Consider the following 44448-nt stretch of genomic DNA (forward strand, 5'->3'; position numbering starts at 1 on the left):
AATAAGGCCGGCGGTCGCTGCTGCGGTGCTTAAGCAGTCCATGACGATGCCCTCTTGTCTAACGTTAACCTCTAGGTGCGGTCGCGGTGCCCGGCGGTGCCGCTTGATTGGGAGGAGCCGCGTTGGCAGCATTGAGGGCTGGCGGTTGGCCCTGAGGTTCTTCGGCCGCCCCGGCCGCCGACTTGCCAAAAATATACCCGACGATCGTGCCGAGGAGACTGAATACGGGTGCGGTCTGCGTGTCGGTGTAGCCGGCTACGATCAAGAACAACGCGGCAAAAACCACGACGAGAAGTAGGAAGGCCTTATAGAACTCCTGTGTGAGTTTGCCGATCGCCGCCATTACACACAGCAGGATTGCCATTGTGACCACCAATGCGATGGCGAGGCCGGTCAACCAGAATTCATAAGGCGTCTTGTAGGTGATGTAACCCTGTTGCTGCGCCGGCTTGCCGGTCCCCACGCTTGCGGGCGATTGTCCCGTCGGCGGCGGATTGGTAATCCGTTGATCTTGACTGACGTCTGAGGGCGTCGCGGTGGCGCTGGGGCTCGGATTGTCGGGAAGCTGTTGCGCACAAGCCAGGCCGCCGCAGAGAAGCATCAGCACGATGAGGGCAAATCTTGTCAGTCGGTGTAGCAGCATTTTGCTATCCGTCGGGCAATTGAATTGAAAAATACGCGGCACAGGCAATAAGTAGAGAATATCCTGCGCGCACACTTAGGTTGTCAATCCGATTCTTGCCTTTCTCGGCCCGGTCGGCAGGACTGGAGGTCTCATGAAGAGCTGGCTCGCTATCGCCGCCCATACCCCGCTATGGGTCTGGATCTTGTTCGCCTATCTGGTCTGGCAAGGTATCCAGTCGATGCAGCCACGCACGACGCCGATCTGGCGCGCGCTGATCCTGCCGGTCGTGTTCATCGTCTGGGGGATGTCTCGGATCGGTTTCGGGCCTCAGGGCAACGCGTGGCCGCTGATCGCGTGGATCGCGGCCGCGCTGGCACTGCTGCCGCTGGGCGTGCTGACGCCGCGTCCTTTCGAGGTCGATCACACGACAGGTGAGATCATCCGCCAGGGCAGCGCGTTTGCCCTGATCCGCAACCTTGTCGTGTTCTCACTGCAATATGCGGTCGGCGTGATCTCGGTGATCGATGCGAGCGACCGCGCACTGGCAATCATCATCGGCCGCGCCATCTCGGGCGCGACCGCCGGCTACTTCATCGGCTCGACGATCGCGCTGGTGATGGCCTATCGACGAAAACGCACCCTCGGATGATCAGCGCGACCGGGGCGGACGTTTCGAGCCTCTGGTGCCTGTGGGACGCGGCCGCGTTGCGGTGGCTGCGACGGGGGCGGCATACCGCGCGCGCAATGCGCCCTGCGCCGCCGCCCCGAGCTGCCGCAGCGCCAGGGCGTCGAGCGGAAATTCCAGCAGGATATGGATCAGGCTCAGCGCCAGCAGGAAGGTGAAACCGAACGCGTAGTCGTAGAAATAGAGCGCGGTGGAAGCTGCGCTGGCGGCGGCCATCGCCGCCAGCCGCGCCTTCGGGACCGCGGTCCAGCGGATCACGTCGGCTTTAATGAACCAGTTGAGGTAATGATAGGTATAGACGAAGGCGAGCAGGCTCGTCAGCCTGGTGTCGAGGACGAGGCCGGGCACGCCGAACAGCCGGCTGAGCGCCGGACCGACATTGCCGAAATAATCCTGTCCGACCCGGGCAAAGCTCGCGATCCGGATTTCAGCGGTTGGCGGCAGCAGCAGAATCGTAGCGATCGCGACGAGGTAGACAGCCACCAGCGCAGCCTGGACGCGGCTGCCGGATCGGTGCGCGCCGAGCACCATGAAGATCAGCGTGAACAGCGAGACGTGGATCAGGGTCGGAATCAGGATGCCGATCACGGCGAGCGAGGATCCGCTCGAATACATGAGCGCGGACAGTGCGATCGCCGTCATGAACAGCAACATGCTCTCGATCGCCGAGGTGGTGGCCGCAAGCATGGCGCAGGCGATCAGCGCGCCCCACATCGCAAAGCCGAACCAGGAGGCGTTGTCGATCAGGGCCGCGACCACGGCGATGATTGCGAGGGCTGCCGCAATCCCGCGATGTGGCAGGTAATAGCTGCGGTCGTGCAGCCATGAAATCTCGGTGAAGTAGTGCGCCGGGCCGAGCACGACATAAGCCAGCAGCAACAGCTCGAACGGCATCAGATAGGCCGCCGCGAGCGCCAGCAGCATCAGGCCGAGATGGATCGCGTCGTTGCTGCGCATGATGCCGTGCCCTGCATTGGGGCACGGAGGTTAGAGCAGGCGTGGACAACCCGCAATTGTCCACCTTGTCGCTCGAACGTCCTGCTTGCGGCGACCCGATGCGTCCTGTCGCGTCAGGACTTCACCGCACCTGCCGTGAGCCCGCCCACCATGTAGCGGCGGAAGGCATAGTAGATCGCGGCCGGCGGCAGTGCGTAGATGAAGCCGGTCGTCATCAACAGCTCCCACGGCGAGTCGTCGGCGGCGAGGAAGTTGCCGAGCGCGACGGGCAGGGTGATCTCGCGGTCGTTCGAGAGCAGCAGGAACGCGTAGAGATATTCGTTCCAGGCCAGCAGCACCGCATAGGTGCCGATCGCGACCAGCGAGGGCATCATCAGCGGCAGGTAGACCAGGCGGAAGATCTGAAGCGTCGTCGCACCGTCCATCACGGCGGCTTCGTCCAATTCGACCGGCAGCTTGTCGGAGGCCTGCTTGAGCACCCAGATCGCGTAGGGGCTGGCGATGGTCACCATCGCCAGGATCAGCGACCAGTGATTGTTGAGCAGGCCGTAATTACCCATGGTGCGGTACATTGGCACGGCAAGGAATGCCGCCGGGATGAAATAGGTGAACAGCGCGAGATTCATCACGACCCGCCCGCCGGGCACCTTCAGCCGCGAGATCGAGAACGCCGCGGCGGTGGCGATGAACAGCGTCAGCACGCCGACGGATGCCGCGATCACCAGCGAGTTCCAGAACTGTATGTAGAAGTCGCGCAGGAAGTAGTGCTGCTGCTTGAACACGATTTCGAAGTTGTGCAGCGTGGGATGGTCCGGCCACAGCTTGCCGGAGAATGCGTCCTCCTTCGGCGAGATCGCGAACAGGAACATGTGGTAGATCGGAATCATCGTCCAGAGGAAGACGGGAATGCCGATCAGCAGCAACCGCGCTTCGGTTGCGACTTCGCGCAGGGTAGGGAGCTTCATCGCGACAACCGTTTCATCATGAAGTACACGAGCGGCAGGACGAACGGCATTGCGCAGACGATCGATGCCATGGCCAGCGAGAGCTGGTCGAGCCGGAGATAGCGGATGCCGAGGGTCGACAGCACATGCGTGAGGTCGGCCGGGCCACCGCCGGTGAGCAGATAGACGCTGTTGAAGTCGCCGAGCGTCCAGATCATCGAGAGCAGCGTGCAGGTGACGTAGAGCGTCTGCATCGACGGCCAGGTGATGTAGCGGAATTTCTGCCACCAACTCGCACCGTCGACCTCGGCGGCCTCGAACAGATCGTGCGATATCGCAAGGCGGCCGGTGATCAGGATCAGCGTCCAGAACGGCAGCGACTTCCAGATATGCACCGCGATCGCCATGGTCAGTGCCACGGTCGGATCGTTCAGCCAGTTCGGGCCGTCATCGCCGGTCAGGGAGAAGATGAAATGGTTGACCATGCCCCATTCGGGATTGAGCATGAACCGGACCGACAGGATGGTCGGGATCGACGGCACCGCCCAGGGCAGGATGAAGATCACCGAGAGCCATTTGATCCAGGGGCGCTGCACGGCGAAGAAGCCGGAGAGGAATAGCGCGATCAGCATCTTGATGTTGATGCCGATGACCAGGAAGATCAGCGTATTGACCGCGGCACGCGCGAAGATCGGATCGTTGTAAAGCGCGACATAATTCGACGGGGCTCGCGCCAGCCACAGCCCGTAGCCGACGGGATAGACGACGAAGGCAAGGAAAACGAGCAGATAGGGCGCAAGCAGCACGATGCCCCAGACCTGCGCCGGGGTCAGCCGCGACGACAGGGGCGGGGCGGGGATTGCCTGGTCGCCAGAGAGCGTGATCGCCATTCTTTTCGGACTCTTCAAAGAGATGCCGGCCGCGAAACGCGGCCGGTGTTGTTCTTATACCTCTCCCCGCACAGCGGGGAGAGGGAAAGGATGATTCAGCCCGCGACCTGCTTGATGCGGGCGATCAGTTCGTCGACGGCCTTGTCGACCGGAACCTTCTCACTGACGACGCGATTCATCGCCTTCGCCCACACGTTCTCGTTGTTGAGGATCGTGAACTTCCAGTTCTTGGTGAAGTCGAACGCCGCGGTGCCGCCCTTGAACTGGGTGTAGACGGCCTTGCGGTGCTTGTCAGCCTGCCAGAACGGGCTTTCCTGGCTTTCCTTGGTCACCGGGAACCAGCGGCCGAGGGCACCCTCGATGTAGGGACGGACGTTCTCTTCCTGGAGCAGGAAGCTGATGAACTGCTTGGCCTCGGCCTTGTTCTTGGCCGCGGTGAAGATCAGTCCGGTCTTGACGTCGGAGCGGTAGCGGATGGTCGAACCATCCGGCGCCTTCGGGAAGGACGCCGTCACGATGTCCTGCTCATAGGCCTTCTTGCCGGCTTCGCGCTGTTCCGGCGTGAGCGCCTGGTTCTGGGAATCCTCGAACCACTTCGCGGCGATCGAGATCGTGAAATTGTGGGTCATCACGATGGTTTTGTTGTGGAAGGCGACGTTGTTGTCGGGATCCTTCCAGGTCGTGGAGGACGGCGGTGTGCAACCCTTGATGTAGGTGTCGGTGTAATCCTTCATCGCCTTGATCAGGTTCTCGCGAACCTTGGGATCGTCGACCGTGAGCTTGCCGTCGTCGTCGACCAGCTTGACGTGGTAGGCGTCCATGAAGGTGTAGAACGACTGGAAGGCGTCGGTGGATTCCACGCCCATCGGCTGGCCGACGGCATAGATGCGCTGGCCGGTGGCCTTGCGGATCGCCGGCTGCACCTTGTCGCACCAGAACGTCCAGTAGCCGGTCCAGTCGTTCGGGATATCGGTGAGCTTGAAACCGGACTTCTCCAGCATGTCGTTCCAGATCTGGACGTGCATGCTCTGCTGCTTCAGCGGGAAGCCGTAATAGGCCTTCTTCTTGGTGACGTCGTTATAGAGGATCGACGCATCCAGCGTGTTCTGCACGAACCGGCCCTTGATCGGCTCCATCACGTCGGAGAGATCCTCGAGCTTGCCTTCATAGGCCCACTTGCCCTGCGCCTGCACGTCATAAGAGTCGGAATAGGCGACATCGGGCACGGTGCCGGCATCGAGCGCGGCGACCGTCTTCGGAATCATGTCCTGGATCGCGTATTGCGACAATTCGACCTTGATGCCGGTCTTGGCTTCGAACTTCTTGATCGTCTCGATCAGCGCGTCGTCTTCGGAGCGATAGAAGCCCTTGCCCCACCACACCGTGATCGTCTTCTGCTGCGCAAATGCGGGTGCAGCGGCTGCAAACAGCCCGGCCGCAGCGACCGCCAGTGATACTGCGCCAATAACCTTGGATTTCACGTTTTTCTCCCTCAAACGGCCGGTGTTTTTAACCGGTCGTATAAAACACTAGCGCATGGCGTTAACCCGATCTAGCGGCATGTTGTCAGACATAGGTCGTGGGGATGGGCCTTGCGGAGATGCTTAACGCGTGCATCGATCCAATCGCCGCATCAATTCGCGGCCATCAATTCGCCTTGTGCGTTCTGGCTTCGCCGGGCCATCCGCGACGTCAAACGCCGGATTGCCGAAAGACCGGCTGTTGTAAGCGGTGCGAGCACCGGGTGCAACGTGGCAGGCACCCGCGCCACCGCCGCGGCGGTGGATCCAACATGTGTCTTTGAAGACATTACAGGGGCGATCCGAGGGGTTCCGGTTTGGCTCGGGAACAGTCTGGCGCCGTTCTGCGGGTGAATTGTCAGCGTCTGCGCTTTGGCCCCGTCGAAGTGGCATTCGAACTTGCCTCGGTTGATCGGGGCCGCGACCTGCCTTGCCCACTCGTCCGCGATGGAGAGCGCCATGCTTCGAGCAGCATCTTGAGAAACTGGCTGGCATGCGGCGATAGCGTCGCCCCGCGCCTGCGCACAATTCCGATCGTCCGCGACACTTCCGGCTCGACCAGCCGAACGGTGTGAATGATCGGATGACCGGCGGCGGGCGTCGCGAGCCTCGGCAGCACGGCGATGCCCAATCCCTCCTCGACCAGACCAAGCGAGCCGGAGAGGTGGGCGACTTCATAGGACCAGTTCAGCTGCAGGCCCTGCCGCGCCAGCGCATTGTCGATCAGCGCGCGGTTGCCGCTGTTGCGACCGACAGTGATGACCCGGTGCGACACGATCTCCGACCAGCTCACCTGCTTGCGCGATGCTAGCGGATGGTCATGGCGGCAGGCCAGCACGAACGGGTCCTCAACCAATTTCTCGAATTCGATTTCGGCATGCGAAGCGCCGATGAAATTGATGCCGAAGTCGACTTCTCCGCGCGCCACCGCTTCCAACCCCTCATTGGCGCCGATGTCCAGAATGCGGATGCGAATTCGCGGATAGGCTTCGGCGAACCGACCGATCGCTCGCGGAAGAAAATAGAACACCGCCGTCGGCACCGCAGCCACGGAGACCAAACCCGAACTTCGCGCGCCGATATCATGGATGGCGAGCACCGAGGTCTCGAACTCGTCGATGAGGCGGCGGACCTTCGGCAGGAAGTCGCGTCCCGTCATGGTGAGATTGACGTGACGCGTGGACCGTTCGAGCAACGGCGCACCAAGGCTTTCCTCCAGCTTCTGAATGCGTCGGCTGAGCGCCGGCTGGGACAAGTTCAGCGCCTTCGCGGTCCGGACGAAGCTGCCCATCTCCGCGACGGTGATGAACGCCTTGAGGTCGAGCAGTTCTGCGTTCATGCCAGGGCTCCATTATGTCGAACAACGAAATAATACCTCAGATATTTGCATTTCACAAAATAGTTCGGACGGAGGATGCTCTGGCTCAGACGAGCACGTCGCCGAACGGAAGAACATCATGAACGATCAGATTGCCATTCCCTGTGTGGTCATGCGCGGTGGGACCTCGCGCGGACCGTTTTTCCTGGCCCGCGACCTTCCGGCCGACCCCAGCTCGCGCGACGCGGTGCTGTTGTCGGTAATGGGAGCTGGGCACGATCTCGGAATCGATGGAATCGGCGGCGACAATGCCGTGATCAACAAGGTCGCGATCATCGGATCGGCAACGGTGCCCGGTGCCGATGTCGACTACCTGTTTGCCCAGGTGAGGGTCCGTGAAGGGATCGTCGATACCTCGCCGAACTGCGGAAACATGCTTGCGGCGGTCGGGCCATTCGCAATCGAAGCCGGCCTGGTCGCCGCTACTGCGGATCGCACCCATGTACGCATTCACAATGTCAACACCGGCAAGCTGATCGACGCGACGGTCGCCACTCCGGGAGGACGGGTGACCTATGAGGGAGAAGCGCGGATCGACGGCGTGCCGGGAACGGCCGCGCCCATCGAACTGTCGTTCCCCAACGCCGCCGGCGCACGCACCGGCCGTCTGTTGCCGACAGGACGTCCGGTCGATCGCATCGGAGGGGTCGACGTGACCTGCATCGACGCAGCCATGCCCGTCATGCTGGTCCGCGCGGCAGATCTCGGATGGACCGGCCGCGAGGCCCCTCCGGCCTTCGCCGACGGCGCCTTCCGCGGGCGGCTCGAACATTTGCGCATCGAGGCTGGACGCCGGATGGGTTTTCCGGATTCCGCGTCAATGGTGATTCCGAAGCCGGTTCTGATCGCGCCCGCAAGCGGGGCGACGTTGAACGTCAGGTACTTCATGCCGCACGACTGCCATAGCGCGCTGGCGGTGACCGGTGCCGTCGCGATCGCGACCGCCTGTGTGACGCCCGGGACGATCGCCGCAGAGATGGTTGGATCGCTGGCACCGCCGGTGCCGATCACGCTCGCCCATCCCTCCGGCCGGCTCGTGGTTCGGCTCGAGCCCGGCCCGGTTGCCCGGGTGCAGCGGACAGCCCGGCGAATTCTCGAGGGCCATGTCTTCGCCCGTCGATCGCACGTCCCTCATTCGGTCCTGGCGGCCTGAAGCCGGACCGCTTTCAAAGCCTTCAAAAATCAGAGCCATGAAAAATCAGAGCCATGGGAGAAACGAGAATGCAGAAGCAAGCGCTGGTCGGGCCCGCGAACGGTGAGACGCGAAAACCATTCTACCGGATCCTCTACGTCCAGGTGCTGATCGGTCTCATGTTGGGCGTCCTCACCGGCCATCTCTGGCCTGACTTCGGTGCCGCGCTGAAGCCCTTCGGCGACGGCTTCGTCAAGCTGGTCAAGATGATGATCGCGCCGATCGTGTTCTGCACCATCGTCAGCGGTATCAACAGCATCAGCGATTCGCGCGAGGTCGGCCGCACGCTGGTGAAATCCATGGCGCTGTTCTACCTGCTGACCGTGCTCGCATTGCTGGCCGGACTGGTCGCCGTGTCGCTGATCCAGCCGGGCGTCGGCATGCATGTGTCCGTCAGCACGCTGGATCCGTCGGTGGCCGCGAAGTTCACCAAGCAGGCGAGTGCGACCGGATTTGCGGACTTCATGCTGCACATCATCCCGCATTCCTTCTTTGGCGCGTTTGCCGACGGCGAAGTGCTGCCGGTCCTGCTGGTCTCCATCCTGGTCGCCTTTGGCCTGAGCCGTGCCGGCGATGGGGGTGCGGTGGTGACGAAGGCCGTCGATTCCTTCTCTCAGGTCCTGTTTGTGTCCTTTGGCTTCGTCATGAAGCTCGCGCCGCTCGGCGCCTTTGGCGCCATGGCGTTCACGGTGGGCCGCTACGGCATTCGATCGATTGGCTCGCTCGGACTGCTGATCCTAACATTCTATATCGCCTGCTCATTCTTCGTGGTCGTCGTGCTCGGCACGCTGGCGCGGCTGAATGGCTTCAGCCTGTGGAGGACCATCCGCTACTTCAAGGAAGAGCTGCTGATCGTGCTCGGCACGTCATCGTCGGAACCGGCGCTGCCTGGGGCGCTGCGCAAGCTGGAGCAGCTCGGATGCCGGAAAGGCGTGTCCGGCCTCGTGTTGCCGATGGGCTATTCCTTCAATCTGGACGGCAGCGCCATCTATCTCACCCTGGCCTCCATCTTCATCGCGCAGGCCTGCGACATCCACCTGTCGTGGGGGCAGATCGCGGCGATGCTCGGACTGATGCTGCTGACGTCCAAAGGCGCGGCCGGCGTCACCGGCAGCGGCTTCGTCGCGCTTGTCGCGACCCTCTCCGTCATGCCGGATCTGCCCGTGACGGGCGTTGCGCTGCTCGTCGGCATCGACCGTTTCATGTCGGAAGCGCGGGCGCTGACCAGTATGATCAGCAACTGCGTCGCAGCCATCACCGTTTCGCTGTGGGAGGACGCTTGTGACCGAGAGGTGTTGGCTCGCGAGCTGGGAGGGAGTGGCTCTCTCAAGGTCGCGGCCGGATCGAAGATCGGCGGAGGAGCAGTGCTGCAGGGGGACAAGGCCTGGATTTCGACGACGCAATCGGCCGCTTGACGCCACCTCCGGGATGAAATCGGCCGCACTGCTCGATTCGGGTTTGCCAAGTCGCCGGCATGTCGAGCTTGTTGAGCTCGGGCTACCGAAATCCGCGAAGGCTGCGTTGATCAGCCTAGTTGGATTTGGCGTTCTCCTTCACGTTCTCTTTGGCGTTCTCCGCCGTCGGCGCTTCCGCCGGTGGAGGACGCTTTCCGCTGCCGGTGATGCGCTCGATCGCGGAGCGCACGGCGTCGCCCCCCTTGCGATCCTTCAGCATGTCGAGCAGCGGCGCGGAGGCCGGCGAGCGGCGGATCAGGCTTTCCGGATCGGGGAAGATCAGGGGATCGTCCCAGGGACCCTGCACCACGAACGGCAACTCGAATCCCGACGTGCTGTTGAGGCTCGCCACGCCCTTCATGTCGTATTCGCGCGTCGGCACCGAGGCGGTGCCGGTGAGCGTAATCTTGGCCGCCGGCCCTTCGACACGGATGTCCTCGGCGGTGGCGACCCCATCGGAGAATTTCACGGCGATGGTGAGATTGTTGTACGGCGTCGAACCGTTGCGGAAATTGCCGCCGCCCGACAGCGGACGCCGCTCCAGGCGTTTCAGCAGCTGCTCGGCATTGAAGCCCGAGATCGCGCCGTCATGACCGGTGACGGTGGCGCTGCCGTCGAGCGACTGCACGAGGCCGAACGGGCTCGAGCCCGAGGCGAAGAGCGACACGTTGATGTTGCCGCGACCGGATAGCTTGCTGAGGCCGAACAGTTCGGTGGCGCAGGCCTGGAGGTCGACGTCGGTGAACTGGAATTGCGCCTTGATGTCGGCGACGGTGTCGGAGCGCGCGATGCCGAACGAGCCCTTGGCGATGCCGCCATAGACCTGGGCTTCGCCGACCGAGAGTGCGAGCGTGCCGTTGCGCAGATTGGCGCCGATGGCGGTGCGGCCGAGCCTGGTCGGCCCGACCGTCAGCTTTGCTGCCGATAGGCGCATGTCGAGATCGGTCGTCGACAATCCGTTGAGATCGAACAGCTGCCTGTTCCAGTCCCGCGCGCCGCTCGCGAGCAGTCGGAAGGTGGAGATATAAGGCGTGAAGTCGAGCGCGTCGGCGGCGAGCGTCGCCTGCAGCGTCTGCCGGCCGTTATTGGCGTAGGTCATGACGCCCTCGGCGGCATTGCCGTCGAGCTCGACATTGACGTTGGTGAGCGCGATCGAGGCGCCGACGACGTTGGCGCGCGCCTTCAGCACGAAGCGGCCGAAGCCGCCGCTGGCGGGTTGCGGCTGCCCGGTCCAGCGCAGCGCGTTGCGCAAGGAGGGGCTGTCGATCGTCAGCGTGCCTTCCATCATCGGGCTGGTGCGGTTGGCGACGCTGCCGTCGAAAGCGAGCTTGAGCGGTGCGCTGGCGATCCGCGCCTTCAAGCCCGAGCGCTCGCCGGAGAGGGCGGCGACGAAGTCGGAAAAGCTGATCGAGCCGTCAACACGCTCGCCGCGCCAGTCGAACTGTCCGGTCGCGGCGAAGGAGCGCGAGATCGAAGGCCAGGCCAGCGACAGGTCGATGTCCTCGAACTTCTCGGTGCCGTGCGTGGCGGCGTCCTGGTAGTCGAGCACGCCGTCCTGGATCCGGATTTCGGAGAACGAGAGCTGGTTTTCAGCCCCCGGCTTCATGGTGCGCGCGATGGTCTGGATGAAGGGCGTCCAGTTACTCTGGCCGTCCGGCTTCAGGCTGACATGGATGCGCGGCCGCAGCAGCGTCAGGTCGGCGATCTCGAACCGTTGCAGCAATAGCGGCAGCAGCCGCAGATTGGCGGTGAGCACGTCGACCTGGAGCGCGGGATCGCTGGTGCCGCCGCCCTTGAGGCCGACGTCACGGAAGGAGATGTAGCTCGCCGGCAGCACCGAGATGTCGATTGCGCCCGCGACACTGAGTTCGAGCCCGGTGACGTCGCGGATCTGCGCTTCGACCGCCTTGCGCAGCGCGTCGCGGTTGATGAGCCATGAGGTCGCGATCAGGGCGATCAGCGCGACGCCGAGCAGCGCCGCGATCGGCGTCCCGAGGCGCTTCATTCCTTGGGCCATGGTCAATGGCATGTCCTGATCGGGTTGGTCGTTGGAGCCAGGAGGGCGGGTCGGGAAACCTGCGTGCCCACGCCCAACCCCCGCAACTTGATGGGTTTTCTTGTCGCTTTCAAGGCCGCGGACGGTTCTGCCCACGGTGTGGGCAGCTTCTATCACCCGGCCGCCGTGCGGAGAACCCCGTATCATTGACGGCTTTGGAGGATTTCGCCTAATAATCGCCGCCAATAGGGCGCGCCGCCTCCAAGCCGAAGGTTCAGTCGAAGGTTATTTGCATGAACAAGGTCTATCCCGACGCCAAGTCGGCTCTGTCAGGCATTTTGAAAGACAACATGATGATCATGTCGGGAGGCTTCGGCCTCTGCGGCATCGCCGAGGAGCTCTCGGACGCGATCCGCGAGTCCGGCGTCAAGGGCCTGACGGTGGTCTCCAACAATGCCGGCGTCGACGGCATCGGGCTCAGCCGCCTTTTGGAAACCCGGCAGATCAAGAAGATGATCTCGTCCTATGTCGGCGAGAACAAGCTGTTCGCCCAGCAATTCCTCGCCGGCGAGCTGGAACTCGAATTCAATCCGCAGGGCACGCTTGCCGAGCGCATCCGCGCCGGCGGCGCCGGCATTCCGGCCTTCTACACCAAGACCGGCGTCGGCACGCTGATCGCCGAAGGCAAGGAAGTGAAGGAGTTCGACGGCGAGAAGTACCTGATGGAACGTGGCCTGTTCGCCGACCTCGCCATTGTCCACGCCTGGAAGGGCGACACCGCCGGCAACCTCATCTACCGCAAGACCGCGCGCAATTTTAACCCGATGATGGCGACCGCCGCCAAGATCACCGTCGCCGAGGTCGAGCATCTGGTTCCGGCGGGTGAACTCAATCCCGACCACATCCACACGCCCGGCATTTTCGTGAAGCGCATCGTCGAGGTCGGCACGGCCAAGAAGCGCATCGAATTCCGCAACACCCGCCCGCGTACCGCCGCTTAAGCGTATCAGGAGACACACATGGCCTGGACCCGTGAACAGATGGCCGCGCGCGCCGCGAAGGAACTGCGTGACGGCTACTACGTCAATCTCGGCATCGGCATCCCGACGCTGGTTTCGAACTTCATCCCCGACGGGGTCGATGTCAGCCTGCAGAGCGAGAACGGCATGCTCGGCATGGGCCCGTTCCCCTATGAAGACGAGGTGGACGCGGACCTGATCAACGCCGGCAAGCAGACGGTGAGCGAGCTGCCCTCGACCTCGTATTTCTCGAGCGCGGATTCCTTCGGGATGATCCGCGGCGGCCATATGGACCTGTCGATCCTCGGCGCCATGCAGGTGGCCCAGAACGGCGATCTCGCCAATTGGATGATCCCCGGCAAGATGGTCAAGGGCATGGGCGGCGCGATGGACCTCGTCGCCGGCGTCAAGCGCGTCGTCGTGGTGATGGAGCATTCGGCCAAGGACGGCTCCAAGCTCCTGAAGAAGTGCAATCTGCCGCTGACCGGCGAGCGCGTGGTCGACATGGTCGTCACGGATCTGGCGGTCTTCACCATCGACAAGCACGGTGATGGCGGCATGGCCCTGATCGAGCTCGCCGACGGCGTCTCGCTCGACGAGGTCAAGGCCAAGACCGAAGCCGAGTTTCGCGTGGCGCTGAAGAACACGTAAGGTCTTCGAGAATGGGGCGCGTATGACGATAAGGTCAGCGCGTCCCGAGGACGCTGCTTTCATCGCACGAACCATCCTGCACTCGATGCGCGGCTGCCGGCCGCGGGGCTGGTTCGACGTCGCGCTTGGCTGGCCGGAAGCGGAGTGCCTCGATTTCATCGCACGCGTCGCCGTCGCACGCGCGGTGTCGATGTGGCATGTGTCGCAGTTCCTGGTCACCGAAATCGATGGCAAGCCTGCTGCTGCACTTTGCGCCGTGCCTGCGGCCGGCACCGGACCTGCGGCCTGGCGCGCGCTCGAAGAGGTCGGTTTCTCAATTGGGCTCACGGCGTCAGAGCTGGACGCCATCCGCCGGCGCGGCGCCTATTCGCGGACTTGCTGGGTCCAGGGCGGCGAGGGCGACTGGATGATCGAGCATGTCGCGACCGACCCTGCCTATCGTGGCCGCGGCCTGATGCAGGCGCTGATCGCGCACGCGCTGGACAAGGGGCGGGCGGCCGGGTTTGCCCGGACGACGATATCGTTCCTGATCGGCAACGAGCCCGCCGAGCGCGCCTACGCCAAGGCCGGATTTGTCTTTGCGGAGGAGAAACGCGATCCCGCGTTCGAGACGATCATCGGAGCTCCAGGCTTTCGCATGTTCGCGCGCGCGATTTGACGTGTCCGTAGCCCGCATGAGCGAAGCGATATGCGGGACCTTCCCGGGTGTCGCTTCGCTCACCCGGGCTACGCGGCGATAATCTTGGCTATGACCTCACCGCCCACACCTTGCTCCACCGCGCCGACACGCTCGCGACCCAGGAGGTCTCCTCGCGCACCAGGCGGAAGCCGAGATTGGCGGGCGGCACGCCCTGGGCGCAACCGCCGGCGCGGGCGTCGCGGATGAAATCGGTGACATAGGCGCGGTGGGCGCCCTCGGCGACACGCACGCCGCAGTTCACCGTGGGTCGGCCGGCATTGCCGGCGGCGTCGACGCGCGAGCGCACGAAGCAGGTCGAGGTCCACTCCCAGACATTGCCGGCGAGATCCTCGACGCCGTGCTCGTTCGGGCCGAACTTGCCGAAGGGATAGGCAGTGGTGTCGGAAAGATCGCGTTCGGACTCGCGCTCATAGCGGCTGATCCAGCGCTTTGAAGGATCGTCGGCATCGACAGCGACGCCGTCGTCCTTGAATCTGGAGCCCGCTGCAAAGGCCCATTCCGCATCGCTCGGCAGGCGGTAATGGTGGCCTGTCTTGCGCGACAGCCAGCCTGCATAAGCCTCGGCATCGTGCCAGTTCACCTGCACCGCGGGACGATCGGCAGCGACCGTGACGTCGCGATCGAGCGCGCGGCAGGCGCCCTCCTGCACACAGAGCTGATAATCGGATGAGGAGACCTGATTTCGCATGATGTGCAGCGGTCGGTCGACGCGCATCGCGCGCAGCGGCGCCTCCGCCTGCTGCCCGCCGCGCGTGAAATCGCCGGCCTCGCGATAGGACAGACTGCCCGGCGCGACCCTGACGATCGCTGGCTCCGTCGCGGTGCCGCGGACCGTCATGTTCGAAACCAGCGGCGCCATCGCGATCGGTCCGGCGAGCCCGGCGGCGCAGGCGAGGGCCAGTTTGAGCTTGAATGCGATCAGCATGGTCATTCCCCGAAGAAAGAAGGGGCCGGTGATGACCGGCCCCTTGTCGCGTTTAGTTGGTGTTGGCAGCCGGTATTTCGGCGGGGGCCTTCACCTGCATCATCAGATCATCGTTCCACTTGCCTTCGACCTTGAAGTGCGCGGTGGCGCCGAGGTCGGCGGCTTCGATCAGGTTATGCGTGACGTAGGCGTAGATGCCGGGCTGCTGGAATTTGTACAGCGCGGCTCCCGCCGATCCGCCGCGGATGAACCAGGTCTCGAGCCCGACTTCCGGCGCATTGCCGAACTTGCCGGTCTCCCAGACGTAGTCGCCATGGCCGCCGATCAGGTGCGGACGGCTGTCGCGGTTGGCTTGCGAATGCACGATCAGCACGTTCTCGCCGACATTGGCCGTCAGCGCGTTCTTGCCGGTCAGCGCACCGGCCTTGCCGTTGAACACGACATGGGTCGGGATCAGCTTCTTCATCACCTCTTCGGTCTCGGTGAAGGCCTCGCCAGGCGATTCGTAGGACTTGAAGTTGCCTTTCTCGTCGCGGGGCACGTACATGTCCTGCTCGCCGATGTAGTAGACCTTGTCGTATTTCAGCGCGCGGCCCTTGCCGTCGTTGAGGCCGTCACGCGGCAGCACCATCACGGCGCCGTTCATGCCGGAGACGACGTGCCAGGGGATCATCGGGCCGCCCGGGGCGCAATGGTAGACGAAGACGCCGGTCTTGGTTGCCTTCCAGCGCAGCACGACTTGCTCGCCGGGATTGACCAGAGTGAGCGCGCCGCCACCGAGCGCGCCGGTCGCGGAATGGAAGTCGATGTTGTGCGGCATGGAGTTGGTCGCAGGATTGACCAGCGTCGTTTCGACGTAGTCGCCCTCGTGCACGACCATCAGCGGACCCGGCATAGAACCGTTGAAGGTCATGGCCTGGAAGGTGGTGCCCTTCTCGTCGATGACGACCTTCTTCTCCTCGATCGTGAGTTTGAACTCGATGATCTTGGGGCCTTGCTTGGTCGCCTGCTCGTGCGCATGCACGAACGGCGGAGCGACCAGCTCTACCTTTTGACGCGGCAGTTTGAGATCGTCGCCAGCCAAAGCGGGGGTCGCCAGCATCAGAGCTGTCGCGGCGGCGCCGATCAATGCGACTCTGCGGGTGAACATCGGAAGCATCCTTCATCTGGAAAGGTTTTGATGACGGATGCAGTGTGCGCCTATCTCGGCAAGAGTGTTTGCGCTGCGACAAGGTTTTGCCGGATTCGGCTCCGCTACAGTACTTAGGTGCCTTAGCGGAGCAGAATCGGCGACACGACGTTGACGGCATCCTTTGGCGTGATGCGGATGTCGAGGCCGAGCGACCAGCGGCCTGACAGCGGTGCCGACATTCTGACGCGCCACTGATCGTTACCGACGCGTTCGGCGTTTGCGGTGATCGGCGCCACGCCATGCTCGGGATTGCCGAGTGTGACCGCGACCGCATCGGCACTCAGCGGCAACTCGTTCGCATCTTCGAGCTGGATCGCGATCTCGACCGGACCGGCGCGCCCGGGCGAGACCGTGACGTTGGCCATGGCTTTTTCTGCATGGAGATGCGTGAAGAAGCTCTCGTCCGCGTCGGATGTCGCGGCGGCAGGGACCGCCGCCTGCTCCGCGCGATGCGCAGGCTCTGCGGCCGCCGTGGTCGCCATGCTTTCGGGAGCCTGTGCGCCGATGGCCTGCACGTCCAGCGTCACTTTCACCGCGCCGGCGTGCTCGAACGACAGCGTCACGGGCATCTGGTCGCCGGCATGAAGCGGCACATCGAGACCGATGAACATCAGGTGTCCGCCGCCGGGCGCAAGCGTTACGATCTGTCCGGGAGCGATGACAAGTCCCCTGTCGAGCGCGCGCATGGTCATGACACCGTCGTTGACGGTCATCTCGTGGATCTCTGTTCGAAGCGCATGCGCGGCCGATGCGGCCTGCAGTCGCTCCGGCGCGCGGCCCCGGTTCTCTATCGTCAGATAGCCGCCGGCGACCCTGGCTCCGCCGGGCGTCGCCCGGCTCCAGGCCCTGGTGATGACGAGGTCGCCGCTGGTCGTGTCGGCCGCGAAGGCCGGCACCCCGGCAAGGCATGTCAGGACGACCGCGCCGGCGAATGCACGCTTGGATGAGATCATGGTCGAGGCCTTCGCGAAGACGCCACTAGACGAGAGATGTGGCAAGCCAGACCGTTGCCCAGATCACCAGTGACAGCACGACGAAGATGGCGATGGCTGCGGCCAGAGCGCGCACGGTGCCGGCCGGGGCCGCTGCGAGCGGGGCCGGCCGGAAGTCGTCGAAACGCGGGATATGGCCGCGGACGTCGAGCAAGGAAAGAAGCAGTTCGAGTGCGAGAAGCCTCATGGGCAAACGCTCCGGATGGCGTGCGAATTGGCATGATCATGGCCCCGAAATGGCCGCTGCGCTTTGCGCGAGCGCAATGTCTGCGGCACCCCCGGCCGACTTTGCGCAAGCGCAAGGTCACCCCCTCGGATCCGAGGTAGTGGGGTGTATTCCGTGATTTGCCGTGGTCTGCACACGGCGGAAATTTACGAATGGGTAAGACATGAGAGCTGATCTTGCGGCGAGCTACGGCGAAGAACGATTGCCACGCTACACGAGCTATCCGACCGCGCCGCATTTTTCCACGGCGGTCGGATCGGACGCCTACGCCAGTTGGCTGGCGGAGCTGCCGGCGGGCGCCAGCGCGTCACTCTATCTCCACGTGCCGTTCTGCCGCGAGATGTGCTGGTATTGCGGCTGCCATACCCAGATCGTGCGCCGCGACGAACTGATCGCCGGCTATCAGCGCACGCTGCGCAACGAGATCGAGCAGGTCGCCGAAACCATCGGTCGCCGCATCAAGGTGGAGCACATCCATTTCGGCGGCGGCACGCCGACGATCATGCAGCCGGAAGCCTTCGCCGAATTGATGGCGACGATGCGCCAGAAGTTCTTCGTGCTGCCCTCGGCCGAGATCGCGGTCGAGATCGATCCCCGCACATTGACCGCCGACATGGTCGATGCCATGCGGCTCTCCGGCGTCAACCGCGCGAGCCTTGGCGTGCAGAGCTTCGATCCCGTGGTGCAGCGGGCGATCAACCGCGTGCAAAGCTTCGAGCAGACGGCTTCCGTGGTCGACATGCTCCGGCGCGCCGGCATCGAGGGACTCAATTTCGACCTGATCTACGGGTTGCCGCACCAGACCGTCGCGTCGTGTCTGGATACCGTCCGGCGCAGCCTCACGCTCGCGCCCGACCGCTTCTCCGTGTTCGGCTATGCTCATGTGCCAAGCTTCAAGAAGCACCAGCAGATGATCAACGAGGCTGTGTTGCCGGACGGCCTCGCGCGCCACGACCAGGCCTGCGCGATCGCGAATGCACTGAAGGAGGCCGGTTACGTGCAGATCGGGCTCGATCATTTCGCGCGGCCCGGCGACTCCATGGCCGTGGCCTTTGAGGAACGGACGCTGCGGCGCAATTTTCAGGGCTACACCACTGACAAGAGCGAAGTCCTGCTCGGTTTCGGCGCCAGCGCGATTGGGCATTTGCCGCAGGGTTACGTCCAGAACGAGGTGCAGATCGGCGCCTATGCGCAGAGCATTGCCGCCGGCCGTCTCGCCACCGCCAAGGGCTATGGGCTCACCGACGACGACCGGCTGCGCGCCGACATCATCGAACGCATCATGTGCGAGTTCAGCGCCGATCTCGACGACATCTGCGCGCGCCATGGCGCGGAGGCGGCGGCGATGCTGAACTCGGCGGCACGTCTGAAGCCACTGGTCTCCGACGGCATCGTGAGGTTGGACGGCAACCGCCTCGCAGTCGCAAAAGATTCCCGCTTCCTGGTCCGCAGCGTCGCGGCCGCGTTCGACGCGCATCTCAATCCGGCGAAGCAGCTGCACAGCCGGGCTGTGTAGCTGGTCATTCCGGGCCGCGCGAAGCGCGAGCCCGGAATCCATTCCTCCATGTCATCCGCTGCACGATGGATTCCGGGCTCGCGCCAAAAGGCGCGCCCCGGAATGACGGCGGAGGAACGGGCAACAGCTTGCGCTCCAACAAAGAAACTCAGGTCACCTCCGTTATCGTCGTGTCGGAACGGAGTTGCCCATGTCTTTCGGATCCGACGATCTGGTCGATGACATCATGCGTACCGCGCCGCACACGATCCGCGTGTTTCTGGCCTTCAGGATGGCTTGTGTCGGTTGCCCTATCGCAACCTTCCACACGGTGGATGATGCCTGCCGCGAGCATGGCATCGACCGCGACAAATTCCTCGCCGCGTTGTGCGATTGCGTGCCGGCGTGAAGCAGTCTCGAATTCGCGCGGGCGCGCGCGGATTCCCGGGTGAGGGACGGCTTTCGCCGTAAGCGGAAGCGCCCCTCACCCCTATCTCGATCCCTATCCTGGTCCCTATCTTGGGCGGAGACGCCCCGGTGCGGCTGTGTCACGCCGCGCCGCTGTCGGCGCTCCGCTCTGCCAACACGACGATCCTGTGCGGATCGCGCAGGATGATGCGCTGACGGCCGCTCTCGACGAGGCCTTGGCTCTCCCAGCCGCTCAGGATGCGGCTGACGGTGTGCAGCGTGGTGCCGGTCATCTGCGCGATGTCCTGGCGGCTGATCGGGAAGTCGATCTCGATGCCGTGGTCGAGCTTCTTGCCGGACTGTTTGGCGAGACGCAGCAGCGCATGGGCGACGCGCTGCTCGACCTGCTGGGTCGACATTTCCAGGATGCGGGTGTGGCTCTCCTGGAGGCGCGCGCCGACGGTCTGGAGCGTGTTGGCGGCCAGCGAGGGAAATCGCTCGACCAGCCGCGGCCAGGCCGAGGTTGGCCATATCAGCACCACGCTGTCATCGACAGCGATCGCGGTCGCCGGATATTGCACGGCTCCGATCGCCATCGCGAGCCCGAACGTTTCGCCGGGCGCGACGTAGCGGACCACGATCTGCTCGCCGGTCGGCGTGGTCTTGGCCGCGCGGACATGGCCGTGCAGCAGCAGGAAGAAGGACTGCGCATCCGCCCCCTGCTCGAAAATGGCGCTGTTCTTGGGATAGCGCGCCGAACGGGCCTCACGCAGGATCTCATCCAGAGCTTCCGGCGTGACCCCGGCAAACAGCGGCAAATGCGCAACCAGCGATGTGTCGACCTTGGCCATTCTGCCTCCTTGGCATCAGGGAGTGTGATGGCACCTGCAATCGTCCGATAGTTTGCGATAGCGCAAAACGGGACGGCTGAGTGGCAGTATTTTTCCAGACAACGGACTGAATTTTATTGGAGTTGACCCCATGGCTGGCGCCCGATCCCGCAACTTTGAGGGCTGGCCGCTGTTTGCGAACAGTTTTCGGCCCTTTTTCCTGCTCGCCGCGATCCAGGCGGGGCTATCGATCCTGGCCTGGCTGCCGATGTTCTACGGTGAATTGTCGGTGAGTTCCGCATTCGCGCCGCGCGACTGGCACGTCCACGAGATGCTTTATGGCTTCCTGCCGGCTGTCATCACCGGGTTCCTGTTCACGGCCATCCCGAACTGGACCGGGCGGCTGCCGATCCAGGGCACCTCGCTGGGGGCGTTAGTGATGGTCTGGCTTGCCGGGCGTATCGCGGTGACGTTGTCGGCCGATACCGGCTGGGCGTTTGCGCTTCTCGTCGATGCCGCCTTCCTGGCGCTGGTCGTCGCCGCCGCGGCGCGCGAGATCATCGCAGGCGGCAATTGGCGCAACCTGCCCGTGGTGGCGCTGGTGTCCGTTCTGCTCGCCGGCAACGTCACTTTTCATCTCGAGGCGCACTACCAGGGCGCGGCCGATGTCAGCATCCGCGTCGGCATCGGAGTGGTCATGTTGCTGATCTCGCTGATCGGAGGCCGCATCATTCCGAGCTTCACCCGCAACTGGTTGGTCAAGTTCAATCCCGGCCGCCTGCCGGTGCCGTTCGGACGCTTCGACGGCGCAGTGATCGGATGCAGCGCGCTCGCGCTCGTCTTCTGGATCGTGGCGCCGCTGAATGTCGTCACTGGTGTCCTGATGGCGCTGGTCGGCGGGCTGCATCTGGTGCGGCTTGCGCGCTGGGCCGGTGATCGCACGTTTGGCGAGCGACTGCTGGTGATCCTGCATATTGGCTACGTCTTCGTGCCGCTCGGCTTCATCCTGCACGCCGTCGCTGTTTTCGGAGCGCTGCCGCCAAGCGCCGGCATCCACGCCTGGATGGCGGGCGCGGCGGGAACCATGACGCTGGCGGTGATGACCCGCGCGAGCCTCGGCCATACCGGACAGGCGTTGACCGCTTCGCCGGCGACGCAGGCAATCTATGCTGCGATCATCATCGCGGCCCTGGCCCGGGTCGCCGCCGTGGTGTTGCCCGCACATAGCGATGTGTTGTTGCACATCGCCGCCTGCGGTTGGCTCGTCGCGTTCCTCGGATTTGCCGTCGCGTTCGGCCCGCTGCTCGCCGGCAGCCGGCGGCGTGCCCTCGCCACGATGGGCGTGCCTGCTCCGGCGCGCTGAACTCAAGCTGCGGTTGCCGATGGCGCATCGGGCGGCGGCGTCGGAGGCCGAACGCCCTTGCGCCAGTCGGTTATGGTGCAGCCGAACCGGCCGCGGAACCAGCGCGCCATGGCGCTCTGCGCGGAGAAGCCGAGCTGCATCGCGATGTCAGCCAACGGCCGGCCGGGGTCCTCGATCAGCTGGATCACGAGATCGGCACGTTGCGCATCCAGGATGGCCGAGAAGCTGGTGCCTGAGGCAGCGAGGTGGCGGTGGATGGTGCGGCGGGTGCAGGCAAGATGCTCGGCCACGCGCTCGACCGTACAGTCGCCGCCGGCGAGCAGGGTCCGTACGACCTCGTCGACCTTCCCCTCCCAGCTCGCGGGCCGCGTTTCGATCGCCTCGATCCGCTTGCGCAGATAGCTTGCGATCAGCGGATGCGCGCTCGGGATCCGGCGCTCCATGTCGCGCGCCGAGAGCAGGATCGCATCGTGCTCGGCGTTGAAGGTCACGCGGCAGCCGTAAAATTCGCGGTAGCGCTTGCGATCGCGCGGCGGCGGGTAATGCAGCTGGACCTCCTGCGGCCGCCAGTCTTGGCCATGCAGCGATTGGATGATGCGGTGGATGCTGCCGAGCGCCATGTCGATCGCCTGGCGCGGCGCGCTCGGCCGCCTGCCGCGCAGGTGCAGTGTGACCGTCACGATCTGCCGGTCGCGCGCAACATCCAGCCGCATGCCGTCATGATGGATGTGGATGAAGCGCGAAAATGCGTCGATCGCCTCGCCGACAGTCGCCTGTTCGCGCACGATCAGGCCGACCGCACCGAAATTGGTCAGGCCGCCACGCTCGGCGAGACGCAAGCCGAAATCTTCGGCGCCGGAGGCCTCCGCCGACAATTCGAGCAGACGGCGCAGGCCGGCGACGGCAATGGGCGTATCGGGCTTGTCGAGGCAGGCCAGCGGCAGCCTGGCCTTGCGCATCATCTGTTTAGGATCGAGCCCAACCGACCGGGCGATCTCCGGGTAATAGCTCAAGCCTGCGCTGCGAACGAGGTCGGTCATGCGAACCGTTCCTGCCAGCCATTCCCGCAGATGTCCCGAAATGTAAAATTTCTGTCTCGATCCGTCAAATCCAGGAACCGGCCGGAACATACATAGGGGAAACCGAAGCACTGGCGTGAATGCCGTGCTCACGACGACGCGGCAGGGCGATGCGGCCCGCTTTCCGTCTCGGACCCATTTGACCAAGACATTGCTGGATCGGGATTATGCCGGGGAACATGCTTTCCAAGGGCGAGGTATTCGTCATCGACACCGACGCTGCCTCCCGCGAACAACTTTCGACCGCGCTCCAACAGAGCGCCTATGACGTGATCTGCTTCGCTGACGGTGCCTCACTCCTGTCCGAAGCAAAGGCACGCATGCCGGCCTGCGTGCTGATGGAGCTGCCGCCCGATCGCTCCGGCCTCGACATGCTCAGGCGGCTGCGCGAGGAAAATTGCATGGCGCCTGTGCTGGTGACCTCGGCGAATGGCAGCATCGCCATGGCGGTCGACGCCATCAAGAGCGGCGCGACCGACTTCATCGAAAAGCCTTTCCGCACCCACGACATCATCGGTCGGATCGATGCCGCCATCGACGAATTCGCGCAGCCCGGCACGAGCCGGCAGCGCTGGCTGCCCGGCTGCGAGCCCTTGACCGAGCGTGAGGGCGACGTGCTCGAGCACCTCGCGGCCGGCCTGACCAACAAGGAGATCGCCCGGCGCATGCATCTGAGCGCACGGACCGTCGAAGGCTATCGCGCCGGCGTCCTGAAGAAGGCCGGGGCCAAGAACGTGACCGATCTGCTCCGCCGCATCTTCGGCCAGGGGTAGCCCACCCAGGCCTGAGGCCTGCCGCGGGCGATACGTTCCGCAGCCTTGGTGCCGCCGCGGCGGCGCCCCACGGAAACCCCAATCGAACCAGTTCCTTCCCTGCCGCGTCCAACCATGTTGGCGAGGCATTTGATCGCGCGCGTCCGGCTGGCGGCGCGGCGATACGGCAGGAGGGACTTCATGCGCATCACCGCAAGATATTTGGCAACGACAAGCCTGGTTCTGGTCACCATGGCGGCGGCCTCGCCTTCATGGGCCGCCGATTTGGACGCTACATCGGCGATCGATACGGTCACGGTTTACCCCGATGGCGCCACCGTCACCCGCGTCATCACGGTCGACCTGCCGTCCGGGGATTCGACCCTGGTCGCCAAGGATTTCCCGCTTGGTCTCGATGCCTCCTCCATCCGGGTCGAGGGTGAGGGCGGCGCAAAGCTCACCATCGGCACGATCGATGCGCGGTCGCCTCGCGCCGCGCCGGTCAATCTGCCCGAGCTGGAAAAGCGCATCGAGGCCTTGAACGATCAGCGCGCCGATTTGCAGGGCGCGATCGACTCGGCGAATGCGCGGCGCAAGTTTGCGGAGCACTTTGCGGAAACCTCTCCCGCGGGGATCGGCGACAAGGGTGAGGCGCGGCCGATCGCCGAATGGCGCGCGGCCTTTGCTGCGGTCGGCGAAGAAATTGCGAGCGCCGACACCGTCATCCGCGATGCCACGCGCAAGACGCGGGAAATCGACCGGCAGATCGCCCAACTCGAGGTCGAGCGCAAGGCCAAGCCGCCGAGCAAGCTCGAGGTTCGCATGGACGTTGCCGCGACTGCTGCGACGAAGGCGACGCTGCGCGTGACTTACGCCGTGCGCAATGCGCGCTGGATGCCGCTCTATGACGCTCGGCTCGACACCGGCGCCAAGGATCGCAAGCCGCAGCTCGAGCTGATCCGCCGCGCCGAGATCACGCAATCGACCGGCGAGGATTGGTCCAACGTGACGCTCGGCGTCTCCACGACCCGCATCAGCCGCGGCGGCAGTGCGCCGGAGCTGCATTCGCTGGTCGCGCAATATCCACAGGTGCCGAAGCCGCTGGCAGCAGGTTCGGTCTCCGATCTGGCGCGGCCCGCGCCGGTTCTGCGACAGATGCAATCGCCAGCGATGGCCAAGATTGCGGAAGCGGCCGAGCCGCGCGAACGTGCCGACGAGCAGCAGGCAATTGCCGAGATCGGGGATTTCCAGGCGACGTTCAAAATTCCCGGCCGCGTCAGCCTCGGCGCCGCCGAGGGCGCCAAGAGCCTGCGGATTGCAGCGATGACGGTGCCCGCCGACCTGGCGGTCCGCGCCGCACCGGTGCTGGACCCGACCGCCTTCCTCGAAGCCAGCTTCAAGCAGACCGATGACACGACGCTGCTGCCGGGCAAGGTCGCGATCTACCGCGACGGCGTCTTTGTCGGTCGCGGCAAGCTTTCCGCTTCCGCCAAGGACGACATCGTGCGGCTGGGCTTCGGCGCCGACGACAAGGTGAGAATCGAGCGCGCGGTGCTCAAGCGCAATGAGGGCTCGGCCGGTCTCCTGGTCACGACGTCCAAGACCGACGAGCGTACGTTCAAGACCACCATCCGCAACGGTCATGATTTCCCGATCAAGGTTGCGATCGAGGATCAGTTGCCGGTCAGCGAGAGCGAGGACATCGTCGTCGAAATGCTGCCCGCGACCACGCCGCCGACCGCCAGCAACATCCGTGACCGCCGCGGCGTGCTGGAATGGTCGTTCGACGCCAAGCCGGGCGAAGTCAAGGATATCAACTTCGCCTGGCGCATCCGCTGGCCGAAGGACAAGAGCATGGTGATCGTCCCGGCGGGGTAGGCTGTTCGCCCCAAACGAGATGCGCTTCCTCTCCTTGCGGGGGAGGGAGCGCACCTTCATCGTGGCGGCGGCGCCGCCTGCATCGACTGCGGAAGCACGTAAGGCACGCCGTCGTCGCCTTGATGGACAACGGCATCGATCTCGAAGATCTCGCGGATGGTTTCGCGGGTGACGACATCCGCGCGCGAGCCATCTGCGGCGAGCCTGCCGCCAGCCAGCACGGCCAGCCGGTCGGCGAAGCGGATCGCGAGATTGAGGTCGTGCAGGATCGCGATCACGGCCGTGCCGCCGGCCGCACGGCGGCGGGCGGCTTCGACGAGGTCGATCTGGTGGCGCAGATCCAGGCTCGAGGTCGGCTCGTCCAGCAGCAGGAGGCCCGGGCCGTGCTCGGCTTCGCCGCAGGCGAGCTGCACCAGCACGCGGGCGAAATGGGCGCGCTGCTGTTCGCCGCCTGATAGAGTCGGCAGTTGCCGTTCGCGGAAATGCGCGAGCCCAACCTCGTCGAGGGCCGCGTCGGCGAGCGCGCCTGCTTCACGCGCGCTGCGCTCGCCCGCGCCCATCAGCACGATCTCCTCGACGGTGAAGGGGAAGGTGACGTTGATGTGCTGCGACAGCATCGCGCGGCGCGCGGCAAGCTCGCGCGGCCTAAAGCTGCCGATGTCACGCTGTTTCAGGCGCACCGCACCCTCGTTCGGGCGGAGATCGCCGGAGAGCAACCGCAGCAGCGTCGACTTGCCGGCACCGTTCGGGCCGATGATCGCGACCATCTCTCCGGCCGCAACCGTCAGGTCGACGCCATCGAGCAGCGTCGCGCGGCCGGCGCGCTTGCTCAAGCCGCGCGCCTCGATCACGGCGCTCATAGCGAGGCGAGCCCGCGCTGCCGCAGCAGGATGAAGAGGAAGACCGGCGCGCCGACCGCTGCGGTCAGGATGCCGATCGGCATCTCCGCCGGCGCCACGATGGTGCGCGCCAGCGTGTCGGCGCCGACCATCAGGATCGCGCCGAGCAGGACCGAGGCCGGCAGCAGCAGTCGATGCGCAGGTCCAATGACGAGACGGAGCAGATGCGGCACGACGATGCCGACGAAGCCGATGACGCCGCTGATCGACACCGCGACGCCGGTCATGGCGGAGACCATGACGATCGAGATTCGCTTGAGACGCTCGACGTCGACGCCGCCGTGAAAGGCGTCGGCCTCGCCGAGCACCAGAAGATCGAGGCCGCGCGCGATGAAGGCACAGGCGCCAAGCCCGATGATGAGGATGGGCGCCAGCATGGCGGCCTTGGTCCAGGTCGCCCCGCTCATCGAGCCCAGCAGCCAGAACGTGATGTCGCGGAGCTGGCGGTCGTCGGCGACGAACACCAGCAGCCCGATGCCGGCATTGGCGATGGCGGTGATGGCGACGCCGGCCAGCAGGAAGACCGCGATCGAGGTGCGTCCCGAGCGGCTCGAGATGCCGTAGAGGATCGCGGTCGTGGCCAGCGATCCCGCGAATGCCGCGAGCGGCAGGAGCTCGGTCTGGAGGAAGCGCAGCGTCTCGCCGAAGCGCGAATCGGTGAAGACGATCGCGCTTGCGGCTGCGAGCGCGCCGCCGCTGGAGACACCGACCAGCGCGGGATCGGCGAGCGGATTGCGAAACAGCCCTTGCATGATCGCGCCGGCGGCCGCGAGCAGGCCGCCGACCATCGCCGCCGCCGCGATCCGGGGGACGCGGATCGACCACAGCACGAGCTGGTCGCGGGCCGTCATGGCCGTGCTTTCGCCTGATAGCCCCAGTGCAGCAGGCAGGCGGGAGAGGGGAATGCCGGCGGCGCCGAAGCTCAGCGCCACGATCGCGGCGACCGCGAGCAATGCGATCAAGAGAGGAATTGCGAGTGATGCGGACCGCCGCCGCGCGTTGGCGCGTCGTTCCGTGCCGCGCGCTTCCATGCCGATCGCCACGCTCATTGCCGGCAATTCGCCGCCGACAGCGCCGAGGTGAAGGCAGCGCCCGGTTCGGCCAATCCCGGATAGAGTTTCACCGAAAGGTCGCGCGCCGCCGCCGCCGTCCGTGGCCCGAAACCGAGCAGATAGAGCCCGTCCATGGTGATGAGGCTCTTGTTGGCCACGACCGGCGTCAGGGCGAAGCCGGGATGGGCATAGATCGCGTCGGCCTGCAGCGAGTCCTTGCCACGCTCGATCGACAGCACCACGTCGGGTCCTGCCGCCGCGATCGCCTCGTCACCGATGATCTTGTAGCCGTCGAAATCGTCGACGGCATTCGCGGCGCCGGCGAGCTGGATGATCTCGTTGGCCGCGGTCTTGTGGCCGGCGACCATGGCGCGCCCGTTCTGGAGCGACATCACGAATATCACACGCACCGGCTTGGTCACCTTGGCGCGCAGGGCGCGCAGTTGGGCAAAATCGGCGCCGACCGCGGCGCTCAGGCACGCGGCGCGTGCGTCGACACCCATGGCGTGGCCGACCAGCCTTATCTTCTCGATCAGTCCGTCCTCGGAGAAGGTGTCGGGCACCAGCACCAACGGCACTTTCGCCGTTTCCAGGATCTCCATGGTCGCGTGCGGGCCCGAGCCCTGAATCGCCAGGATCAGGGTGGGATTGAGACCCAACACGCCTTCGGCGGAGATCTGGCGCATGTAGCCGACGTTGGGTTTGTCTTGCAGCGCCGCCGCTGGATAAAGGCTGGTGGTGTCGACGCCGACCAGCCGGTTCTCGAGCCCGAGCGCATAGATGATCTCGGTGATGGCGCCGCCGATCGAGACCGTGCGCGCGAAGTCGGTCACGGCGACGTCGCGATTGCGCGCGTCATGCACGGTGATGCCGGCGGCGTGCGCGGCAGAGGCGAGCGCGATCGTGCTGGAGAGCAGGAGGCTTGCGAGGGTGCGACAAAATGTCATTACAGGTTACTTCGTCAGGATCAGCTTGTTCTGCGAGGTCAGGCGAAGACGATAGCTGTCCTCGCCGTGCGCGATGATGATCTCGCGCTCGACCGCAAACAGCTCGCGACTGTCGATCCGGCTCCCACGCATGGTGAGGGTTCGCGTTGTCGCAGAAGGGCTTCCTGCCGACCCCGCCGCGTCGCCGCTGCTGTCTCCTGATGTTGCCGACATGTTGGGTGTGATGCGCTTTCGAAACTCTGGAGTGCTGCTTGTTTGTATAAGCGGCACGAAGCGCATTCCAACGGCCGCAATTTACAATCGATATAAACTGCAAGCTGATGTCATTGACCGTCAGAGTGTTGCCACGTAACCAATTATGGCGGCGGGGTGACTTGCCCGCGTCTCGAGAAAATCAGCCAGCCAGTCGTTCGCGTTGCGAACGCACGCCAGCCAAACGACCTGAAAAAATAGAGTGAAGTGCAGGCTGGGGCTGATATGGCTGACGGGGCTAGGTATTCGCGCGCCTTGATTTTGGGCGCGTCGGTGGTTTCATTTGCGGCAATGACGACGGAGAGCGGTCTTGCGCAGACCGCCGCGCCGCAGGCCGAAAGTGCGTCGACGGAACGGCCGAGGCAAGCCAGGCGCAAGCCGACCAAGCCGCTGGTCGCGCAACAGGCAGCGCCGGAGGTCCTCAACGCCCGAGCCCAGGCCGGCGGCACCGCGCCGGTTCAGACGCTCGACACCATCACGGTCGCTGCAACGAAAACCAAGGAGCGCGCGATCGATGCGCTCGCGCCGGTCAGCTCCATTTCGCTCGACCAGATCCAGGGTCTTCAGCCGAACCGGCTGTCGGGCATCTTCTATGCTGTACCCGGCGTGTCGTTCCAGGAACGCGGCGACGATCCCGCGACCGTCATCAACATCCGCGGCCTGCAGGATTTCGGCCGCGTCGCCGTGGTCGTCGACGGCGCGCGGCAGAATTACCAGCGCACCGGCCACAACGCCAACGGCTCCTTCTTCCTCGATCCCGAATTGATCGGCGGTGTCGACGTCGTGCGCGGTCCGACCGCCAACATCTACGGCTCCGGCGCAATCGGCGGCCTGGTCTCGTTCCGCACCAAGGACATCGACGACGTGCTACGTCCTGGCGAGCGCTGGGGCGTCGATCTCTCCGGCTCCTACGGCTCCAACAACAATCGCGGCCTCGGCTCGGTCTTCGGCGGCGTGCGCGCCACGCCCGACGTCGATATCTTCGGCGGCGCGGTCTATCGCACCCAAGGCAATTACAAGGACGGCAACGGCACCGAGATCGGCAACACCGGCAACCAGGTCGAGGCCGGGCTGATGAAGCTCACGGTGCGGCCCGCGATCGGCCACGAGGTCAAGTTCGGCGCCGTCTTTCAGGACTACCAGTACGATGTCGGCCAGTTCAACCGCGGCCCGGTCGCGACGGCGGCGCAGCGCGCGCTGTATCAGGGCTCGTCGGTCTATGCGTCCGACACCAAGAACTACACCGGAACGGTGACCTGGAACTATTCGCTGCCGAGCGACAATCTGTTCGACTCGCACATATCGGTCTACGGCAATCGCACCGACAACGACCAGACCAAGACCTATCACTACTCGACATCCGGCGCGGCCTATTGCGGCGCCGGCAATGTCGGCAACAACATCTCCGGCTGTGTCGGCGACAAGCGCGGCTATGTCCTCGATACGTTTGGCTTCGACGCCAACAACACCACGCGCTTCAACGTCGGCGACTGGCGCAATGCCGTGACCTACGGCGTCGACGCATTCCAGGACGACGTCATTACGACCGACAGCCGCGGCAATTCCAACATCACCACGCCGGGTGGCATCCGCACCGTGTCGGGCGGCTTCATTCAACTGAAACAGAACTACAACACCTGGTTCGAGGCGGTGAGCGCGATCCGCTATGACCGTTACAATCTGCAGTCCGGCGGTACCAATGCGAGTGGCGATCGCTTCTCGCCCAAGATCACCCTCGGTGTGACGCCGGTCCCGGGCTTCCAGCCTTATGTCAGCTACGCCGAAGGCTATCGCGCCCCATCGATCACCGAGACGGTGATCTCCGGCGCGCACGCAACCGGTGGCGGACCGGCCTTCTTCCCCTGTCCTGACGGCACTGTTGGCCTGTTCTGCTTCCTGCCCAACCCGAACCTCCGTCCTGAGGTCGGCAAGAACAAGGAGGTCGGCTTCAATCTGAAGTACGATAACATCTTCAGCGCCAATGACTCGTTCCGCGGCAAGATCAATCTGTTCCGCAACGATGTCAGCGATTACATCGACCTCGTCGCCTCGGCGCGGGTCGCGGTGCCACCGTTCGGCTCTTTCAGCCAGTTCTACCAGTACCAGAACATCGCCAATGCCCGCATCCAGGGTTTCGAGGCGGAGACGATGTACGATGCCGGCAGCTGGTTCATCGGTGTCGCCGGTCATTACATCCAGGGCAAGAACGCTGTCACCAATGTCGGGCTCGCGACCATCACCCCGCGCAAGGTCGTCACGACCGGTGGCGTCCGCCTGCTCGATCGCACCCTGATCCTGTCGGCGCAATGGGCCTCGTTTGGTGCCAACAACGATGTACCCGTCGGCTATCTGCCTGCGACCGGCTACGAGCTGGTCAATTTGTACATGACCTACAATGCGACCAGGGACATCGTGTTCACGGCTTCGATCGACAATCTCTTGAACCAGTACTACCGGCCTTACGCCATTCCCGGCAGCTCGACCGACGGCACGTCGCAGAACGACGTGCTGTGGTCAGCCCCGGGACCGGGCAGGGTCTACAAGGCCGGCATGAAGATTCACTTTGGAGGTGCGTAGCCGCCAGCTTCGCAGCACCACATCTCCGCCGGGCCGCGCTGATGCTCCAGCGCGGCTTCGGCGTGTTTCGTTTTGATCAGAAGGAGAGACTTTGATGTTCATCGCCATGAATCGTTTCCAGGTGAAGAAGGGCGCGGAGACCGCGTTCGAAACCGTCTGGGCCACCCGTGAATCCTATCTTGGCAGCGTGCCGGGCTTCGTCGAGTTTCACCTGCTGAAGGGCCCTGAGGCCGACGACCACACGCTCTATTCGTCGCACACCACCTGGGTCGACAAGGCGGCGTTCGAGGCCTGGACGCGCTCGGACCAGTTTCGTCGTGCCCATGCCCGCGCCGACAACTCGACCGGCGAGAGCCTGTATCTCGGCCATCCCAAGTTCGAAGGCTTTGAGGTGATCCAGAGCGAGCGCAAGGCCGCGGCCGCCTAGATTGCAATGGCAGAGGAGCCGGACATGTTGAGCACCGATCTTGCCGATCTCAGGGCCCATATGGCCGACAATCCGAGCGCGGTGATCGAGGACGTTGCGCGCCAGCGCAAGGTCACCCCGCGCAGCGTGATCGAGGCGCTGCCATCCTCCATGGTGCATATTGGCGGCGGCGCGCATTTTGCCGCCGCCATGCAGGACATCGCGGAGTGGGGCGAGGTCACGCTGATCGTGCACACCGATGACGCGATATTCGAGTTCACGGGCGCCATTCCCGCGGGCGAGATCGGCCGCGGCTACTTCAACCTGATGCAGCCGAAGGGTCTGCACGGCCATCTTCGCCACGAGCGCTGCGCGGGCGTCGCCTTCGTCGAGCGCCCGTTCATGGGCAAGTCGTCGGCCTTCGTCGCGTTCGTGAACGCCGACGGCGGCATCATGTTCAAGGTCTTCGTCGGTCGCGACGAGACAAGGGCGCTGCGGGCTGATCAGCTGGCGCGGTTCCGGCAGCTCGCGGCCCGGATCGCGGCGCAGCCGGCTGCGTAGCTTTCTTTTGTTGTCGGGAGATCAGGATGCAAGGCAAGTCCAGGCTTCGGCAAATGGTCGTTGCAATCGCGCTGGCGCCGACACCGGCCTTCGCGATCGACGAAGCCCTGTTACCGCGCAATCTGTCGCCCTGGGGCATGTTCGTCAGCGCCGACATCATCGTGAAGACGGTGATGATCGGGCTCGCCGTCGCCTCGCTGGTGACATGGACGGTGTGGCTCGCCAAGACCATCGAGCTGCGTCGCAAGGGTGCACTCGCCTTGCGGCGGACGCGCGCGCTCGAAGGCAACATGACGCTGGCCGAGATATCGTCACGGGCCGGTGACGCGCGCGACGCCGTCGCCCAGCTGATCCAGTCCTGCGCCAGGGAAGCCGAGCTCTCCGGCGGCATCCTCGACGACGGCCTCCAGGAGCGGGTGGCGCTGCGGCTCGAGCGGGTGGAGGCGGCAATGTCCAGACAGATCGCGCGCGGCACCGGCGTGCTCGCGACCATCGGCGCCACTGCGCCTTTCGTCGGCCTGTTCGGTACCGTCTGGGGCATCATGAACGCCTTCATCGGCATCTCCGAGAGCCACACCACCAGCCTCGCGGTGGTCGCGCCGGGCATCGCGGAGGCGCTGCTCGCCACCGCGCTCGGCCTCGTCGCGGCGATCCCGGCGGTGGTGATCTACAATCATCTGGTCCGCGGTATCGCCAATTACCGCGCGCTGCTCGGCGATGCCTCGGCGCAGCTGATGCTGCTGGTCAGCCGTCAGCGCGACCACAGGGAGTTCCGCCTGGCGCGGGCGGCGGAGTAGGCTCATGGCTGCGAAGCTCGGCGCGCGCGGGGGATCTCCGCTCAAGCGCGGTGACCCGGATGATCTCGACGTCGTCAACGAGATCAACGTCACGCCGTTCATCGACGTGATGCTGGTGCTGCTGATCATCTTCATGGTGGCAGCCCCACTCGCCACCGTCGATATCGGTGTCGAGCTGCCCGCGACCGCAGCCGAGCCGGCGCCGCGGCCGGACAAGCCGACCTTCGTGACGGTGAAGCCGGATCTCACAATTGCCGTTGGCGAGGACACGATGGCCCGCGACGGTCTCGCCGCCGCCCTCGATGCCGTCATCAAAGGCCGTAAGGACGAGCGCATTTACCTGCGCGCCGACAAGGCCGTCTCCTACGGCGACCTGATGGAGGTGATGAACACCCTGCGTAACGCCGGCTACCTCAAGGTCGCCCTCGTCGGCCTCGACGGACGCAACTGATGGCCGCAAACGCCTTTGCCCTGCATGAGCCGCTTCGAGAGCGCGAGACCGCGCGCTGGGGCGCATCGGCGGCGGTGATCGTGGCGTTGCACATCGCCGCCGCACTGCTGGCGATGAATTGGATCAGGTCGCAGCCCGAGCAAGGTGTCAACATGCCGGCGATCCTCATCGACATGACGCCGGAGACATCGGCGCCGCCGTCGACACCGCTCGATATCGCGCCGGGCCCCGTGATGGAGCAGGCGGATGCGTCGCCGCCGGAGCCGATGCAGCAGCAGGCCGTTGAAGAGACGATCGCGCCGACGCCGCCGCAGGAAAAGCCGGACGTGGTTGCGCCGCCGGAGCAGAAGCTGGAGCCGGCTCCGCCGAAGCCCGAGCCGGTGCAAGTCGCGCCCGTGGAGAAGCCGGCACCGGCAAAGCCTCGGGTGGTACGTCCCGATGCTCGGAAGCCGTCGGATGCGCCGCCCGCGCCGCGCACCAGCGCGCCGCCACGTGCCGAGCGCCAGGCTCCGCTGGCATCCGCCGTGAGTGCCGGCTCAGTTGCTTCGGCGATGGCAACCTATTATCAGCGCGTGCGCGCGCACCTCATGCGCTTCCACCAGTATCCGACGAGTGCGAATGGTCAGAGGGGCGTGGTCAAGCTGAGCTTCACGCTCGGCCGTGGCGGTCAGGTGCTGTCCAGCCGCCTCGGGGGCTCTTCGGGTGTGGCGGTGCTCGATGCCCAGGCCATGGCCATGGTGCGTCAGGCCCAGCCATTCCCGCCGGTGCCGTCCGAAATCAATTATGCGACGATTCCCATCAACGTGGGCGTCGCGTTTGGTAATTGATTTGCGACGAACTCCTCCCCCGCGCGAAGCGGGAGAGGAGCATAGCGTCAGCCTATTTCGCCTTCAGGAAGTCCGCGACTTCGAGCAGCATGAACTCGTCGTCGTCGGCCTTGTTGGGATCGCGGCTGGAGGAGAACGGCAGATTGTTGTCGTTGCCGACGATGATGTGGGTGTCGTCGACGCGATCGACGTTCTCGATGGTGAAGAACGGGAAGGTGTAGACGCCGTCGTTGAGCGGCTTCCTCGCCTTCTTGTCGGGATCCCTGATCTTCATCAGGTCGATATAGCCGATCTTGCGCACGGGCTTGCCGACATTGGCTTCGGTGAGCTCGATCTTGTAGATGCGCTTGAACTTGGCGAGATCCGGAAAACAGGTCTCGCCGCGGGTGCCTTGCGGGCAGGCCTTGTCGGCGGTGCCTTCGCCGTTGTCGCGCTCGATGATGAGGCCGGAGGCCTGATCGATCATGTTGAAATCGCCGATGGCGTTGCCGTTCTGCTCGAACACATACTGCCAGTAGCGGCCGGTGAATTTTTCCGCGGCGACGTCGAATTCGAGGATGCGGGAGGCTTCCTTGCCGTCGACCTTCTCCCAGTCCTTTTTCTCAGCATCCCACAGCGGTCCCTCGAGCAGGCCGTAGAGGAATTTGCCGTCCTTGGAGGACGCAAAGCCCTCATAGCCCTTGGAGCGGCGGAGGTTGACGTTGGTGTAGGTTGCGCCCGGCGCGCCCGGCGTTGCCACGGCCCAATTGTCCGGCGACCGCACCGGCTTGCCGTCGGCAACCGTATCGAACACGGCCAGGATCTTGCCTGACTTGTCGGCCTTCAGGATGTAGGGGCCGAACTCGTCGCCGATCCAGAAGGTATCGCCGATGATCTGGAAGCCTTCGGTGTCGAAGTCGGAGCCGGTGAGATAGCGCCTCTCGGTGTCCTCGTGCACGATGCGGAACGGGACCTTTTTGTCGGGGTCGTGCAGGAAGATCGTCTCCTGACGATCGATCTTGCCGCTCGCCCAATCCATCTTGTAGCGGTTCAAATACAGCATCGAATCCGGCGAGTTGGCGCGCGCGCCCATGCCGTTGTCGGTGATGACCCAGAAGCTGCCATCGGGCATGGTCTTGATGCCGGAATGGCCCTGCAGCGGCTGGCCCTTGAACGGCAGCGACACGCCGGTCGCGCGCTCATAGGACTTGCCCATCACGGTGCCGAGCGCGTCGACCCGCTTGCCGGTGGTGTATTTCCCCGAAGTCTTGAGATCGGCGGGGGCGTCGGCGGGGGCGTCGATGAACGTTGCGGCCGGCATCACCACGTGGCCGGCGAGCTTGGCGGGGAATTCACCTTCGCTCTGCGCGAGCGCTGGGCTCGCGGCGAGAATGATCGTTGCGACGGTGCTGAAAAAAGTCGCGCGCATGTGCGTCTCCTGTTGGCGGACGCACGCCTTATGCTGTCAGCGTGTTGCAGTTTTGTGAAACCGGGCCAAACGCCGCAGCCGCGATCTACTCCTTTACCGCGCCGGTCAGCGAGGACACGTAGTAGTCCACGAACAGCGAGTAGAAGATCGCGACCGGCAGCGATCCCAGCAGCGAGCCAGCCATCAGCGCACCCCACTGATAGACGTCGCCGGTGACGAGCTCGGTCAGGATCGCAACCGGCACGGTCTTGTTGGCGCCGCTCTGGATAAAGGCGAGCGCGTAGATGAACTCGTTCCAGGACAGCGTGAAGGAGAAGATGCCGGCCGAGATCAGCCCAGGCACCGCCAGCGGCAGCGTGATCCGCCGCAGGATCTGGAGGCGTGTTGCGCCGTCCACCAGCGCGCATTCCTCGAGCTCATAGGGGATCGACTTGAAGTAGCCGATCAGCAGCCAGGTGCAGAACGGCACCAGGAAGGTCGGATAGACCAGGACCAGCGCCAGCGGCGAGTCGAACAGGCCGAACTGCACCACGACGGTGGCGAGCGGAATGAACAGGATCGACGGCGGCACGAGATAGGCGAGATAAATGCCAAGGCCCACATAAGGACTGCCGCGGAAGCGCAAGCGCTCGATTGCATAGGCGGCAAGCGTGCTCGCGATCAGGGACAGCGTGGTCGAGCCGATCGCCACCAGCATCGTCGTCTTGAGCCAGCGCGGATAGGCAGTGTCGAACAGCAGATGCTTGATGTGGGCAAGCGTCGGCGAGGAGATCCAGAACGGATTGTGATCCTTGTAGTTCATCAGCTCCGCGTTCGGCTTGAACGAGGTGATCGCCATCCAGTAAAATGGGAACAGCAGGATCAGCACGAAGCAGCCGAGCGGCAGATAGATCATCATCAGCCGCCGCAGCCCGGAATCCCAGGCCATGGTGTCGGGTGCCGCTTTCGCGTCGGCGACGGCGGAGCTTTGCGCGACGGTGTCAGTCATTGGCCTCTCCCTGCTGCCATTTGCGGCGCGCCAGGCCGAAATAGGAGAACAGCGTCGCGAATATCAGGAACGGGATCATCGACACCGCGATCGCCGCACCTTCGCCGAGCTCGCCGCCGGCGATGCCGCGCTGAAACGCCAGCGTCGCCAGCAGATGGGTCGAGTTGACGGGTCCGCCGCGGGTGATGGCGTAGACCAGCTGGAAGTCGGTGAAGGTGAAGATGATCGAGAATGTCATGACGATGGCGAGGATCGGCATCATCATCGGGAAGGTGATGTAGCGGAAACGCTGCCAGGCGCTGGCGCCGTCGAGCATCGCGGCCTCGTAGAGCGAGGGTGAGATGGTCTGCAGACCCGCCAGCAGCGAGATCGCGACGAAGGGAATGCCGCGCCAGATGTTGGCGGCGATCAGCGAGAAGCGCGCCGGCCAGGGCGAGCCGAGGAAGTCGACATTGCCCGACCGCCAGTGCAGCACGTCGACCAGCAAATAGGAGATGATCGAGAATTGCGGATCGTAGATCCACCAGAACGCCAGCGCCGAGAGCACGGTCGGGACGATCCAGGGCAAGAGGATGATCGCACGCAGGATGCTCTTGAACGGAAAATGGTTGTTGAGCAGCAGCGCGAGCCAGAAGCCGAGCGCGAACTTCCCGAAGGTGGCGATGCCCGTATAGACCACGCTGTAGAACACTGCGTTCCACCACAGGGGATCGGTGAGCAGATACTGGAAATTCTCCAGGCCCACGAAGACGCCGCGACGGCCGATCGTGGTGTCAGTGAAGGCGAGCCAGATGCCGAGGCCGAGCGGGTAGGTCAGGAACACCGAGAGCAGCCCGATCGCGGGCGCCAGGCACATCACGATCAGGAACGGCTTGTAGTCGAACAGCCGCACCAGCCAGTTCGGTTGCCGCTGGGCAAGTGCGGGAGAGGAGACTGTCGTCACGGACATTAATGTGTTGTCCTATCGTTGAACGTCACTACATCGTCATTGCGAGCGAAGCGAAGCAATCCAGTCTGTCGCCACGGCTGCAGTCTGGATTGCTTCGTCGCAAGTGCTCCTCGCAATGACGACGGTTCTATCGTCGCGCGTTACCGCTGCCGCCGGAAATACCGCTTGCAGCGCTGCTCGGCTTCCGCGGCGGCGGCCTCTGGCGTGGCCGCACCGGTCGCAACGGACGCGCACATCTGAATGAGCACGTAGTCGGCGCTGACGGCTCCGGTCGCCGTCGAGATCGGGCCCTTGTAGCCGTCATAGTAAGTGCTGTTCATCGTGTCCTTGAACAGCTTCACCTTGGGATCCTGCGACCACACCGCGGCCTCGGCATAGGCGGCGAGCGGCTGCGACCAGTAGCCGGAGTTGGCGTTGAGCCAGGGCTCGTACTGGTCCTTTTCCAGCATGTATTGCAGGAAGGCCTTTGCGGCGTTGGGGTACGGGCTGTGCTTGAACACCATGGCATTGAGGGTCAGGCCCGCCATCGGAGAGACCTTGGCCAGGCCCTTGGGCAGCAGCTGATGCTCGCTGTCCTCGGCGATCGCCTTGGTCGCCGGGTCGTTCTTGAGCGAGAAGTACAGCGAGACGCCGTTGGCGGTCAGGGAGATCTCCTGCGAGGAATAGGCGCGGTTGTTGCTGACGTCGTTCCACGACGGCGTGCCGGCGATGAAGGTCGGGTAGACCTGCTTGACCCAGTTCAGCGCCGCGATGGTCTCCTTGCTGTTGATGACGACATTGCCTTCCTCGTCGAGCAGGGAAGCATTGTGCGACCACAGCGACCAATTGGCGAAGCCGTTGCCATCGCCCTTGGCGTTGCCGAGCGCGAAGCCGGCCGGCTTGCCGGCCTTGTGCAGCTTCTGGCACAGGTCGATGATTCCGGCATGGTCTTCCGGCACCTTGTCGAAGCCGACCGATTGCAGGATCGACTTGCGGTAGATCAGGGGCCCCGCAGTTGCACCGAACGGCAGGCCGATCCAGGCGTCGCTCTTGTTCTTCTTGCCGTAGCGCTGCGCAAGCGGCAGCCAGCCGCCATAGCGCTTGCCGACATAATCGGCGACGTCGGTCAGCTCGATCAGCTTGTCGACGTAGATGTGGGGGGCGTCGGAGAAGCCGATGATGATGTCGGGGCCGGCGCCGGAGTTCGAGGTCACCGCGGTCTGCTGGTTGATGTCCTCCCAGCCGACGAAATCGACCTTGACCTCGACGCCGGTCTCCTTGGTGAACTTTGCTGCATTGGCACGGAACACGTCCTCGTCGGCCTGGACGAAGCGCACCGGGCGCAGCATGCGCAGCGATGCGCCCTTCTCGATCTCGAGCTTGGGTGCCGCCACGTCGGCGGCCTTGATTGTCGATGATGTTGTTTGCGCTGCAGCACCGGTGGCCGCGAGCGTTGCAGCGGATAGGCCCAGCGCCAAGGCATCACGACGTGTGATGTCGTTCCTCATCAGTACCTCCCTATGATGTTCCCTTCCCGGCGTTGATCGCCGGTGAAGGGCCGTTCGGTCGTTGGCGCCTCGGGCGCCGGCCGCCTAGCTGTTCGGCCCGCGATCCATGCTGACGGGTTGCCAGCGGCGGAGCGTGGTGTCTTGCAGCACCGACGGATTGACGCAGCTTACCGGCCACATGCCCTGAAGCACCAGTGACAATTCGTAGCCCACGCGGCGCTTGCGTGCCTCGTCAAACCGTGCCGAGGCCGAGGCGACGTGGGCGGTCAGCGTCACGTTCTCCATGCCGAGCAGGGGATTGTTGTGCGAGGGCGGTTCCTTCTCCAGCACGTCGAGCGCGGCGTGCGCGATCCAGCCCTCCTGCAGCGCCTTGATCAGGCTCTCCTCGTCCACGGTTGCGCCGCGCCCGGTATTGATGAAGATCGAACCCTTCTTCATCTGCCGAAAGTGCTTCTCGGTCAGCATGTGATGCACCTCGGGCCTTGCCGGGGCATGCATCGAGACGAAGTCGGATTGCGACAGCACCTCGTTCAGCGTCGCCGGGATCACGCCGTGGTCGTACATCAGCGTTTCCTGGATGAAGGGATCGTAGGCCATCATGCGCAGGCCGAACGGCGCCGCGCGTTTCGCAACTGCACGCGCGACGCGGCCGAACGAGACGAAGCCGAGCGTCTGGCCCATCAGCCTCGGGACCTTGAGCAGCGCTGGCCGGCCCTCCGCCCAGCGGCCGTCACGCACCATGCGGTCCTGCTCGATCAGGCGGCGGAAGCCGGCGAGCAGCAGCATCATGGCGTGATCGGCGACCTCTTCGATGAAGGTGTCCGGAATGTTGGTGACGGGAATGCCGCGCGCGGTGGCAGCCTTGACGTCGACGCTGTCGACGCCGACTGAGCCGAGCGTGATGACCTTGCAGGTCTGCAAGCTGTCGATGATGGTCTTGGTGATCGGGATGCCCTTGGCATAGATGGCGTCCGCGGTCTTTGCTGCGGCGATGAAGCCGGCCTCGTCGGCGGGAGCCTCGATGATCTCGGCGTCGATCGGATCGAGCGCCTCGCGCTCAAAGGAATAGTCGCTGCCCGCGACCGTGAAGCTCGCGCCCTTCGGCGTCACCACCCTGTATTTCGGCATTTTCTCGCTCCCGATTTGGTTTGTCGGTTCTTGTTGTGACCCGCCTCCGCGGGCGGGCCTTTGCGTCTTTTACGCGAAATCGGAGCGGTCGCGTACAATCGTCGGTTGCCGGTGCGGGGATAAATTGCCGCTTTTTGCGGCTGCGTCCGGGCTTCTACGGAGGCACGTAAGTAACTTGCTAAGGCTCTCTCCCTAAAAGTTGTTTCGATTTCGATCGATCTGTCGCGCGCCCATATCCCATTATTGCCGGAGCTAATCGTGAAGTTGAGCAATCTGAAGATCGCCCCGAAGCTCGGCATCCTTGTCGGCGTCACCTTGTTCGGCCTGTGCATCTCCGGCGTCCTCGCCGGCTATCTGATGAAGCGCGAGATGGTGAATGCGCGCATCGATCAGGCCAAGGCGATCGTCGAGCTGGCACGCAACTATGCGGGCGCTCTGAAGAAGCGCGTCGACGCCGGCGAGCTGACGAAGGACGCGGCCATGGCCGAGCTTCGCCGCTACGGCAATTCGATGACCTACGACAACGGCGCGGGCTATCTGTTCGGTACATCGTACGAAGGCATCACGCAGCTCGCGCCGGATCCCAAGCAGATCGGCACCAATCGCATGGATGTCGTGACCAACGGCCGCAAGCTGTCCGTCGAGCTGATGGACGGCGTCAAGGCCAACGGTTCGATCCTGCTGCATTATGAATATATGAAGCCCGGTCAGCCGACGCCGATCCGCAAGATCGGCTACGCGGTGGCGGTGCCCGGCTTCGACATGTATCTCGGCACCGGCGCTTATCTCGACGACATCGACGCCAAGATGGGCCCGGTCTATTGGCTGCTCGGCTTTGCCATGCTCGGCATTTTCGTTGTCGCCGGCAGCGTTGCCTGGCTGATCGGCCGCGGCATCAGCCGCCCGCTGGCGCTGCTCGGCGCCCGCATGAAGGATCTCGCCGACGGCAAGCTCGAGGGCGACATACCCGGCGTTGGCCGCGGCGACGAGGTCGGCGCGATGGCCTCCACCGTCCAGATCTTCAAGGACAACGCGGTCCGCATCCGCGACCTCGAAAGGACCGAAGCCGATGCCAAGGAGCGCGTCGCGGCCGAACGTCGCAGCGCGATGGAGGGCATCGCCAGCGACTTCGAACGCAGCGTCAACGGCATCGTCCGCTCGGTCTCCTCGGCCGCGGCCGGCATGCAGACGACGGCGCAGTCGATGACCGCGACCGCCAGCGACGCCTCCTCGCGCGCGGCGACGGTCGGCGCTGCCTCGCAAAAAGCCTCCGGCAATGTCGGCACCGTCGCGGCGGCCGCCGAAGAGCTGTCGAGCTCGGTTGCGGAAATCTCCCGCCAGGTCACGCGCTCGACCGAAGTCGCCAGCCGCGCCGTCAGCGACGCCGAGCGTACCAACGCCACCGTGCAGGTGCTTTCGACCGGCGCCGAGAAGATCGGCGAAGTCGTCAAGCTGATCCATTCGATCGCCGCGCAGACCAATCTGCTCGCGCTCAACGCCACCATCGAGGCGGCACGCGCCGGTGAATCCGGCCGCGGATTCGCGGTCGTCGCCTCCGAGGTCAAGGCGCTCGCCAACCAGACCGCCAAGGCGACCGAGGAGATCTCCGCGCAGGTCGCGGCGATGCAGACCTCGACCAGCGACGCGGTCACGGCCATCTCCGGCATCACCCAGACTATCGCCGAGATGAGCGAGATCACCGCCGGCATTTCCGCCTCGATCGAGCAGCAGGGCGAGGCGACCCGCGAGATCGCCCGCAACATCCAGTCGGTCGCGGCCGGCTCCAGCGAGATCAACGCCCATATCGGCAGCGTCACCTCCGCAGCGGAAGCGACCGGCACCGCGGCCGCCGACGTGCTCTCCAACGCCCGCGAGCTGGACAATCAGTCCGGCGCGCTGCGCAGCGCCGTCGACGGCTTCCTCGCCAAGGTGCGCGCGGCGTAGATTCTTGCACTGAATTCGTAGGGTGGGCAAAGGCGCGCAAGCGCCGTGCCCACCTTTCTTTTTAGTTCGCTGACACTCGTGGGCACGCTTCGCTTTGCCCACCCTACGAGAGCCGTGTCCCGGCTCAGCGCCGCGTCCGGGACACGAGACCGTCCTACTGCTTCTCGATCTTCGCGTTCGTGATCAGCTTCTCCCACAGCACGAGTTGTTCGTTCACGAACGTGCCGAGCTGCTCCGGCGTGCCCGAGAACGCGTCCATGCCGAGCGTGGCGAGCTGGGCCTTGATCTCCGGCTTCTCGACGATCTTCCGGATCTCGGCGTTGAGCCGGGTCACGATCTCCTTCGGCATGCCGGCGGGGCCGAAATAGCCCTGCCAGGACGAGATGTCGAAATCAGGCACGCCGGCCTCCTGCATCGAGGGCAGATTCGGCACCAGCGGCGAGCGGTCCTTGGTGGTGACGGCAAGCGCGCGCAGCGCGTTGCCGTTGACGTGGGGAAGGCCGGTCAGGATGTCGACGAACATCATCGAGACGCGGCCGCCCATGACGTCGTTGAGCGCCGGCGGCGAGCTCTTGTAGGGCACATGCAGCAGATCGAGCCCGGCATTGTGCGCAAAGGTCGCACCCGAGACGATCGCGGAGGACGATCCCGAGGCGTAGCTCAGCTTGCCCGGATTGGCCTTGCCGTAGGCGACCAGCTCGCCGACGGTCTTGGCCGGCACTTCCGGATTGACGACCAGCATGAAGGGCAGGTCGCCGGTGCGCGCGATCGGCGTGAAGTCCTTGACCGGATCGTAGGTGAGGTTCTTGAGCAGATAGGGATTGGCGGAATGCGTGGTGTTGGTCGTCACCAGCAGCGTGTAGCCGTCGGGGGCGGCCTTCGCGACATAGCTTGCGGCGAGCATGCCGTTGGCGCCCGCCTTGTTCTCGATCACGATGCCGACGCCGAGCGCCTGCGACAGATGCTGCGAGATCAGCCGTGTCGTCGTGTCAGTGCCGCTGCCGGCCGCGAACGGCAAAACCAGCGTGATGTTGCGGCTCGGATAATTGTCGGCCTGGGCCGTGGATGCGGCGGCGAGGCACAATGCGGCCGCTCCGGCGGCACGCAGGTTTCGAATCAGCCCTGAAAGCATGTTTGAACGTTCCCTCTTTTTGGTTGGCGGGGAACCTAGCGCCTCCTCGTCGAAATCGGAAGGCGCGAGTTTGTCGCCTTGTCTCCGCGTCGCGGAATTACTTCACCGCGGAGCCCTGGCGTGAGGCGATCACGACGCCGGCGAGCACCAGCGCGTAGCCGATCAGGTGGAACGGCTGCAGCTTTTCGCCGAGCAGCAGGATCGCCATCGCCGAGCCGAACACCGGCACCAGATGGAAGAACGGCGCGGCCCGATTCGGGCCGATCAGCGCGACGCCGCGGTTGAAGAAGAGATAGGCCAGCGTCGAGGGAAAGATCAGGATGTAGCCCAGCGTCGCCAGCGTCGTTCCGTCGAATTGCAGCACGCGGCCGCTTGCCGCCTCCCAGATCGCGGTCGGCAGCAGCATCGTCGCGCCGCAGCAGGTGGTGAAGGACAGGAAGGACAGCTGGTGGATCTTGGGCCGGCGCCGGATGAAGGCCGAGTAGATCCCGAACGCCACCAGCGAGGAGGCGAACATGATGTCGCCCCTGTTGAAGCTGATGCTCGCGAGCGCGGCGAGATCGCCGCGCAGAATGATGATCAGCACGCCGAGAAGCGAGATCGCGATGCCGGCGAATTGCCCACCCGTCAGCCGCACGCCGAACAGCACCAGCGACCACAGCGCCACGAACAGGGGACCTGCCGACTGGATCAGCAGCGCGTTCAGCGCCTCCGTGTATTGCATCGCCCAGTACGAGATCGCGTTGTTGAAGGCGAAGCCCACCAGCGACAGGAACAGCATCAGCGGCAGGCTGTTGCGCAAGTCGGGCCAGTCGCGCTTCAGATGCGGCCAGGCGAACGGCAACAGGATCAGGAAAACGCCGAACCAGCGGATCGTGGTCACCGTCAGCGGCGGCACATGCGCGCCGACATGACGCGCCAGCACGATGTTGCCGGCCCAGAACAGCGAGCTCAGGCTGAGCAACAGATAAGGCTGGTTGTTGAGCCAACTGGCCGGATTGGCGGTCTTTGGCGCGGGCGGAGCAATCGTCATTGGCGTTGGACGAAAGCTTGCGCCGGATTGCCGTCGCCGCACAAGCCACGCGGCCGCAATGCTACAATGCAGGCAAACCCTGAGGAGCGCCTTTGGCGGTTAATATGTTGAACATCGCTGGCGCGCGTCTCCCCCTCTCCCCCTGTGGGGGAGGGTGGCTCGCCGCGAAGCGGCGAGACGGGTGAGGGGTCTCTTTCCGCGAGTCCAATTCTCATTTGAGTGCGCGGATGCAACCCCTCATCCGGCGCTTCGCGCCACCTTCTCCCGCAAGGGGCCTGTTGCGTAATCCGCCAGTTGTGATTCCCTAGGGCAAAGCCTTGGGGGAATGACGATGGCGGTGAAGCGGACAGGACAGCCGAGCTTTGTGGAAGCGCTGATGCCGAAGGGCGCCGGCGCCAATGCGGCGCTGGATCGGTTGGCTGGCCTGGTCAAGTGGTACCGGTTCGAGAAGCTGATCGG

The 44448-nt window shown here is 64.5% G+C and carries 43 protein-coding genes and 1 pseudogene (1 of these 44 running past the window's edge); 19 read left to right on the forward strand and 25 right to left on the reverse strand.

What is annotated here, in order from left to right:
* A protein-coding gene (locus BM190_RS12415; RefSeq protein WP_143109037.1) for a hypothetical protein crosses the window boundary here: on the reverse strand, nucleotides 1-42 show its beginning. The gene continues 507 nt to the left of window position 1, outside the view; the window shows 42 of its 549 coding nt (coding positions 1-42); it begins with the start codon at nucleotides 40-42; its stop codon lies beyond the left edge, outside the window.
* 22 nt (nucleotides 43-64) lie between these two features.
* Nucleotides 65-643: a hypothetical protein gene (locus tag BM190_RS12420; RefSeq protein ID WP_018317824.1), complete on the reverse strand. Its 579-nt coding sequence runs from the start codon at nucleotides 641-643 to the stop codon at nucleotides 65-67.
* A gap of 133 nt (nucleotides 644-776) precedes the next feature.
* Between BM190_RS12420 and BM190_RS12425 the strand changes: the two genes are divergently transcribed.
* On the forward strand, nucleotides 777-1274 hold the full coding sequence (locus BM190_RS12425; protein ID WP_092254773.1) for a DUF6622 family protein: 498 nt from the start codon (nucleotides 777-779) through the stop codon (nucleotides 1272-1274).
* Here the strand turns inward: BM190_RS12425 and BM190_RS12430 are convergent, their stop codons facing one another.
* The 5 genes from BM190_RS12430 to BM190_RS12450 form a co-directional block, all read right to left on the reverse strand.
* Nucleotides 1275-2267 (reverse strand): hypothetical protein, encoded by a 993-nt coding sequence (locus BM190_RS12430; RefSeq protein ID WP_092254776.1) that lies wholly within the window; start codon nucleotides 2265-2267, stop codon nucleotides 1275-1277.
* Between the two features lie 113 nt (nucleotides 2268-2380).
* The gene (locus BM190_RS12435) at nucleotides 2381-3232 is read right to left on the reverse strand and encodes a carbohydrate ABC transporter permease (RefSeq protein WP_018317827.1); all 852 of its coding nucleotides are present in this window, start codon (nucleotides 3230-3232) and stop codon (nucleotides 2381-2383) included.
* Nucleotides 3229-4101 (reverse strand): carbohydrate ABC transporter permease, encoded by an 873-nt coding sequence (locus BM190_RS12440; RefSeq protein ID WP_018317828.1) that lies wholly within the window; start codon nucleotides 4099-4101, stop codon nucleotides 3229-3231. The genes BM190_RS12435 and BM190_RS12440 overlap by 4 nt, the downstream gene beginning before the upstream one ends.
* A 95-nt stretch (nucleotides 4102-4196) precedes the next feature.
* Nucleotides 4197-5582, reverse strand: a complete 1386-nt coding sequence (locus tag BM190_RS12445; RefSeq protein ID WP_092254779.1) for an ABC transporter substrate-binding protein — start codon at nucleotides 5580-5582, stop codon at nucleotides 4197-4199.
* A 397-nt stretch (nucleotides 5583-5979) separates the two neighbouring features.
* Nucleotides 5980-6960 (reverse strand): LysR family transcriptional regulator, encoded by a 981-nt coding sequence (locus tag BM190_RS12450; RefSeq protein WP_092254782.1) that lies wholly within the window; start codon nucleotides 6958-6960, stop codon nucleotides 5980-5982.
* A gap of 118 nt (nucleotides 6961-7078) precedes the next feature.
* On the opposite strand from BM190_RS12450, the gene BM190_RS12455 reads away from it, so the two are divergent.
* Together BM190_RS12455 and dctA are read left to right on the forward strand one after the other, a co-directional pair.
* Entirely contained in the window at nucleotides 7079-8152 is a 1074-nt protein-coding gene (locus BM190_RS12455) for a 4-oxalomesaconate tautomerase (protein ID WP_092254785.1), read from the forward strand.
* Between the two features lie 68 nt (nucleotides 8153-8220).
* Entirely contained in the window at nucleotides 8221-9606 is a 1386-nt protein-coding gene (dctA, locus tag BM190_RS12460; protein ID WP_092254789.1) for a C4-dicarboxylate transporter DctA, read from the forward strand.
* A gap of 115 nt (nucleotides 9607-9721) precedes the next feature.
* Here dctA and BM190_RS12465 read toward each other — a convergent pair whose 3' ends face one another.
* Nucleotides 9722-11662, reverse strand: a complete 1941-nt coding sequence (locus BM190_RS12465; RefSeq protein WP_177237052.1) for an AsmA family protein — start codon at nucleotides 11660-11662, stop codon at nucleotides 9722-9724.
* 272 nt (nucleotides 11663-11934) lie between these two features.
* Between BM190_RS12465 and BM190_RS12470 the strand changes: the two genes are divergently transcribed.
* Genes BM190_RS12470 through BM190_RS12480 form a run of 3 tightly spaced genes read left to right on the forward strand, consistent with a single transcriptional unit; the run spans nucleotide 11935 to nucleotide 13969 of the window.
* Nucleotides 11935-12642, forward strand: a complete 708-nt coding sequence (locus BM190_RS12470; RefSeq protein ID WP_018317833.1) for a CoA transferase subunit A — start codon at nucleotides 11935-11937, stop codon at nucleotides 12640-12642.
* A gap of 18 nt (nucleotides 12643-12660) precedes the next feature.
* Entirely contained in the window at nucleotides 12661-13311 is a 651-nt protein-coding gene (locus BM190_RS12475) for a 3-oxoacid CoA-transferase subunit B (RefSeq protein WP_011089829.1), read from the forward strand.
* A 22-nt stretch (nucleotides 13312-13333) separates the two neighbouring features.
* Nucleotides 13334-13969 carry a GNAT family N-acetyltransferase gene (locus BM190_RS12480; protein WP_092254797.1) on the forward strand — a complete coding sequence of 212 codons (636 nt, stop codon included), beginning with the start codon at nucleotides 13334-13336 and terminating at the stop codon, nucleotides 13967-13969.
* Between the two features lie 88 nt (nucleotides 13970-14057).
* On the opposite strand, the gene BM190_RS12485 is transcribed toward BM190_RS12480, so the two are convergent.
* The 4 genes from BM190_RS12485 to BM190_RS12500 all read right to left on the reverse strand — a co-directional run bounded on the left by BM190_RS12485 (nucleotide 14058) and on the right by BM190_RS12500 (nucleotide 17307).
* Nucleotides 14058-14936, reverse strand: a complete 879-nt coding sequence (locus tag BM190_RS12485; protein WP_092254928.1) for an SUMF1/EgtB/PvdO family nonheme iron enzyme — start codon at nucleotides 14934-14936, stop codon at nucleotides 14058-14060.
* A gap of 52 nt (nucleotides 14937-14988) precedes the next feature.
* Nucleotides 14989-16086, reverse strand: coding sequence for a copper-containing nitrite reductase (gene nirK, locus BM190_RS12490; RefSeq protein WP_026201913.1), 1098 nt, complete (start codon nucleotides 16084-16086; stop codon nucleotides 14989-14991).
* Between the two features lie 122 nt (nucleotides 16087-16208).
* Nucleotides 16209-17081 carry a copper chaperone PCu(A)C gene (locus BM190_RS41745; RefSeq protein ID WP_092254800.1) on the reverse strand — a complete coding sequence of 291 codons (873 nt, stop codon included), beginning with the start codon at nucleotides 17079-17081 and terminating at the stop codon, nucleotides 16209-16211.
* A 25-nt stretch (nucleotides 17082-17106) separates the two neighbouring features.
* Nucleotides 17107-17307, reverse strand: coding sequence for a hypothetical protein (locus tag BM190_RS12500; RefSeq protein ID WP_092254803.1), 201 nt, complete (start codon nucleotides 17305-17307; stop codon nucleotides 17107-17109).
* Nucleotides 17308-17509: 202 nt separating this feature from the next.
* On the opposite strand from BM190_RS12500, the gene hemN reads away from it, so the two are divergent.
* Together hemN and BM190_RS12510 are read left to right on the forward strand one after the other, a co-directional pair.
* Entirely contained in the window at nucleotides 17510-18862 is a 1353-nt protein-coding gene (hemN, locus tag BM190_RS12505; RefSeq protein ID WP_092254807.1) for an oxygen-independent coproporphyrinogen III oxidase, read from the forward strand.
* 190 nt (nucleotides 18863-19052) lie between these two features.
* Nucleotides 19053-19250, forward strand: coding sequence for a DUF1858 domain-containing protein (locus BM190_RS12510; RefSeq protein WP_018317839.1), 198 nt, complete (start codon nucleotides 19053-19055; stop codon nucleotides 19248-19250).
* A gap of 139 nt (nucleotides 19251-19389) precedes the next feature.
* Here BM190_RS12510 and BM190_RS12515 read toward each other — a convergent pair whose 3' ends face one another.
* Nucleotides 19390-20100, reverse strand: coding sequence for a Crp/Fnr family transcriptional regulator (locus BM190_RS12515; protein WP_018317840.1), 711 nt, complete (start codon nucleotides 20098-20100; stop codon nucleotides 19390-19392).
* 130 nt (nucleotides 20101-20230) lie between these two features.
* Here BM190_RS12515 and BM190_RS12520 point away from each other — a divergent pair, with 130 nt between their 5' ends.
* Nucleotides 20231-21442: an NnrS family protein gene (locus tag BM190_RS12520; RefSeq protein ID WP_092254810.1), complete on the forward strand. Its 1212-nt coding sequence runs from the start codon at nucleotides 20231-20233 to the stop codon at nucleotides 21440-21442.
* A gap of 2 nt (nucleotides 21443-21444) precedes the next feature.
* Here BM190_RS12520 and BM190_RS12525 read toward each other — a convergent pair whose 3' ends face one another.
* On the reverse strand, nucleotides 21445-22482 hold the full coding sequence (locus BM190_RS12525; protein ID WP_092254813.1) for an AraC family transcriptional regulator: 1038 nt from the start codon (nucleotides 22480-22482) through the stop codon (nucleotides 21445-21447).
* A gap of 206 nt (nucleotides 22483-22688) precedes the next feature.
* Here BM190_RS12525 and BM190_RS12530 point away from each other — a divergent pair, with 206 nt between their 5' ends.
* Nucleotides 22689-23294 (forward strand): response regulator transcription factor, encoded by a 606-nt coding sequence (locus BM190_RS12530; protein WP_092254816.1) that lies wholly within the window; start codon nucleotides 22689-22691, stop codon nucleotides 23292-23294.
* A gap of 180 nt (nucleotides 23295-23474) precedes the next feature.
* Complete coding sequence (locus tag BM190_RS12535; RefSeq protein WP_092254931.1) at nucleotides 23475-25151, forward strand: mucoidy inhibitor MuiA family protein; 1677 nt, start codon at nucleotides 23475-23477, stop codon at nucleotides 25149-25151.
* A gap of 56 nt (nucleotides 25152-25207) precedes the next feature.
* Here the strand turns inward: BM190_RS12535 and BM190_RS12540 are convergent, their stop codons facing one another.
* The 4 genes from BM190_RS12540 to BM190_RS41100 are packed head-to-tail and all read right to left on the reverse strand — an operon-like array spanning nucleotide 25208 to nucleotide 28262.
* Entirely contained in the window at nucleotides 25208-26011 is an 804-nt protein-coding gene (locus tag BM190_RS12540; protein ID WP_092254819.1) for a heme ABC transporter ATP-binding protein, read from the reverse strand.
* Entirely contained in the window at nucleotides 26008-27099 is a 1092-nt protein-coding gene (locus BM190_RS12545; RefSeq protein ID WP_092254822.1) for a FecCD family ABC transporter permease, read from the reverse strand. Before BM190_RS12545 ends, BM190_RS12540 begins: the two co-directional genes overlap by 4 nt.
* Nucleotides 27096-28049 carry a heme/hemin ABC transporter substrate-binding protein gene (locus BM190_RS12550; protein WP_092254825.1) on the reverse strand — a complete coding sequence of 318 codons (954 nt, stop codon included), beginning with the start codon at nucleotides 28047-28049 and terminating at the stop codon, nucleotides 27096-27098. Before BM190_RS12550 ends, BM190_RS12545 begins: the two co-directional genes overlap by 4 nt.
* 6 nt (nucleotides 28050-28055) lie before the next feature.
* Entirely contained in the window at nucleotides 28056-28262 is a 207-nt protein-coding gene (locus tag BM190_RS41100; protein WP_026201916.1) for a hemin uptake protein HemP, read from the reverse strand.
* A gap of 264 nt (nucleotides 28263-28526) precedes the next feature.
* Here BM190_RS41100 and BM190_RS12560 point away from each other — a divergent pair, with 264 nt between their 5' ends.
* From BM190_RS12560 to BM190_RS12585, 6 genes are all read left to right on the forward strand, one after another.
* Complete coding sequence (locus BM190_RS12560) at nucleotides 28527-30878, forward strand: TonB-dependent hemoglobin/transferrin/lactoferrin family receptor (protein WP_177237046.1); 2352 nt, start codon at nucleotides 28527-28529, stop codon at nucleotides 30876-30878.
* 94 nt (nucleotides 30879-30972) lie between these two features.
* Nucleotides 30973-31305, forward strand: coding sequence for a heme-degrading protein HmuQ (gene hmuQ / locus BM190_RS12565; RefSeq protein ID WP_092254831.1), 333 nt, complete (start codon nucleotides 30973-30975; stop codon nucleotides 31303-31305).
* A 24-nt stretch (nucleotides 31306-31329) separates the two neighbouring features.
* Nucleotides 31330-31845, forward strand: coding sequence for a heme utilization cystosolic carrier protein HutX (hutX, locus tag BM190_RS12570; RefSeq protein ID WP_092254933.1), 516 nt, complete (start codon nucleotides 31330-31332; stop codon nucleotides 31843-31845).
* A 26-nt stretch (nucleotides 31846-31871) separates the two neighbouring features.
* Nucleotides 31872-32642 carry a tonB-system energizer ExbB gene (gene exbB, locus BM190_RS12575; RefSeq protein ID WP_092254834.1) on the forward strand — a complete coding sequence of 257 codons (771 nt, stop codon included), beginning with the start codon at nucleotides 31872-31874 and terminating at the stop codon, nucleotides 32640-32642.
* A gap of 4 nt (nucleotides 32643-32646) precedes the next feature.
* Nucleotides 32647-33093: a TonB system transport protein ExbD gene (exbD, locus tag BM190_RS12580; protein WP_018317853.1), complete on the forward strand. Its 447-nt coding sequence runs from the start codon at nucleotides 32647-32649 to the stop codon at nucleotides 33091-33093.
* Nucleotides 33093-33920 (forward strand): energy transducer TonB, encoded by an 828-nt coding sequence (locus tag BM190_RS12585; RefSeq protein WP_092254837.1) that lies wholly within the window; start codon nucleotides 33093-33095, stop codon nucleotides 33918-33920. Before exbD ends, BM190_RS12585 begins: the two co-directional genes overlap by 1 nt.
* Before the next feature lie 52 nt (nucleotides 33921-33972).
* Here the strand turns inward: BM190_RS12585 and BM190_RS12590 are convergent, their stop codons facing one another.
* The 5 genes from BM190_RS12590 to BM190_RS12610 all read right to left on the reverse strand — a co-directional run bounded on the left by BM190_RS12590 (nucleotide 33973) and on the right by BM190_RS12610 (nucleotide 39880).
* A complete protein-coding gene (locus tag BM190_RS12590) occupies nucleotides 33973-35328 on the reverse strand; it encodes an esterase-like activity of phytase family protein (RefSeq protein WP_092254840.1) in 1356 nt (451 codons plus the stop codon).
* An 85-nt stretch (nucleotides 35329-35413) separates the two neighbouring features.
* Nucleotides 35414-36316 carry a carbohydrate ABC transporter permease gene (locus tag BM190_RS12595; RefSeq protein WP_092254843.1) on the reverse strand — a complete coding sequence of 301 codons (903 nt, stop codon included), beginning with the start codon at nucleotides 36314-36316 and terminating at the stop codon, nucleotides 35414-35416.
* On the reverse strand, nucleotides 36309-37265 hold the full coding sequence (locus BM190_RS12600) for a carbohydrate ABC transporter permease (RefSeq protein ID WP_092254846.1): 957 nt from the start codon (nucleotides 37263-37265) through the stop codon (nucleotides 36309-36311). The genes BM190_RS12595 and BM190_RS12600 overlap by 8 nt, the downstream gene beginning before the upstream one ends.
* A gap of 140 nt (nucleotides 37266-37405) precedes the next feature.
* Nucleotides 37406-38752 carry an ABC transporter substrate-binding protein gene (locus BM190_RS12605; protein WP_092254849.1) on the reverse strand — a complete coding sequence of 449 codons (1347 nt, stop codon included), beginning with the start codon at nucleotides 38750-38752 and terminating at the stop codon, nucleotides 37406-37408.
* Between the two features lie 84 nt (nucleotides 38753-38836).
* Entirely contained in the window at nucleotides 38837-39880 is a 1044-nt protein-coding gene (locus BM190_RS12610) for a C-terminal binding protein (protein WP_092254852.1), read from the reverse strand.
* A 258-nt stretch (nucleotides 39881-40138) separates the two neighbouring features.
* Here BM190_RS12610 and BM190_RS12615 point away from each other — a divergent pair, with 258 nt between their 5' ends.
* Nucleotides 40139-41824 carry a methyl-accepting chemotaxis protein gene (locus tag BM190_RS12615; protein ID WP_092254936.1) on the forward strand — a complete coding sequence of 562 codons (1686 nt, stop codon included), beginning with the start codon at nucleotides 40139-40141 and terminating at the stop codon, nucleotides 41822-41824.
* Nucleotides 41825-41978: 154 nt separating this feature from the next.
* On the opposite strand, the gene BM190_RS12620 is transcribed toward BM190_RS12615, so the two are convergent.
* Together BM190_RS12620 and BM190_RS12625 are read right to left on the reverse strand one after the other, a co-directional pair.
* A complete protein-coding gene (locus BM190_RS12620; protein WP_092254855.1) occupies nucleotides 41979-42956 on the reverse strand; it encodes a Bug family tripartite tricarboxylate transporter substrate binding protein in 978 nt (325 codons plus the stop codon).
* Nucleotides 42957-43053: 97 nt separating this feature from the next.
* Nucleotides 43054-43989, reverse strand: coding sequence for a DMT family transporter (locus tag BM190_RS12625; RefSeq protein WP_177237047.1), 936 nt, complete (start codon nucleotides 43987-43989; stop codon nucleotides 43054-43056).
* 331 nt (nucleotides 43990-44320) lie between these two features.
* Between BM190_RS12625 and BM190_RS41880 the strand changes: the two are divergent.
* Nucleotides 44321-44448, forward strand: a pseudogene (locus BM190_RS41880) (IS5/IS1182 family transposase); the annotation flags it as partial.

Source organism: Bradyrhizobium sp. Rc3b, from assembly GCF_900114915.1.
GTDB lineage: Bacteria > Pseudomonadota > Alphaproteobacteria > Rhizobiales > Xanthobacteraceae > Bradyrhizobium.

Excerpts from the sequence above, each read along its gene's own strand:
- BM190_RS12430 (WP_092254776.1), bottom strand. The coding sequence starts at position 2,267 with ATGCGCAGCAACGACGCGATCCATCTCGGCCTGATGCTGCTGGCGCTC.
- BM190_RS12525 (WP_092254813.1), bottom strand. The coding sequence starts at position 22,482 with ATGACCGACCTCGTTCGCAGCGCAGGCTTGAGCTATTACCCGGAGATC.
- BM190_RS12620 (WP_092254855.1), bottom strand. The coding sequence starts at position 42,956 with ATGCTTTCAGGGCTGATTCGAAACCTGCGTGCCGCCGGAGCGGCCGCA.
- BM190_RS12530 (WP_092254816.1), top strand. The coding sequence starts at position 22,689 with ATGCCGGGGAACATGCTTTCCAAGGGCGAGGTATTCGTCATCGACACC.
- BM190_RS12455 (WP_092254785.1), top strand. The coding sequence starts at position 7,079 with ATGAACGATCAGATTGCCATTCCCTGTGTGGTCATGCGCGGTGGGACC.
- BM190_RS12480 (WP_092254797.1), top strand. The coding sequence starts at position 13,334 with ATGACGATAAGGTCAGCGCGTCCCGAGGACGCTGCTTTCATCGCACGA.
- nirK (WP_026201913.1), bottom strand. The coding sequence starts at position 16,086 with ATGTTCACCCGCAGAGTCGCATTGATCGGCGCCGCCGCGACAGCTCTG.
- BM190_RS12435 (WP_018317827.1), bottom strand. The coding sequence starts at position 3,232 with ATGAAGCTCCCTACCCTGCGCGAAGTCGCAACCGAAGCGCGGTTGCTG.
- BM190_RS12535 (WP_092254931.1), top strand. The coding sequence starts at position 23,475 with ATGCGCATCACCGCAAGATATTTGGCAACGACAAGCCTGGTTCTGGTC.
- BM190_RS12470 (WP_018317833.1), top strand. The coding sequence starts at position 11,935 with ATGAACAAGGTCTATCCCGACGCCAAGTCGGCTCTGTCAGGCATTTTG.
- BM190_RS12560 (WP_177237046.1), top strand. The coding sequence starts at position 28,527 with ATGGCTGACGGGGCTAGGTATTCGCGCGCCTTGATTTTGGGCGCGTCG.
- BM190_RS12515 (WP_018317840.1), bottom strand. The coding sequence starts at position 20,100 with ATGGCCAAGGTCGACACATCGCTGGTTGCGCATTTGCCGCTGTTTGCC.
- BM190_RS12595 (WP_092254843.1), bottom strand. The coding sequence starts at position 36,316 with ATGACTGACACCGTCGCGCAAAGCTCCGCCGTCGCCGACGCGAAAGCG.
- BM190_RS12500 (WP_092254803.1), bottom strand. The coding sequence starts at position 17,307 with ATGAGGCTTCTCGCACTCGAACTGCTTCTTTCCTTGCTCGACGTCCGC.
- BM190_RS12605 (WP_092254849.1), bottom strand. The coding sequence starts at position 38,752 with ATGAGGAACGACATCACACGTCGTGATGCCTTGGCGCTGGGCCTATCC.
- BM190_RS12585 (WP_092254837.1), top strand. The coding sequence starts at position 33,093 with ATGGCCGCAAACGCCTTTGCCCTGCATGAGCCGCTTCGAGAGCGCGAG.
- hemN (WP_092254807.1), top strand. The coding sequence starts at position 17,510 with ATGAGAGCTGATCTTGCGGCGAGCTACGGCGAAGAACGATTGCCACGC.
- hmuQ (WP_092254831.1), top strand. The coding sequence starts at position 30,973 with ATGTTCATCGCCATGAATCGTTTCCAGGTGAAGAAGGGCGCGGAGACC.
- BM190_RS12610 (WP_092254852.1), bottom strand. The coding sequence starts at position 39,880 with ATGCCGAAATACAGGGTGGTGACGCCGAAGGGCGCGAGCTTCACGGTC.
- dctA (WP_092254789.1), top strand. The coding sequence starts at position 8,221 with ATGCAGAAGCAAGCGCTGGTCGGGCCCGCGAACGGTGAGACGCGAAAA.
- BM190_RS12590 (WP_092254840.1), bottom strand. The coding sequence starts at position 35,328 with ATGCGCGCGACTTTTTTCAGCACCGTCGCAACGATCATTCTCGCCGCG.
- BM190_RS12440 (WP_018317828.1), bottom strand. The coding sequence starts at position 4,101 with ATGGCGATCACGCTCTCTGGCGACCAGGCAATCCCCGCCCCGCCCCTG.
- exbB (WP_092254834.1), top strand. The coding sequence starts at position 31,872 with ATGCAAGGCAAGTCCAGGCTTCGGCAAATGGTCGTTGCAATCGCGCTG.
- BM190_RS41100 (WP_026201916.1), bottom strand. The coding sequence starts at position 28,262 with ATGTCGGCAACATCAGGAGACAGCAGCGGCGACGCGGCGGGGTCGGCA.
- BM190_RS12520 (WP_092254810.1), top strand. The coding sequence starts at position 20,231 with ATGGCTGGCGCCCGATCCCGCAACTTTGAGGGCTGGCCGCTGTTTGCG.
- exbD (WP_018317853.1), top strand. The coding sequence starts at position 32,647 with ATGGCTGCGAAGCTCGGCGCGCGCGGGGGATCTCCGCTCAAGCGCGGT.
- BM190_RS12465 (WP_177237052.1), bottom strand. The coding sequence starts at position 11,662 with ATGGCCCAAGGAATGAAGCGCCTCGGGACGCCGATCGCGGCGCTGCTC.
- BM190_RS12450 (WP_092254782.1), bottom strand. The coding sequence starts at position 6,960 with ATGAACGCAGAACTGCTCGACCTCAAGGCGTTCATCACCGTCGCGGAG.
- BM190_RS12420 (WP_018317824.1), bottom strand. The coding sequence starts at position 643 with ATGCTGCTACACCGACTGACAAGATTTGCCCTCATCGTGCTGATGCTT.
- BM190_RS12475 (WP_011089829.1), top strand. The coding sequence starts at position 12,661 with ATGGCCTGGACCCGTGAACAGATGGCCGCGCGCGCCGCGAAGGAACTG.
- BM190_RS12550 (WP_092254825.1), bottom strand. The coding sequence starts at position 28,049 with ATGACATTTTGTCGCACCCTCGCAAGCCTCCTGCTCTCCAGCACGATC.
- BM190_RS12625 (WP_177237047.1), bottom strand. The coding sequence starts at position 43,989 with ATGACGATTGCTCCGCCCGCGCCAAAGACCGCCAATCCGGCCAGTTGG.
- BM190_RS12425 (WP_092254773.1), top strand. The coding sequence starts at position 777 with ATGAAGAGCTGGCTCGCTATCGCCGCCCATACCCCGCTATGGGTCTGG.
- hutX (WP_092254933.1), top strand. The coding sequence starts at position 31,330 with ATGTTGAGCACCGATCTTGCCGATCTCAGGGCCCATATGGCCGACAAT.
- BM190_RS12540 (WP_092254819.1), bottom strand. The coding sequence starts at position 26,011 with ATGAGCGCCGTGATCGAGGCGCGCGGCTTGAGCAAGCGCGCCGGCCGC.
- BM190_RS12485 (WP_092254928.1), bottom strand. The coding sequence starts at position 14,936 with ATGCTGATCGCATTCAAGCTCAAACTGGCCCTCGCCTGCGCCGCCGGG.
- BM190_RS12600 (WP_092254846.1), bottom strand. The coding sequence starts at position 37,265 with ATGTCCGTGACGACAGTCTCCTCTCCCGCACTTGCCCAGCGGCAACCG.
- BM190_RS41745 (WP_092254800.1), bottom strand. The coding sequence starts at position 17,081 with ATGATCTCATCCAAGCGTGCATTCGCCGGCGCGGTCGTCCTGACATGC.
- BM190_RS12545 (WP_092254822.1), bottom strand. The coding sequence starts at position 27,099 with ATGAGCGTGGCGATCGGCATGGAAGCGCGCGGCACGGAACGACGCGCC.
- BM190_RS12510 (WP_018317839.1), top strand. The coding sequence starts at position 19,053 with ATGTCTTTCGGATCCGACGATCTGGTCGATGACATCATGCGTACCGCG.